Annotated in this window: 44 protein-coding genes, 3 pseudogenes and 1 riboswitch; of the genes and pseudogenes, 13 read left to right on the plus strand and 34 right to left on the minus strand. The window is 35.9% G+C overall.

Going from position 1 to position 44388, the window contains the following annotated elements:
* The 8 genes from AAHB12_RS24280 to AAHB12_RS24315 all read right to left on the minus strand — a co-directional run.
* On the minus strand, nt 1-581 hold a 581-nt coding region (locus AAHB12_RS24280), incomplete at its 3' end, for an NADPH-dependent FMN reductase (protein WP_342047644.1).
* 95 nt (nt 582-676) lie between these two features.
* A complete protein-coding gene (locus tag AAHB12_RS24285; RefSeq protein WP_129730466.1) occupies nt 677-1045 on the minus strand; it encodes a DoxX family protein in 369 nt (122 codons plus the stop codon).
* Between the two features lie 29 nt (nt 1046-1074).
* Nucleotides 1075-1527 carry a MarR family winged helix-turn-helix transcriptional regulator gene (locus AAHB12_RS24290; protein ID WP_129730468.1) on the minus strand — a complete coding sequence of 151 codons (453 nt, stop codon included), beginning with the start codon at nt 1525-1527 and terminating at the stop codon, nt 1075-1077.
* A gap of 44 nt (nt 1528-1571) precedes the next feature.
* Nucleotides 1572-2339 (minus strand): pirin family protein, encoded by a 768-nt coding sequence (locus AAHB12_RS24295; protein ID WP_342047645.1) that lies wholly within the window; start codon nt 2337-2339, stop codon nt 1572-1574.
* A 30-nt stretch (nt 2340-2369) separates the two neighbouring features.
* A complete protein-coding gene (locus AAHB12_RS24300; RefSeq protein ID WP_129730472.1) occupies nt 2370-2726 on the minus strand; it encodes a DoxX family protein in 357 nt (118 codons plus the stop codon).
* A 612-nt stretch (nt 2727-3338) separates the two neighbouring features.
* Nucleotides 3339-3728 (minus strand): DinB family protein, encoded by a 390-nt coding sequence (locus AAHB12_RS24305; RefSeq protein ID WP_342047649.1) that lies wholly within the window; start codon nt 3726-3728, stop codon nt 3339-3341.
* Nucleotides 3729-3967: 239 nt separating this feature from the next.
* A complete protein-coding gene (locus AAHB12_RS24310; RefSeq protein WP_165350876.1) occupies nt 3968-4117 on the minus strand; it encodes a hypothetical protein in 150 nt (49 codons plus the stop codon).
* A 728-nt stretch (nt 4118-4845) separates the two neighbouring features.
* The gene (locus AAHB12_RS24315) at nt 4846-5205 is read right to left on the minus strand and encodes a winged helix-turn-helix transcriptional regulator (protein WP_342047699.1); all 360 of its coding nucleotides are present in this window, start codon (nt 5203-5205) and stop codon (nt 4846-4848) included.
* Nucleotides 5206-5449: 244 nt separating this feature from the next.
* Here AAHB12_RS24315 and AAHB12_RS24320 point away from each other — a divergent pair, with 244 nt between their 5' ends.
* Nucleotides 5450-6196, plus strand: coding sequence for an NADPH-dependent F420 reductase (locus tag AAHB12_RS24320; protein WP_129728290.1), 747 nt, complete (start codon nt 5450-5452; stop codon nt 6194-6196).
* A gap of 372 nt (nt 6197-6568) precedes the next feature.
* Here AAHB12_RS24320 and wrbA read toward each other — a convergent pair whose 3' ends face one another.
* The 8 genes and pseudogenes from wrbA to AAHB12_RS24360 all read right to left on the minus strand — a co-directional run bounded on the left by wrbA (nt 6569) and on the right by AAHB12_RS24360 (nt 12047).
* Complete coding sequence (gene wrbA, locus AAHB12_RS24325; protein WP_342047651.1) at nt 6569-7186, minus strand: NAD(P)H:quinone oxidoreductase; 618 nt, start codon at nt 7184-7186, stop codon at nt 6569-6571.
* Between the two features lie 103 nt (nt 7187-7289).
* The gene (locus AAHB12_RS24330) at nt 7290-7715 is read right to left on the minus strand and encodes a DoxX family protein (RefSeq protein WP_342047652.1); all 426 of its coding nucleotides are present in this window, start codon (nt 7713-7715) and stop codon (nt 7290-7292) included.
* Nucleotides 7716-7957: 242 nt separating this feature from the next.
* Nucleotides 7958-8115: pseudogene (locus tag AAHB12_RS24335) on the minus strand (DoxX family protein); the annotation flags it as partial.
* Nucleotides 8116-8255: 140 nt separating this feature from the next.
* Complete coding sequence (locus AAHB12_RS24340; protein ID WP_342047653.1) at nt 8256-8699, minus strand: MarR family winged helix-turn-helix transcriptional regulator; 444 nt, start codon at nt 8697-8699, stop codon at nt 8256-8258.
* Nucleotides 8700-9048: 349 nt separating this feature from the next.
* The gene (locus AAHB12_RS24345; protein WP_342047654.1) at nt 9049-10026 is read right to left on the minus strand and encodes a ring-cleaving dioxygenase; all 978 of its coding nucleotides are present in this window, start codon (nt 10024-10026) and stop codon (nt 9049-9051) included.
* A gap of 18 nt (nt 10027-10044) precedes the next feature.
* Complete coding sequence (locus AAHB12_RS24350) at nt 10045-11013, minus strand: ring-cleaving dioxygenase (RefSeq protein WP_342047656.1); 969 nt, start codon at nt 11011-11013, stop codon at nt 10045-10047.
* A gap of 149 nt (nt 11014-11162) precedes the next feature.
* Entirely contained in the window at nt 11163-11561 is a 399-nt protein-coding gene (locus AAHB12_RS24355; protein WP_342047657.1) for a DoxX family protein, read from the minus strand.
* A gap of 63 nt (nt 11562-11624) precedes the next feature.
* On the minus strand, nt 11625-12047 hold the full coding sequence (locus AAHB12_RS24360) for a MarR family winged helix-turn-helix transcriptional regulator (RefSeq protein WP_342047659.1): 423 nt from the start codon (nt 12045-12047) through the stop codon (nt 11625-11627).
* A 195-nt stretch (nt 12048-12242) separates the two neighbouring features.
* Between AAHB12_RS24360 and AAHB12_RS24365 the strand changes: the two genes are divergently transcribed.
* On the plus strand, nt 12243-13082 hold the full coding sequence (locus AAHB12_RS24365; protein ID WP_342047660.1) for a tyrosine-type recombinase/integrase: 840 nt from the start codon (nt 12243-12245) through the stop codon (nt 13080-13082).
* 460 nt (nt 13083-13542) lie between these two features.
* Here the strand turns inward: AAHB12_RS24365 and AAHB12_RS24375 are convergent, their stop codons facing one another.
* The 5 genes from AAHB12_RS24375 to AAHB12_RS24395 form a co-directional block, all read right to left on the minus strand.
* Nucleotides 13543-14880 carry an MFS transporter gene (locus AAHB12_RS24375; protein ID WP_342047661.1) on the minus strand — a complete coding sequence of 446 codons (1338 nt, stop codon included), beginning with the start codon at nt 14878-14880 and terminating at the stop codon, nt 13543-13545.
* Nucleotides 14881-14946: 66 nt separating this feature from the next.
* On the minus strand, nt 14947-15231 hold the full coding sequence (locus tag AAHB12_RS24380) for an ArsR/SmtB family transcription factor (protein WP_098573007.1): 285 nt from the start codon (nt 15229-15231) through the stop codon (nt 14947-14949).
* Nucleotides 15232-16424: 1193 nt separating this feature from the next.
* On the minus strand, nt 16425-16670 hold the full coding sequence (locus AAHB12_RS24385) for a YueH family protein (protein ID WP_342047666.1): 246 nt from the start codon (nt 16668-16670) through the stop codon (nt 16425-16427).
* On the minus strand, nt 16667-17227 hold the full coding sequence (locus AAHB12_RS24390; protein WP_342047668.1) for a recombinase family protein: 561 nt from the start codon (nt 17225-17227) through the stop codon (nt 16667-16669). The genes AAHB12_RS24385 and AAHB12_RS24390 overlap by 4 nt, the downstream gene beginning before the upstream one ends.
* 194 nt (nt 17228-17421) lie before the next feature.
* Complete coding sequence (locus tag AAHB12_RS24395; RefSeq protein ID WP_342047670.1) at nt 17422-17592, minus strand: hypothetical protein; 171 nt, start codon at nt 17590-17592, stop codon at nt 17422-17424.
* Between the two features lie 677 nt (nt 17593-18269).
* Here AAHB12_RS24395 and AAHB12_RS24400 point away from each other — a divergent pair.
* Entirely contained in the window at nt 18270-19511 is a 1242-nt protein-coding gene (locus AAHB12_RS24400) for a hypothetical protein (protein ID WP_342047672.1), read from the plus strand.
* A gap of 392 nt (nt 19512-19903) precedes the next feature.
* Here AAHB12_RS24400 and AAHB12_RS24405 read toward each other — a convergent pair whose 3' ends face one another.
* The 3 genes from AAHB12_RS24405 to AAHB12_RS24415 all read right to left on the minus strand — a co-directional run bounded on the left by AAHB12_RS24405 (nt 19904) and on the right by AAHB12_RS24415 (nt 24202).
* Nucleotides 19904-20911: a DUF3231 family protein gene (locus tag AAHB12_RS24405; RefSeq protein ID WP_342047674.1), complete on the minus strand. Its 1008-nt coding sequence runs from the start codon at nt 20909-20911 to the stop codon at nt 19904-19906.
* 388 nt (nt 20912-21299) lie between these two features.
* A complete protein-coding gene (locus AAHB12_RS24410) occupies nt 21300-22403 on the minus strand; it encodes a GerAB/ArcD/ProY family transporter (RefSeq protein WP_342047675.1) in 1104 nt (367 codons plus the stop codon).
* A 779-nt stretch (nt 22404-23182) separates the two neighbouring features.
* On the minus strand, nt 23183-24202 hold the full coding sequence (locus tag AAHB12_RS24415; RefSeq protein ID WP_342047677.1) for a hypothetical protein: 1020 nt from the start codon (nt 24200-24202) through the stop codon (nt 23183-23185).
* 1029 nt (nt 24203-25231) lie between these two features.
* Between AAHB12_RS24415 and AAHB12_RS24420 the strand changes: the two genes are divergently transcribed.
* Entirely contained in the window at nt 25232-25534 is a 303-nt protein-coding gene (locus tag AAHB12_RS24420; protein ID WP_129728287.1) for a hypothetical protein, read from the plus strand.
* A 462-nt stretch (nt 25535-25996) separates the two neighbouring features.
* On the opposite strand, the pseudogene AAHB12_RS24425 reads toward AAHB12_RS24420, so the two are convergent.
* Nucleotides 25997-26536: pseudogene (locus AAHB12_RS24425) on the minus strand (ABC transporter ATP-binding protein); the annotation flags it as partial.
* A 601-nt stretch (nt 26537-27137) separates the two neighbouring features.
* Here AAHB12_RS24425 and AAHB12_RS24430 point away from each other — a divergent pair.
* A complete protein-coding gene (locus AAHB12_RS24430) occupies nt 27138-27341 on the plus strand; it encodes a LysR family transcriptional regulator (RefSeq protein ID WP_129728284.1) in 204 nt (67 codons plus the stop codon).
* Nucleotides 27342-27373: 32 nt separating this feature from the next.
* On the opposite strand, the gene AAHB12_RS24435 is transcribed toward AAHB12_RS24430, so the two are convergent.
* Nucleotides 27374-27904, minus strand: a complete 531-nt coding sequence (locus AAHB12_RS24435; protein ID WP_129728283.1) for a GNAT family N-acetyltransferase — start codon at nt 27902-27904, stop codon at nt 27374-27376.
* A gap of 25 nt (nt 27905-27929) precedes the next feature.
* Nucleotides 27930-28382: a MarR family winged helix-turn-helix transcriptional regulator gene (locus AAHB12_RS24440; protein WP_129728282.1), complete on the minus strand. Its 453-nt coding sequence runs from the start codon at nt 28380-28382 to the stop codon at nt 27930-27932.
* A 116-nt stretch (nt 28383-28498) separates the two neighbouring features.
* Between AAHB12_RS24440 and AAHB12_RS24445 the strand changes: the two genes are divergently transcribed.
* Entirely contained in the window at nt 28499-29143 is a 645-nt protein-coding gene (locus AAHB12_RS24445; RefSeq protein ID WP_342047680.1) for a YczE/YyaS/YitT family protein, read from the plus strand.
* Nucleotides 29144-29444: 301 nt separating this feature from the next.
* Here the strand turns inward: AAHB12_RS24445 and AAHB12_RS24450 are convergent, their stop codons facing one another.
* A complete protein-coding gene (locus tag AAHB12_RS24450) occupies nt 29445-30356 on the minus strand; it encodes a 1,4-dihydroxy-2-naphthoate polyprenyltransferase (protein WP_342047682.1) in 912 nt (303 codons plus the stop codon).
* A 341-nt stretch (nt 30357-30697) separates the two neighbouring features.
* Between AAHB12_RS24450 and AAHB12_RS24455 the strand changes: the two genes are divergently transcribed.
* Nucleotides 30698-31201, plus strand: coding sequence for a DUF6241 domain-containing protein (locus AAHB12_RS24455; protein ID WP_342047683.1), 504 nt, complete (start codon nt 30698-30700; stop codon nt 31199-31201).
* A gap of 152 nt (nt 31202-31353) precedes the next feature.
* A riboswitch (cyclic di-AMP (ydaO/yuaA leader) is annotated at nt 31354-31498 on the plus strand.
* 449 nt (nt 31499-31947) lie between these two features.
* On the opposite strand, the gene AAHB12_RS24460 is transcribed toward AAHB12_RS24455, so the two are convergent.
* The 3 genes and pseudogenes from AAHB12_RS24460 to AAHB12_RS24470 all read right to left on the minus strand — a co-directional run bounded on the left by AAHB12_RS24460 (nt 31948) and on the right by AAHB12_RS24470 (nt 35003).
* Nucleotides 31948-33087, minus strand: a complete 1140-nt coding sequence (locus AAHB12_RS24460; RefSeq protein WP_342047685.1) for a glycerate kinase — start codon at nt 33085-33087, stop codon at nt 31948-31950.
* A 249-nt stretch (nt 33088-33336) separates the two neighbouring features.
* A complete protein-coding gene (locus tag AAHB12_RS24465; RefSeq protein ID WP_342047686.1) occupies nt 33337-34425 on the minus strand; it encodes a CdaR family transcriptional regulator in 1089 nt (362 codons plus the stop codon).
* A pseudogene (locus AAHB12_RS24470) lies at nt 34400-35003 on the minus strand (NADPH-dependent FMN reductase). The gene AAHB12_RS24465 and the pseudogene AAHB12_RS24470 overlap by 26 nt, the downstream one beginning before the upstream one ends.
* 212 nt (nt 35004-35215) lie before the next feature.
* Here AAHB12_RS24470 and AAHB12_RS24475 point away from each other — a divergent pair.
* Complete coding sequence (locus AAHB12_RS24475) at nt 35216-35491, plus strand: ferritin-like domain-containing protein (RefSeq protein ID WP_446715607.1); 276 nt, start codon at nt 35216-35218, stop codon at nt 35489-35491.
* Between the two features lie 21 nt (nt 35492-35512).
* Nucleotides 35513-35860, plus strand: coding sequence for a spore coat protein (locus tag AAHB12_RS24480; protein ID WP_129728274.1), 348 nt, complete (start codon nt 35513-35515; stop codon nt 35858-35860).
* Nucleotides 35861-36185: 325 nt separating this feature from the next.
* Here AAHB12_RS24480 and AAHB12_RS24485 read toward each other — a convergent pair whose 3' ends face one another.
* On the minus strand, nt 36186-37538 hold the full coding sequence (locus AAHB12_RS24485; protein ID WP_342047691.1) for a D-serine ammonia-lyase: 1353 nt from the start codon (nt 37536-37538) through the stop codon (nt 36186-36188).
* A gap of 161 nt (nt 37539-37699) precedes the next feature.
* Here AAHB12_RS24485 and AAHB12_RS24490 point away from each other — a divergent pair, with 161 nt between their 5' ends.
* The gene (locus tag AAHB12_RS24490; protein ID WP_129728272.1) at nt 37700-38245 is read left to right on the plus strand and encodes a cupin domain-containing protein; all 546 of its coding nucleotides are present in this window, start codon (nt 37700-37702) and stop codon (nt 38243-38245) included.
* Nucleotides 38246-38281: 36 nt separating this feature from the next.
* Nucleotides 38282-38827: a sugar O-acetyltransferase gene (locus AAHB12_RS24495; protein WP_129728271.1), complete on the plus strand. Its 546-nt coding sequence runs from the start codon at nt 38282-38284 to the stop codon at nt 38825-38827.
* Between the two features lie 318 nt (nt 38828-39145).
* Here AAHB12_RS24495 and AAHB12_RS24500 read toward each other — a convergent pair whose 3' ends face one another.
* Together AAHB12_RS24500 and hmpA are read right to left on the minus strand one after the other, a co-directional pair.
* Nucleotides 39146-40546, minus strand: coding sequence for an amino acid permease (locus AAHB12_RS24500; protein WP_342047694.1), 1401 nt, complete (start codon nt 40544-40546; stop codon nt 39146-39148).
* Nucleotides 40547-41032: 486 nt separating this feature from the next.
* The gene (gene hmpA / locus AAHB12_RS24505; protein ID WP_342047696.1) at nt 41033-42271 is read right to left on the minus strand and encodes an NO-inducible flavohemoprotein; all 1239 of its coding nucleotides are present in this window, start codon (nt 42269-42271) and stop codon (nt 41033-41035) included.
* A 239-nt stretch (nt 42272-42510) separates the two neighbouring features.
* On the opposite strand from hmpA, the gene AAHB12_RS24510 reads away from it, so the two are divergent.
* Nucleotides 42511-42948 carry an RrF2 family transcriptional regulator gene (locus AAHB12_RS24510; RefSeq protein WP_342047697.1) on the plus strand — a complete coding sequence of 146 codons (438 nt, stop codon included), beginning with the start codon at nt 42511-42513 and terminating at the stop codon, nt 42946-42948.
* A gap of 175 nt (nt 42949-43123) precedes the next feature.
* The gene (locus tag AAHB12_RS24515; RefSeq protein WP_342047698.1) at nt 43124-43966 is read left to right on the plus strand and encodes an aldo/keto reductase; all 843 of its coding nucleotides are present in this window, start codon (nt 43124-43126) and stop codon (nt 43964-43966) included.
* Nucleotides 43967-44388: the final 422 nt, after the last annotated feature.

The raw sequence follows: 44388 nt of genomic DNA on the forward strand, positions 1-44388 counted from the left end.
CCACTCCAAGCGACAACTTGGTCAAGCATTTCATTTACATTATTAAGATGTAATTCAGCTGGTTTAAAGGTAGTATAATTTTCAAAATCTGTAAATAAGGACAAGGTGGGGTGTACACGAACATCAGCAATCATTAATTCCCCCAAGATGCCCCGTAAATGTTCAGCTGCACGAGCACCACCAGTTGAACCATAACTTACGATACCTGCTGCTTTGTTATTCCAAGCTTCACGAGCTAAATCAAGTGCATTTTTTAAGGCTCCTGTTATGCTGTGATTATATTCTTGAACGATGAATACGAAACCATCCAAGTTGTTAAGTTTTTCATTCCAAGCTGCAATTCCTGGTTCTGTCCCATCAGTTGTTCCTAAAAATGGTAACTGATAATCCACAATATCTATGATTTCATAGTTTGCATCTCCACGTTTGTCAGCAATTTCTTTCACCCATTCTCCTACTTGTGGGCTAACTCGTCCTTGTCTTGTACTACCTAAAATAATTCCTACATTTAATTTCTCATTTGTCATTTTTTCTTCCTCCTTTATAGATGAACTTCCAAATAATTTGGATAGAAACCCCATATTAATTACCACCTATTATTTTTTAAAAATCTATATTATAAAGAACTTTTATTAACACGTATGAACTCTGTACAATAAAATCCAAAAGTTCTTTTTTACACGTTCTTACTTAAATTCCCTGCTCTTTTTCCAAGTAAAACCACAAGACTTAAGATGAAAAAGACCAAGGCAGGCATAGCTAATCCTATACCTTGTCCAGCTTTAAAATGTGCAAACACAGCACCGACCATCAGTAATACGAGTCCGCCTGAAGCCAGTAAAGCAATTCTTGATTTCCAGAACCCAACCAAAAGTCCAATAGCCCCTAATACTTCACAGAAACCTACAAAATACATGAATCCTAACGGATAACCAAAACCTTCAAATATTTGAACTTGCATTACATTTCCTGTTAGCTTCATTACACCAAAAGCTGCAAAACCAACCGCAAGTAATCCTTGAAGAATACGAATAACCCATTTCATTTCTTTTTTCTCCTCTTATGTTTTATCTGTTATTTTTGTAAATTTTTTGCACCTATTCCTAATTTCTTTAATAAATAAATTAACTGTTCTTTCTCTTCGTTAGTAATGAATGAAACATTTTCTGAGATTGTTGCAACGTGTTTTGGGAAAATTTTGTCAAAAAGTGCTCTTCCTTTTTCCGTTATGACGACATTAGAAGCCCTTCTATCATTAGGGTTTGGTTGTCTTTCTACAAACCCTTTCTTTTCTAACTTATCTACCACATAGGTGATACTTCCACTTGGAATAGAGAACGTCTCACTGATCTTTTGGACAGGATGCGGACCTTTATTGTAAAGCAATTCAAGAATCATAAAATTTTCCCGACTAATATTATGGCTTTCAATATCTTTTAGTATGTTTTCAGTAATAGTTTGAGAAGCTTTCAGCCAAACACGAAACAACCTCAAATCCAACTGACTTTGTTCATCTCCTTGATACATTCATCGAACCTCCTATTATAATGGTTTTTAAAATTCAATTTAGGTTATCTTGGTTTCCTGTATAGAGGATATTCAACTTCAGTCGGAACTTCAATTAGGAAGATTCTAAGGTCTTTATCTAAAGCTTGAATTGTTACTTTCCCACCCTGTCCTGATTGAACGATAACAAAATCCTTATGTCTAAAATGATTCGGTTGATTTGTATCTAATGTGAACGATCCATCGCCCTTGATGGCTAAACCAGCTAATGTCCGGTTTGGAGCAAGACTATGGGTATATACCGTACCATTTGGAATGGAGATATCCCACATCCCCGCATCTGTCACAATTTTCATGGGTGAACCATTTCCTAGTATGGTCTTAATTGTCACACTTTCTTTTTCTAGGACAGAAAAATCCTCAGAATTGTATTGTGAGTAAGTTGGTGTTCGTTTTATTGCTTGGCTTAAATGGGGTTCGAACCAGATTTGAAACACTTCAGATGGTTCTTTTAATGCTTCTGCATGATACACACCGGAGCCTGTTTGCATGAGCTGAGTGCCGCCTTCCTCTACAACACTTACTGTACCAAGCGTATCACGATGATAACCTTTACCCTTGATTACATAAGTGATGATTTCAAAACCTTGATGAGGATGCAGACCAATTTCCGCGGGTTCGGAAGAATGTCCCCAAGCCCAGTAAAATAATGGTCCTAGTCGATCGATTAGTGATCCTTCTCCAGAAAAGCCAATCGGTTTTTGTTCTATAATTTTACCGTCATCGAATTGCCCATACGCCTGATCTCGCGGTTTAATAATTTTAAATTCCATTTATATTTCTCCTTTAGATTAATTCGATATTTATACAAACAAAGATCCTAGGTTTATTAATAAAACTACCAATCCTAAAATGAGTAAAATGATTGGCATCATCATTTTGTTTACAGGATCCTTAACTTTCATGTGTGTAAAAATTGCTCCCAACATTGTTCCTACAATTAGCAAAGCACCCCACGCAGCTAATGTATCATTCCAAATACCTGAAATGACTAATACCGCCGAAATCACTTCAACCAGACCTGTAAATACCCTAAAACCTGCTGGATACCCATAACGCTTAAATTCATCCACCATTTGCTTTGAACCAAATTGCATAAACCCAAACATTAGGAATCCTAATCCTAATATGCCTTGAAGAATAATTGATAAAACAGTCATTTATTTTCTCTCTCTTTATCCTAATATTATTTATCCTAAAATTAGTACATTTTTATCCTAACATTAGGGTATATTTTGTGTCAATAAAAAATAACCCGTTTTATTTATAACGGGTTCTAAAAATAAATAGCGGTAAGTCCGCATGCTCATCAAGTTAATATTTTGAAGTACCCCAAAACGAAAATTTTATCTTTCCACAATTGTCTATGAGAATTAAGCTTATTTTTTTCATTTTGGGGAACAACGGATTTCTTAAGTTGATGGATGTGGGATAACGCCACATACCCATCAAGTTAAGAATTCAGAATTACCCCAAAACAAAGATTTTGCACAAGTTTCTCAATTTTATCGTTTTGGGGTAGTTTATTTTTTTAAGTTGACGGCTGTGGGTTTCTACCCCTAATTTAATTTCAAGCTTAACACATATAGCACCGTCCATTTTTATGACGGTGCTAAAAATAGAGTTATTTAATAATTGTTTAAGAAGTAGGACATTTTGTTTGTTCTAAATACCCTTATTCCTTCTCTCATTCTGAATAATTCGTTCGTACGATTTTATTGTAGCAAAATGCATACCTTCATGATATAAACAAAAACTGAGTAATTCTTCTACTATTGATAAAGTAAGACCTGTTGACGTATAGTAAAAGGTTTCTCGATAACTTCTTTTAACCGAAGTTCCAATGTTTGTTCGATCCTCTCTATTTGATTTTCTAATAATTGGATCAATTCACTAATTGTTGGTAACGCCTGATCTCCCCAATTGGTGGGCTTTGTATCAGTAGTGAATAATTCCGAAAAGTTATTCGGCATTATCATTTTTTCCTTAATAAAATAAAATGCAAGCTTTTCTTGCACAACATATATATGTCCTAGATTCCATTTTATATTATTATTAAATCCCTCTGGAATAAACAGTGATGCTTCATCATTAATTTCTGCCACGTAATTAATTGTGTTTTCTCGAACAAATCTTAATTGTTTAAAAATGTAGTTTTTCATCTTATTTCCTCCTGGGCAAACATTAAAAGGATGGAACTATTCCAGAAACAATTATCGTTCTCCGTTAGTCTATTGATTCTGCTACTGAAATTTTTAGTGAGGAATGGATATCTGATGACGAGTTTTTTGTCACTGAATCTGAAATTTATGGGAATAATAAACTCTATCATCAATTGAAAAAAGAACTTCGAATAAGAAAAACATAGGGAGATTTTAGTCTTCCTATGTTTTCATTCATATTATTTATCTGTTTGTTTTTGCTTCTTTTTCAAATACTCCGCACGTATTTTTTCAAGTTGCTGCTTTTTATCAAATTTGGCAGGCTTCTGTTTTTCATGAAACTTTGTCACAGCTACCTGACCTTTGCTATCCAATTGATATTTTCCCACTTTGTTCACCTACTTTTCTTGTCTTTAAAGAGAATCTATTCAACAAATATAATATACCTTATTTTACTGAAGTAAACCTTATTACTTTATTAACATACTGCTAACTTTGCATATATCAGTAAAAACATTAAAAACTTAGTAAAATAATTCATCGTCAAATGGTATTCATTTCATTGCTATAATCAAAATAAAATGCCTTGACACTCTGCATAAGCCTCAATAATTCTATTTCTTGTTTGTTCAGCTCTCTTCTAAAGGTCCAATTATTCGGTAAATAAGGTTTAAAATATTAAAACAATCTAAGTCTACTCCATCTTTTAAATGGTTCTTAATGCTAATAACCATTACGTTCTCGATGATTTCAAATTTAGGTTTCTGAGGGGAAATATTGTTTTTTTTTGCAAAGTCTTTTTACTACTTGTTTAAAAAAATCTACATCCCCAATATTTTTCTCTAAAAAATCACCCCTTGTTATTAACTTTTCTACTTATATCTATCTTGATCCAAATATTACCTTCTTCAACTAACCTGCCATTTAGTCGAATAAGAAAAGCGATCCTTCATTATTGAAGAATCGCTACCCTTTAGTTTAAGTACATTTCTTCACAAACCTTTATCGTAAAAGAAAAAGTTGCCTTTGGAACGATTTCTCGTCCCACAACTTTTACTTTATCCACCATTTAATTTTTCATTTCTGTGGGGGAAACGATAGATGTGACCGTTTTGGTTTAATCTGCTTGCTCCCCAAACTTCTTTCCGAACGCTTCCATCAAATCGATAATAGGAATGAATTCTTCCCCTTTTGAGGTTAATGAATATTCAACACGAGGAGGTACCTCTGGATAAACCATGCGGTTAATTAAGCCATCTGTTTCTAGTTCTCGAAGTTGCTTTGTGAGAGAACCTTGTGAAATATCACCTAAAAAAGCTTTGATTTCACTATAACGACGCTCTGTGGGCTTTAAAAACCAAAGAATAAGATATTTCCAACGACCTGAAAGTATGTTTTGGGTATAGGCGATACCATATACTTCTCTTTGTTCCTTTATACACTTTTTTTTAAATCCATCCTTACATAATCTAGACACCATTTCACCTGCTTTCTACTGTTAAGTACAAAAAAATGTACTATGTCAATTTTTATTGCCTTCTTCAAAAAGATGAGAAATGATTATATTCTAGTATATGTAACCAAAATACTCAATACGTTTATAAAGACATATGATGCTTTGTTTACGGTTTGATAAGAGGTGAATGATTCAGCTGAAAATATGATTGTGTAACGTTAGCGGAATTATTCTTTGATATATAAATTCTTTAGGAGGAACAATCATGCGATTTGGAATTATAGGTGCAGGACCAATTGGGTCCATTATTTCTAAAAAATTAGTTAAGAACGGGCATAATGTCAAGATTGCAGATGCACGAGGAATTGAACGTTTAGAAGGAAAAGAGCTTGCTGGAACACCCGTGCGTGTAGAGGATGCAATTACAAATATTGAAGTTCTTATACTATCTCTCCCTATAAAAGCACTGCCAAGTATTCGGAACATTATCGATCAAGTCGGAGAGGAAGTAATCATTGTAGATACTTCAAATTATTATCCTTTTAGAGACGGCAAAATTGAAGAAATCGAGAACGGGATGGTTGAAAGTGTTTGGGTTTCAAATCAATTAGGCAGACCTATCATTAAAGCTTTCAACAACTTATTAGCCCATACTTTAGAAAATGAAGGAACATCCGAAGATTCTAGTGGACGAATTGCGATGGCAGTTGCTGGTAATGACCCATCACAAAAACAAGTAGTCATGAACGTAGTAAACGAGCTAGGATTCGACGCAGTAGATAGTGGTTCTATAAGTGACTCTTGGAGACAACAGCCAGGAACTCCTGCTTACTGTACGGAGCTAACAAAAGATGAACTAACGAAAGCGTTGAAAAAGGCAAGTAAAGAAAAAGCACCATTACTACGGGATAAAGTGATGGAAATGTTTGCAGAGCTCCTTGCAGAAAAAAAAGAAGTTGAATTTTCACATAAGGATATTGTGAATTTAAACAGAGAAATATACAATTCATAAAACAAAAGGTGCACTCGTTAGAGCGCACCTTTTGGCATATCCATATATCCCTATAAATTTGTAAAGATATGTCTTACCTTTTTCCGCCAGACAATCCTAAATAATATTAGTAATTCTGAGAGCTTACAAAGGTCCTTCCAGGACGATCTCATTTTTTCAAAAAACAGAGTCTAAGTATGTTTGTGTTTAAAATCCCTCTACCACTAACCTGCCAGTTAGTGGTACAAGAAAAAGAGCTGCCGTAGCACCCCTTTGTTTAACTCTCGCACCCCGTTTGTTTAAGTACATATTTTCACAATCTTTACTCTCATAGTTTTGCATTTTTACACACAAAAAGCTAATCGGGAATTACCGATTAGCCTTTCTTTTCCATTACATTTTTTGATTCGCTTTTTTTACCCATTCCGCAACTGTAACAGTTCGTTTAGCTTGATGCTTGACTGCAGCTTGTACATCTTCGATCATTTTTCCATCTTGACCAACCGTAACACTAGTTCCGTATGGGTTTCCACCAGCACCAAATGTTACAGGATCAGTATATCCAGGAGCTGCTACAATTGCACCCCAGTGATACATTGACGTATATAATGATAAAATGGTTTGTTCTTGACCACCATGAGAGTTTTGAGCAGAAGTCATCGCACTTACTACCTTATTAACAAGTTTTCCATTAAACCAAAGACCACCTGTAGTATCTAAGAACTGCTTCATTTGCGCTGGCATATTACCAAATCGAGTTGGAACGCTGAAGATTATCGCATCTGCCCATTCTAAGTCATTTAATGTTACTTCAGGCACATCCTTCGTTGCGTCAACATGAGCTTTCCAAACTGGGTTTCCTTCAATTGCTGATTGAGGAGCTAATTCTGGTACTTTTAATACTTTTACTTCTGCTCCAACTTCTTTTGCACTCTCTTCAGCCCATTTTGCCAATTGATAGTTTGTTCCACCCATGCTGTAATAAATTACTGCTAATTTTACATTTGCCATTGTTTCTGTCTCCTTTATAGATGAACTTCCAAATAATTTGGATAAAAAACCCATTTTCACACACCACCTATTATTTCTTACTTTTAAAAGCTACATTCATTTATTAAGCAGCTCTTTTGAACTCATTTGAATCTTTTTGAAAAATCAATTGGCTTACTGATAACGCCTTGCTTCCATTGATTACAAGATAAACTGCCATTGCCAAAAATGCTAAATCTAACTCATATCCTGCCATTTGACCATTTCCTAATAAACCGACCGAAAGTTTCACTTTTAGTGTTGCTCCAATCATGAGTAATGCAAACAAAGCGGATACAAGTCGTGTTCCTAATCCAAGAATCAGTGCAACCCCGCCAATCAGTTCAACCAAGGCCACTCCATATGCCATAAACCCTGGTAAACCAATGCTTTCAAACCATCCTACAATATTCTCAATTCCGCCTTGAAACTTTACTAAACCATGAATCAAAAATAATGCTCCTAATGTTACTCGTAAAATAAGTGCTCCGATTTCGTTCTTTACCAACATTCTCTAACCCTCCGTAATAGTTGTATTATTTAATAAATAATTTTCGATACCAAATTGCTGTGACTTTAACTTCTTAAGTAGTTAAGTGATGCCCTTGATCCTCCCAATGTATCTCTACATTTGCATGATCTTTTTCTAATTATGATTGTAGTTCCCCAGATTCTATTTGTTACAGTTAAACTCATATCAAGCAAAACAACTTCTAATTGAAGAATACTTAATTCGAGATAAATTATAATAAAAAAAGCATTTAAAGCATACTGACCAGGACCTATTAAGGCTGAGCCAAGCGCTACTACTAGCAACATTAAATTATATTCATACCCGTTTTGATTTGCCCATAAGCCATTTGGAGCATGCACCTTAACTTATTGGTCATTACCATTGTTGCAGCAATCATTGATCTAAGCATGTAAAGAAGCTTATTCATTTTGGATACCGTTAAAACGTATAGTAAGCTAATACTTATTACTTTTATCACCTCCTTTTTATTTATAACTAAGCAAGATATTCCTAATTAGAGATATTTGTTAAAAATTTTTATGATCCTTGAGCATGATATCCTAATTTTTTCAGCTGTTCAATCATTTTCTCTTTCTCGCAAGCGTCCAAACCGCCAAATATTTGATGGATTGCCTCTTTGTGTTGAGGAAAAATGTTACTTAGTAATTCATTGCCTTCTGAAGTGATTGATGCATACGTAACACGGCGATCCTTAGGACATGGTTTTCGTACTAAAAGATGTTTCTTTTCTAACTTATCAACCACATACGTAATACTACTGCTTGCCAGCAATATTTTTTCACCAATTTTCTGTATAGGTTGATCACCTTTATGAAACAGTAACTCCAAAACTGCAAATTCAGTTTGGTTTAGTCCGTATCTTTTTATGTCTTCTTCAATACGTTTTGATACTGACTGTACTGCTCGTGATAGTACAACAAATAACTTTAAAGATAAATCCTCATTATTAATTGAACTCAAAATTATCAATCCCTTTGTAAATTAACTCGAATTCGAGATTTATTATATAATTATAAAATTTGTATGTCAATAAGGGAACTCAATCTTATTAAAGTATTCTGTTCCTTTTATTGATAACAAATCTATTCCTAAAACAATCGTTTAAAGAGCACAGTGAAATTTTACAATAAAGATGTAGAAACTGCACAATCACAATAAAAAAACATAAGGAGAGGTCTACGCAAGAAATCAAGTGCAGGTGGAAAATAACTTCATATATTTTAACAAAACTAACCGACTACCTATTCATTAAGCAGCCGGCTTATTTTTTATAGAAACGCTTTGAAGAGCTAATTTAATATTTTTCCTTTTATTCTTTGATGAATTCTTTTGTACTTCTCACTGTATCAATTGGGCGAACTAATTTTTCTATTTGTGCACGTTTAGGCTCTAAGAATGTAGGCAAAGATAATTTTTCCCCAAGCGTTTCATAAGGTTCATCTCCCATAAAACCAGGACCATCTGTAGCGAACTCAAATAAAATTTGCGGTGCCACTCTTGCGTATAATGACTCAAAAAAGTGACGATTTACATAACCGGATGTATTGAATCCAAAACTATTCATCCGTTCAATCCATTCTTCTAAAACAGAGCGATCTTCTACACGAAATGCCGCATGGTGAACCGTACCAAAACCTTGCCGGGATTCAGGAAGAATAGCATTATGTTCTACAATGACCGAGGCACCATTCCCGCCTTCTCCCACTTCAAATAAATGGAATGAACCTTCTTTATCTGTTTCTTTAAATAATAGGACTTTTTCCATCATTTCTTTAAAGTAATCAAAGTTCGCAATACGGATAAAAATAGGTCCTAACCCTGTAATTGCATATTCCAGTGGAATTGGACCCTTTTGCCAAGGTGTGCCAGATTCCACCCCTTTGTTGAATTCGTCTGATATCAATTGATATTGCTGATCATCAAAATCAATAAAAGAGAGGGTTTTCTTGCCAAATTGCTCTTTGATTCCAGTATGTTTGACTTCTAAACGATCAAAACGTTTTGCCCAATAGTCTAATGATTCATCACTCGGTACACGGAACGATGTCTTTGAAATCTCATTTGTCCCATGTATGCCTTTCGGAATGCCGGGGAAGTCAAAGAAAGTCATGTCTGTGCCTGCGCTGCCTTTATCATCTGCAAAGAATAAATGATAGGTTTGAATATCATCTTGATTTACCGTTTTTTTAACTAAACGCATACCTAAAACATAAGTGAAAAATTCATAGTTCTTTTCTGCACTGCTTGTAATAGCAGTTACATGGTGTATTCCTTTTAGATGGTTCATTATATATTCCTCCAAGATTTAATTTAAGATTAATGGTCGTAATTTTTCTTCGATTTCTTTTCGTTTTGGTTCCAAAAATGGTGGAAGTGCTAATTTTTCCCCCATTGTTTCCATTGGTTCATCTGTTGCAAATCCTGGTGTATCCGTTGATAATTCAAATAAGATACCATTGGGTTCCTTGAAATATAATGCCTTGAAGTAATAGCGTTCCACTTTCCCTGAATTCGGTAACCTATATTCTTTCAAACGCACTGCCCATTGGTCATATTCTTCCTCATTCGGAATACGGAAAGCAACATGGTGAACACCTCCGCGACCTAAGCGGACCCTTGGCAAATCGGGTCTTGTTTCAATATGAACTTCCGCACCGCTGCCGCCTTCTCCAGTTGTATAAATCAATATATCAGGATAATACACTTCAAGTGAAGGGTAAGAACCGGCAAAGCGAAAACCCATAATTTCAGTTAAAACACCGATAGTTGGTTCTGCCGTTGCGACAGTGAGGGTTACAGGTCCTAAACCAATAATGGCATGTTCAAGTGGAATGTCATCCTTTTGCCAAGGAACCCCAGCTCTCACACCTTTTTCACCGTTATCGGCTACCAGTATTAAGCGAGTCCCTTCGAAATCTCTGAAAGCCAATGTATCACGATTTGCTCTTTTGTGAATATCGTCATATTCAACCCCAAATTGGTTAAAACGTTCTTTCCAAAATAACAATGAATCTAAATTTCTAACCCTTAGCGATACAGTAGAAATATCTGAAGTTCCCCTGTATGTTTGCCCAAGATGAGGAATGTCAAAGAACGTAACTTCAGTTCCTGGGGTTCCTTCCGCGTCAGCATAGAAAAGATGATAGGATTCTGTATTATCTTGATTAACTGTTTTCTTTACCAATCTCATTCCTAAAATTTTTGTATAAAATTCATAATTTTTTTCTGCTTTTCCTGTTAATATTGATACATGATGTAGTCCTAAGAGTTCCATCTCATTTCACTCCTGTCACAATCTTTGTATACCATTTGGCTACGGATTTACCGTGAAAAAATTTTAATAGATCGTTCCTTTTTGAAATATATGTTTCATTACTTTTTCTCTTTTCAAAACAAGAACATAGCCCACGAAGACCATATATTTCAAAATAAAAATGAATCTAAAGCATATTGACCGGGACCGACCAAAGCTATACCAATAGCAACTGCAAGTAAAGTTAAGTTGTATTCATATCCATTAGCTGTTGCCCATAATCCGTTAGGAGCATGAACTTTCACAATCGCCATTGCCATAGTCCCTGCAATCAAAATTCCTGCAAGTGGAGTTAAAAGTCCTAATGCAAACAAAATTCCACCAATAAATTCTGCTAACCCTGCGAAAAGAGCCATTGTTACTCCTGGTTTCATGCCAATAGATTCAAACCATCCACCGGTTCCTTTCAATCCATAGCCACCGAACCAGCCAAATAATTTTTGAGCACCGTGACCCACAAATAGTAAACCAATTACCAAACGAATGATTAATAAACCAATATTTATCATCTTAAAATCCTCCTAAACGTTATTTATCTCGAATTCGAGATAATGTATTAAAAAAATGAAAGTTTAAAATTTATTCTTTACTTTTTTCAAAAGCTGCACCAATGTCTCTGCCTCTTCAGAATCTAATGAGCCAAACATTTGATTAACAAACTTATAATATTTCGGCATGATGTCGTTCATAAATTCATTTCCATCATCAGTTAATGTCACATGTATCACCCGGCGATCATTTTGACAGGCATGACGTCTTAATAAACCTCTTTGTTCTAGTTTATCTATAACATAGGTCATCGAACCACTTGAGACCAATATGCAATTTCCAATTTGTTGAATTGTTTTTTTCCCTTTTTGATAAAGTACCTCTAAAACAGAAAATTCCGTAATACCAAGCTTGTTTTTTGTCATTTCTTCCTTTATTCGATCATGAATTGCTTTAGATGTTTGCATTAATATCAGAAAGGGCAAATTATTAAATTTCCTCTCCATTAATCTCACCCCCTTAAAAAATCTCGAATTAAATTATCTCGAATATGAGGTAATAATAATACTTATAAATTTTGTTGTCAATACCCTTTTATTTTATTGAATTAACCTGCCATTTAGCTTAATAAGAACCGCCGTTTCAATTTCGAGAAACAGGTCAATAATTCCTGAAAAAAGAATTTTTGGGGAGAGATGAACTTGTTATTATCTCAAGCATGGGAAACGTATGAATCTGATAAACGTATTGAAGGCTTTTCGCCGCAAACATTAAAAGCATATAAACTACAGTCCGGCTTACTTATACGCTTTTTTAATGATGTTCAACTTGATACGATCACTACGGATCAATTAAAAGCTTATTTAGCAAAATCAAGTGAAAGTCTCAAGCCTGCAAGTTTGGCTCATCGAATTCGTTTTATGAAATCATTATTTCGATGGTCTCATGAAGAAGGGCATATTCCCAAAAACCCAGCAGCTAAAATAAAAGAACCTAAAACTGGGAAACGAATTCCTAAATTTTTGACCGAAATGGAAATTGAACATTTACGGGAATCCTGTTGTTCCCCAATGGAAAAGGCTCTGTTTGAATTCATGTTCTCCACGGGATGCCGAATAGGAGAAGTTGTTACCCTAGATAGAGGTAGAATTAATTGGTCGAACCGGTCTGCTGTTATAAGAGGTAAAGGCGATAAGGAACGGGAGGTCTATTTTAATATTCGCTGCGAAATTTGGTTAAAACGATACCTGGATAGTCGTGTAGACAGGGATCCTGCTATCTTTGTTACGGAACGCGATCCTCATCGAATGAGCATTGCCACGATGCGATACATAATTAAGCGGATTTCCAACCGTGCTGGTATTAACAAAGACATTCATCCTCACCAACTGAGGCACAGCTATGCGACCCATTTATTGAATAATGGAGCACCTCTCGATGTTATTCAAAGCTTATTAGATCACGAAAAAAATGAAACTACCCGGATTTATGCACAATTAAGCGGAAGCATCAGACAGGAATTTTATAGGAAGTATTTTTAGTCATAGATAAGCACCCCAAAAGTCAGAATTCAGCTCTAACTTTTGGGGTGGGAGTACAGATACGTTCCTTTTTCACTCTTGCTACCCTATAGTTTAAGTGAAAATCTTCACAACCTTTTGTGTAGGAGCATACAAAAAAGACGCCTTCTTACTAAAGAAAAGCGCCCTTTTGGGGAATAAAGCAATTGATTTCTGAATTAACGAAGTCAACATTTTCAAAGTGTCTTTATCAGTTAATCTTTAGGATTAATGATGGCCAAAACCTGATGGTCTTCCCACTTTCCGTTTAGTTTATCTTAGCGTTTTTTTTAGTAATGCCTTCTAGGGCTATCTCAGGTGACAATATGGATGGAATTATTGTGACCGTGTACGAATGAAAGTCGTCCAAGCTAAAAGAACCATTCAAAAGGTTTTAAGCACTAAAAAACTGGCTAGAAAATATCTAACCAGTTTTTTAAGATTACAGTTGACGTGACTGCTTTATCTTCCTTGAAGAGACTGGAATGCTGCTCACGCATGATAATAGCAATGCTACAAGTAATAGACTAACGAAAAATCCAAAGCTCAGGCTGAAACTTGATGTCACGTTTAGGATTCGGCTCGCTATTGAAGGGCCAAATGACATTCCTAAAAAGTTGATTAAGTTATAGATCCCCAGCCCCATTGCACTTTTTTCCTTCTTTATCGTGTGGGGAATATCAATATTGATGACAATGGTAAGGATTGTAAAGCTTATATTAATAAGGGCAACGCCAACACTAGCCACTGCAAATTGGTTTACTCCAAAGATGGCTAATAGCAGAAATCCAATGAATTGAAGGACGACAGCAACGACCAATCGACCATTCCCTTGGATGCGGGTTATAGCTGGTCTTATTACGAAGCTCAGCAAAAAGGAAAAGATTGATATCCCCGCCAAAATAAAGCCAGTTTTCAAGGCAGAGACATGAAACTGCTGTCCTGCTAATAACGGAAAAAGAAAAATAATTCCCACCATGGCAGCACTATTAATAAAACTAAGCAAAAGGAACCGATTAAAGGCATAGAATCGAAAAACTGACAGATCCATAAATATCCCGACATCTTGACGTTTGCCATGGATCCCCATAAAAAATACAGATATCACTGTAATGATTAGCAAATAACCATTTAATTTGACTCCTAAAATAAACGTCACGACAAAAGTCAATAAATAAAGGAAGCCTAAAAAATCAAACGGTTGAGTAAGCTTCTTATGATTGGCATATCCGGAGGGCACAAACAAAATAATTCCTAGCAACGTAAAAATAGCCATACTCATTAATAAAAATAGGGAGTGCCAGCCCCAAAAATGAGTAAAGAAGCCTCCGAGCAAAAATCCTATTCCTGAACCAAGTGATAGACAGGCACCTATTAATGTTAAAGCCAGATTGCGTTTAGGGAAGGTGAGATACTGATTCGTCAGGATCATGGATAATGCAATAAACGAGCTACCACCCGCTGCTTGAATAATACGGGCCAAGACCACAACGATAAAATCATTCGTCGTGTACCCTATAAGGGAACCTGTAACGAATAAACTAATCCCAAAAATCAACAAACTTTTAATTTGAAAATAAGAGGCTAGCTTACTATAAGTAATCGAACCACAGGCAATCACTAAAGTATAGGAAATAACCACCCAGCTAATTTTGGAAGCTGTCACTCCAAGCCCATTCATCATTTCAAATAAGGCAACATTAAACAAAAGTGAATTGGCTACCCCGGATAAAACGATTAAACATAATGTGATAATCAACCTATTCTCTTTTTGATTCATCTATTTCTCCTCCGTTATATCAAAGTCATAAAACTTTAGAACTAATAACCAAAAAAGGAGGCTACATTAAAGTGTAGCCAAAAACCCAGGTAAATAGCGGGTGAATGTCTCCTCATTTAATGAGACATATTTTATGACACCCTCACGATCAATCTTCACCAGCTCTGCTTCGGATAAAATTTTTAAATGATAGGAACCATTGGACTTACTTACACCTAAACTCCTTCCTATATCCGTACACATCGGGCGATTGTTTCCGTAATACAATAAGCGGATGATTGCGATCCTTTTTTCATCTGCTAAGGCATTAAATATTTTTATTCGTTGCGTATCGTTTTGTTCTAAAGTCATATGACTATTATATTATTAGAATTCAAATTGTCAACTTCTTTGCCGAATACTTTCTTGGATTTGGCCGGGATGCACAGATTATCAAACCAGTTCAACTAATAGAGCAGCTACCTTTTGGGTTTACTGTATTATAGAATGTAATTAAATCGTTTTCTTCTTCAAACTCCCACTTTTCGGGTATATCTGTTGAAAACCAATCTTCAAAGTTAATTGTATTGAATTTCATTGTTTTCTTAACTCCTTACGGGATTTCTAATATAATTCAATCCTTATTATTAAGATTCCTTGTTGAACTAACCTGCCAGTTAGCACAATAAGCAATGGTCACCAAAAATGCATAAAAATTAGCCACTATACAATATTTGTAAGTTTATTAATACATATTAAATTGTAAAGATGCTGCCAAAACACACATCAGTTAATTGCCAGAAACAGCCAAGGGGTCTTAAAATATAATGAATCCAATCATTATTGAATTTATATAATGTCTAACATTATAAAAAGAAGCAAGTGTATCAATACATTGCGTCTTTATTCCTTATTTAATGTTACATAGTAGTAGAACTATCATTTGATTTTTTAAGGTTTTGGCACTTCCCTTGCTTTTGGGCAGTGGATGGCTCGTCGTGTGAGGACGAAACCCCACGTAAGCGTGTAGGCCTAAGGAGAGAGAGCAATACAAGGGACGGACGATCTAGCGGTTCGGCTCGTATAATCGCTCGTGCAAGCCGATACCCCGCATCTTGCTTTTGGTCATCGGCTTGGCGAAAAGCAAGAACGAGCCGAAAAAAATTCTGAAAGGGACAAAGGAAAGAAATGGCGACAGCCATTTAGGCGACGATTAAGGAGGCGGCTTTTCTTTGTTAAGGGTGGAGATTTTTTGAGTGGTCTCACTCAAAAAATACTACCCGTTCCTTGCAGAATTTTTAGCCTTTAAGATAGTAATAATAAGAAACTAAATTATATTGATATGCAAGATTTTTCCTTGTTCAGCAATAGCAGACGTCTGAGGAAATGATATTATCCTATGTTATGGAAGGGTAAAGCTACCGCGCTTCGCTTGGTGGGATTACAAAAAAAGGTGCGAGCAAGTCGCACTCTTTTTTTGTAATCTGCAATTTTCAGTTATGTATATTATATTCATGTGAAATTTCCATAATAAACTATTATCGGAACTCAATGTATCTTGGGCATTAGTTTCCGGTCATTAAGAATTGGTAAACCTTATCGGTTATTTGTATGGCTGTTGAATCATCTAAAATACCTTTCAGTGCTTCTTTAAACTGTTGCTTGTCCTTTTGATCGTTGTCGCTAATAGTCCATAGATAACACCAGCTCCAAGCTGGTACAGATATTAGCGTGTATGTTTCTGTATGCGAAAAATATAGTTCCGGCTTTTGTTCCGGTAACTCAAACGTTTTAACTTCAATTGTCATCATTTTGCTACCTCTCGTTTCTTCTTTTCCCTAATTAGAGTACTTTTAGATATTCCAGTCATGCTCTCAACTTCTTTATAGGAATGGGTTTTTAATATCTCTAAAGCATGTTCAATTTGCTTTTTGCTAAACTTATTCGGTCTACCTTCTCTAAAGTCCCCACGCTGTTTAGCAATAGCCTTGCCTTCTTGCGTCCGTTCTACAATCATATCCCGTTCAAACTCAGCAAAGGCACTCAGGATATTAAAGATTAAACGTCCTGTAGGGGTGTTTTCCACCAGGCCCATATTTAGAATGTGAACCTTTACCCCTCTTTCAAATAATTCCTTCACTGTCCTGATACCATGTTCAGTAGTACGGGCAAAACGGTCTAATTTTGTTACTACCAGTGTATCACCTTCTTTTAACATTTCTAGTAGCTCTGTAAAAACAGGACGCTCTGTCTTTGTCCCTGTGAATTTCTCGGAGTAAATCTTGTCACAGTTTTCATTTTCCAGTGTCTGTAATTGACTCTCTAGATCTTGATTTACTGTACTTACCCTTACATAGCCGTATTTCACATGTAATTTCCCCTTCTATTTATGACACTAAGATTTGACACCTGTAGATCCCTTGATACTACAGGACTTCAAAAATGGTGTCAATACTTATGAGTTATGAAACCTTTTATTCTTGTCGATACAAACATACAGGAAATTAAATAACAAAAGAGACGGCAATTTTCCGCCGTCTTTTTTGTTATACGTGTTAGTCACTAATCTGAGTCCCCATCTCCTCCATCATCCGAGCCTTCATTATCTTCAAGGAAGTCAGCAAATTTATGATTATTCTTCATGGGATCATCTGAAGTATCTGCAGAATTAAATTTACGTACAATGTATGCTAAAAGAGTAACACCTGCCAAATAACAAAGAGCCTCAATCATATTAGTTCTCCCTCCTCAATATCAGTACATTCAGGAATAAAAACTAATAGTACAACTCTTTGTAATTAGTTAACATAATCATGCTTATCGGGAGTCAATGTGTCTCATATACTATAAAAAACCTCTTCAGAGCACAAAGTCTGAAGAGGTTTCTTGTTCACATAATCAAGTGTTATCAGTAGTTACTTTTGAGAGAAAATCTACTGGTTTGTTACTAGTAATCCAAGCCATACAATAAAGGAATATGTGGGTATCACAAACAAGATCGACAACCAAACTTTACGTTTTTTTATTTTTATTGCTGTACATGCATAGAGTAGGGGAAAAATTAAAGCCCATATAAAAAAACGAGGCGTAGCAGCTAAGTACAGTGATGAAGGTACAATTAATATTGCGGAAATGATTAGAAAGTATGATTTTTTGAAGTATATTCCAATCAGTGAGAATATAACTGAGGCAATCATAAAAGGCCAAAACATGAATTGTATCCAATCAAACTCCATTTCTTTACCTCCTTCAAAAGTATTTATAGTTTACATAATTTCCGTTCTCGGAAGTAAATGGTAAATTCGTTTAGAAAACTTATTGAAGAAAGATAAGATATATATTTTTAGGTTTTAATGAATCTCAATGGTTAATAATACTAAAGATGGTGGTTATTAGCTGGAGGAAGAGTCATGGATAACTTTAAAAATACAAACAAGGCACGTCGCTATAAAGCTCATGTGAGTATTTTTGGAACCACACAAATTCACTTAAGGAACCCGTGGACTGTTGCCTTGTGGTCTGTTGCTTTTCCTGGATTTGGACATTTTCTCTTGAGTAAATATCTTCGAGCATTTGCTTTATTTATATGGGAAATTTTTATCAATCAAACAACTCACCTTAACCAAGCAATGGTTTATTCGTTCACAGGTGATATTGAAGCTGCAAAAGAGGTATTGGATGTTAGATTCATGCTGATGTATATCCCTGTTTACCTGTTTGCGATTTGGGATAGTTATCGTACAACCGTGGATTTGAATAAAATTTATGTCCTCGCTGAAAGAGAAAATGCTCGATTCAATTCGTTTACCATAAGTGCTTTTGAAATTAATTATCTTGATAAGAGAAATCCTTTGATGGCTATGTTTTGGGCGATGACTATCCCTAGCGTAGGACAACTTTATGTCCATAGGATTGTGCTTGCTGTTTTCACACTCATATGGACGGCAGTTTTTATGTATTATTCACGATTTTTGGAGGGGTTTCAATATCTTTTTCTAGGAGACATCAGCAAATCTACGGATGTCTTAAATCCACAATGGCTGCTGTATCTTCCTTCATTTTACTTTTTTACCATTTATGACGCTTATACCAGCACCGTGGAAAATAACAAATTATTTGAAAAAGAACAAAAGAAATACTTAAAAAGTCACTACCAACGTTCTGCTTTTAACATACAGAATATAAGCAAGGTGAATCAGGTGCAAATTTTTGCTACTTTTGAGTATTCAACATATTTAGAATTAGCTATTAGTGAACTAGAGGAAAATGGTATCTACGGGATTTTGGCTGTTCCTCTAAATAATAGGGTGGAGGAACGAAAAATCTTTGATAATCTTCATCAATCTGATGGAGTTTCTCTCATTTCTAAAGGAATGATATTTGCTTTCCTCTTTTCAGTAATTGGTGCCAGTAGGGGATTTGTACTGGAATGGGGACCCATCTATTGGGGATTAATCGGAGCAGGAAGTGGTTTCCTCCTTGGTTTTCTAATCGATGTATTTATAAACAAAGTAATTAAAAAAAAACAGAGGATTTTAAGAGGGAAAAATTCAGAAGTGATTCTTATCGTGGAGTGTGAGGAGCATCAAAAAGAGCATGTAAAGAACATTCTCTGGAAACAGCTAGCCTTAGGATTATCAGAGTTAAATTAAACTTGTTTCTAATTGCTTAAAATGTTAACTGCACATGTATATTCTATACATGTGCAGTTAACATAATCCCTCATTATCGGGAGTCAATAAATCTATCGAACCCCATATTTATCGAATGTAAACTTTTGTATAAAGAACTACATAAACATTCAAGAACGGGCAATATTAAATGTGTGGGTATTCCTTCACAAGAGTACCTCCTATTAAGTGTTTCTTGCTAGTTTATGAAAAGCCATGTTCTCTTCCCGTTAGGAACATGGCTTTTTATGTTCAATACAATCTTTCGCATCAAAGTATACATTCATTTCTTTAACTTTATTGTGTTTTGAGAAGGGGATAATACGCTAAAGAAAAAATAGAAAACTGTCTTTTTAGGCTACTTGTTTACATAACTATGTTGAAGCTAATTGATCCCGATCAACAGCCTGTGGTGGTTGTTCCATCCATCCCTGATCAATCGCTATATTGGCTGCATCCTCAACATAGAGACTGATGTCTGCCAAAAATTTTGCATACATTGCACCTATGTCACGTCTTCCATTAAGGGATGCACCATTCGCGTATGTTCTGATTCTCATGGAGAACATATCAATTTTATGATATAGCATCAATTTATCTGAAAAAGGTGAAGTCGTAGATGTACTGACTAAGTGTTCTAGGGATGTAAGAGACGGCAAATTCTCGTTATACAATTTCTCAGAACAGATTTCTAAATGCTTGTCAGTAAGCTCCTTCCCTCTGATAAAAAACTGACGAACTTGTTCATCCTGAGCTACTTGACTAAAAGCAAGTAATAACACTTTGCTTGTCACATTGTTCTCCATATTCTCATAAAGATGTGTAATCTCTAAAGCATGAAGGGGTCTAGCCTGTCCGAAGAAACCCTTCAAATAACTTTGTTTTTTTACAAAATCAACTTGGGTAGGTACCGGAATGATTGGGGGCTTCGTTAAAAAGCCTTTTGCCATTAGTACCTGATTGATCTCAGTAATCAGCTGTACCGTCGAGTTAAGGGCATTCGTGAAGAAATCTCTTGTAGCTTCTCTTGTCATTAGGGGGACTGCAATGGAATACAGACTGATTCCCGCTTTGCCCGTATATTTTAGATAATGAAGATAAAACTGATCTGAAAACAACCGAGGGGCGTCTAAATTCACGTCTGTCTCTGTAAATCCAACCGGTAAAGGAAAGTGTTCCGCAATAAAAATTTCTTTTATATTTTGCAGCAATGATTCGCTTAAATGTAAAGCGTGGTCTAACACTTTTTTGATATCTAGATCTTCAATGTGTTGAAGGTAATGACTCATTATACATTTAGACATGCTGTTGCCCATATACGTTGCCCAAAGTTTCCCCATTTCAGTAGCTGTTAACTGTTCATGACCGTGGCTTGTTTCCAATGTATAAACAACCTCCTATTTCATGCATCAAAGAATAATATGCCCAAAACAGACAGGAAATACAAACCAGCCCCACCAGCACGTCCAGTAAAAATAAAAAACAGCCAGGGCGAGGCTGTTTTTTAGGTGACTAGTGGGTTCACCAGAAATAACTTATAGGAGGTTGTCCCCAGAGAAATACCCACTTGTTTAATATGCTTCCTTCTTAGAACTTTTATTTATGGATTTCTGCTAAAAAATGCAGCTACCATTCGCTAAGAACAAAAAGCAGTTCCTCGCTTTAGGGGCGCTAGTTGACATAAGATTCGATCTAGGAAGTTAAAAAAGCCCTCGGATTTGTTTAAATTCGGTGGCTTTGGATAGCATAGAGGTTATTATGTTTTTGATTTCAATCTATTTTTCCTTTGAAACCATTTCGAATTATGGAAACAAGTAACATAACCAACGGTATGATTACCATAATAGGCGGGAAAATGAGATATTGTGCCGTTTTCTGCCCTTCTTCAATATGTTCCGCAAAATTTATGGCAATCGCCATTGATAAAAAGATAAGGATAATCCCAGTTGGCAAAACAATTTGTTGATGATTTTTCAAATTGAACAAATCGACTATGCCGATTACTGCACTATAAAAAAGAATGGATATTTTGAAAAACATAAGGATGAGAAGGGTAAGGACAACAAGAGCATCCAGCCGTTGTAAAAACTCCATAAGATTGACTTTTGCGATGCTTGATAACAAAGGAAAAGTAGATCTTTCCACTACTTCGACACTAAGAACGGCAATATTTAAACTGGTTGTCCAAGCTAGGCTAATACCGCTTGAAAACAAGGCAAACAGCCCAACTTTTTTCGCTAATTCAGGCCGATTTAAATAAGGAAACAACATAGTGAAAGCAATTATTTCTCCAAAAGGAAAAAAAGTAAGCAACGGAAATGCTGTCGTTAAGATAGGTTTCCATCCATTTTCAAGAACCGGCTGCAAATTATCGATATCAACATTACCTGAAGCGAGTATTAAAAAGTTTCCTATGAACCCGAAAAAGATTAGAATGACAATAAATACCTCTGCTGTCCTTGCTAATACTTCAATTCCTAGAGAAAGTACATAACAAATAGCAAGAACCAACAGAATGTTGATCGCCAATAACGGTGTTTTCCTCAATGTTGAGGAAAGCAGCAAATCACCAAAGTCACGCAAATCTCGGGCTGCATCGTACAAAAGGAATAGGACGTATAATAGACCGATTATCCATCCAACGTATTTACCAAGTATCTTCCTAGCATATCCGGTCAACGGCAGGTTCGGATATTGAAGAAATAAAAAGTAATAAATAAAGAATAAGACAATTCCACCACATAGCCCTAAAAGAGTCGCAATCCAAGCATCTTTTTTAGCAGTTATTCCATAACTTACGACCAGTGCACTTCCAAGTTCGAATATAAACATCATGACAAATAGTTGAATGGCACTAATTTTTGCTTTCTCCATCGTCTAAGAGATCTTCCCTCCATTATCCATTACACGGATTGATCCACACGTTTATACGGCGTCTCATCTAGTCATTTATCCTATCCTACTTTCCTATTCTCAATACTTTTAGGGGGTAACGAATGCATACTATATTCATGTTAGGTTTACATAATCCCACATTATCGGAAGTAGCCATGCCCAGGGCATCCGCACCAATACTGGGTTTCTCGCAATCTCTGAAATTATTACGTATGCAGGATTTTATGCAATGCTTTAGTGGTGCGGGTTTGTCGTCCCGATGTCTCGCTAAAGCTCCCTATTTCTTGCATAAAATCCTGCATATTTTTAGGACATATTTTAGTTATTTCAAAGATATACTAACAAGGAAATGGACAAGAGCTCCTCTACTTGCAAGTTTGTTCATTTCTCCTTCTTGTTTTTTGGCGCACCCCTCTTTTTTCAACGGCCGAGAGGGGTGTTACCGTTTGTTTAGTTATGATTTAGCCCCCATAAAGTCCTGCTCATCCTCTATCTTAATTAGCTAATTGTAGCTTTATAATAAAGTTTGATTAAAAATCACGAATTATGCTTAATTTCATCGCATTTAAAAAGCTATCGTTTTGAGTAAAGATTGATCAAAACGATAGCTTTCTTTTATTTTTAAGAACTGTTTTTATAAATAAGTTTGATTATTTTAGATCTCCTTATTCCATTAACGCACCACGTTAGTTGAATTAAAATACTTACTGGACACCAACCTTCTTATGAAATGAAGAATCGCTAACTTTATCTTTATTTTATATCCACCATTCTGTATCCCAGTAATCTTTTTGGTTACTAAAAAGAGTACCATCATAAATCCATGCGGCTAATTTTTGAAAGATTTGTTGAAGTTCTTGTGCTAATTCCTCATCGTATTCAGACAACTTACTAAGTAGGTTGAGATACCGCTCCTTCGGTGAAGGATGTTCCTCACTAGGTTCATCTGGTTTTGCTTCAGGAAGTGCCAGCATTAGAATCACCATTAAAGGGGCAAATAGATAATTCTTTTTTCTTCTCTTGAGCCCTTTAATTACAAGATCCAATCCAAAGTTATCTGCCTCAAATTCATCTAAACGTTTTCTTTCAGGTGTTGCGTCGGACTCTGTATGTTTTAAGACATGATGTCCAATTTCATGTCCTATTATAAACGACATACCTGCTTCAAATAAGTCTGTTGTTATATGTTGCTTGTGTGTAATGTCTTTTGCATCTAGCACTATACCTTCCTCTTTAACTTGACCGTTCATTATTTTATCTAAGAACGCATTCTTGTTCACCAAATGCAATAAGCTTTCTTGCATGTCTATAAGTTGGTTCAAATATTCCCCATTCTTTACATTAGTATGTAAGCTATATAAATAAGAAGAAGTCAAATCGCACATTAGTTTCATTTGTAAATCTATATCAAAGTTCATAATGATTAGATAACCCTCGGATTCCTCGTCCATATTCATTGCTTCCACTGTCATTCCGGGCGTGCCCATATAACCAATGTAGACTTTTTTGAGCTCCTCAAACAGTTCTTCGTCTTTACCCTCTGCGTCCCTAAGAAAATTCAGAACTAAACTATTAATAAAAAAATCATTACTGAACCATTTTTCTCTTCCTAATCCATAATTCGTCGCATCACCATACTCTTCTTGCAATTTTAACATTCTGTCTGTACTAGGACTAGGCGTATGTTCTGCCATGTATTCATCCCAATCTTCCTTTGCTCCTAAGTTTCTATCTAAAAATCTATATTTAGCAGATTTTTTCTTTACGATAATAACCAACCTCTCAACTTTAAATTTTAATATTCACCATCATTCTTATACTCCATATATTAAGAATGATTAAATTGAATTACGTTTATTTCGTTTGTCTTTTATCAAAGATTTTCATTAAAAAGAAAAAAATATAACTACCATTATACTATCTTTAAAAAATCAGTAATGGTATAAGTTGAAAAATATAAAAATGTAGTTAAGCTCATCTTGAAAATTCTCCCTTTTTCAACTTTTTTAATATAATATTAATGGTAATTATACTGGATATATCCACTACTGTAATTTGGGGGAATTTCGCCTTTTTTCATTAGAATTTCAAATTATCCTTATTGCACTAAACTACCATATAGTTTAAGTACATTCCTTCACATTCCCCATCTATTTTAACATTAATATCCAATTTCCCAGAAGATATCATCTACAATCTGTCCCTTTAGTGGAGTAACTTGATTGCCACTCAACAGTTCCTTAATCCACCTTTCAGTTCAGATCTTCTTTTCACTTTTTACTATAAAAACACCCCTTTAGTCTTTGCATCAGAACCGTTTATCCTAGTTTTTTCATCAAACTTTTAACAGCAGAAACTACAACTTAAAAAATCTGTTAATCTGAATATATTTATAACCTTTGAACATAATGTGGTTTTTTAATAATATGTTATAATTTTGGTATTATTTTCATTTATAAGTTGGAGGAACATGAATTTGATTTTTTCAAAGATTATAGACTATTACGCATTAAACCTCATAAACGGGTTTCACAGAAACAAAAGCAAAGAATCCCAATAGACATATCTTCCTACTCAGACACTAAAATGATGGATAGGGAAGTATTTTACCAAGCATATCCGGCCGACGTTCTTTTCGATCTATCCTAGATACGCATGCATGACGGTAACAAAGTTATCAGGTAGCGTAGGTTTGGAGTTGAAGAAAGGTGAGTGACTTTGGTAAATTATTTGAGGAGAGCAGTAAAAAGCTTAGGTTTTGGGGAGAATCAATTGAGATAATACAAGACTAAAAAGGGGATGAAAACATGGACAAGCCAAAGGCTTCTCAAGTAATAGAATTAGAGAAATATCGCGACAAGGTAGGTGAGAAAGAACTACGTCTTTTAGAAATTTATAGGGATAGAGCTAAGTACTACGCTTTAGCATGGGAAGCTGAATACTATGATGATGAAGTATTGGCGGCAGAATTTCGGGCGAAAGCTGATAGTTTGAATAAAGAATCGTATGACGTATGGGGAGAAATAAAAGGATTGAGTAAAGAAGAAGTTAGACTTGAGTATGAGAGAGCAGTTAAGTTGATAGCGGAACACACTAAAGGACACATCTGAACATGATGTGTCCTTTAGTGTGTTCCCAAAGGTATACCTTTAGGTACTTTTAGCCCGGCTACACTCACCGCACTTATTCCGCTTATTTCATAGAATCTTTTGTTGATAATGAACCAATTCTATTAATTATTATTGAAATTGATGTAAATTTCATAAAGTGTACAAAAAAATCATGGAGCATCCCCCACCGTTCAGGCTAGAGGGATAGGCGCACAGCCATGATCAATGCTGAAAGATATTTATATCGGCTATGTCGACAAGTTTAGGCTGCCACATCTCTACGTGTAAAAAAGAGCCAGGAAATTAGATTGAACACGAGGAAATAGACAGCAAGTACCCCGATGGAAAAGGACAATGTCATTCCCTCTTGGAAAGGATGTCCAGTCAGGTACTGGGTGAGATCGGTGTTGGCCAACAAAAGATACTTACTCCAATCGAACCGCTGAAGTGCCTCCAGAACAATATTGCCCGCAAATAATCGCGCAGCTCGCGAATTCCCGCCGGGTCAAGACCATTCGTCGGTTCGTCGAGAATGAGCAGGGACGGCCGATGCAACAGTGCTTGGGCGACTCCCAGACGCTGGCGCATGCCGAGCGAGTACTTTTTGACTTTGTCATGGATGCGGTTTTCTAGCTTAACCAGCGACACCACTTCATCAATCCGTTCCTTAGTTACCCCCGGCACCATGCGGGCATAATGAACGAGGTTATGGTAGCCACTCAGATACTTGTACATTTCTGGACTTTCCACGATGGCACCTACGTGCCGGATTACTTGCTCGAATTCGGTTTTGATATTTTTTCCCTTAATCAGTATTTGACCCTTAGTAATCGACATCAGTCCAACAATCATACGGATTGTGGTGGTTTTTCCAGCCCCATTTGGGCCAAGGAAGCCGAAAATTTCCCCTTGCGGTACGTCAAATGTAAGATCGTCGATGATGGTAGCTCGGCCAATCCGTTTGGTCACATTCCTCAAGCTGATGATAGGTTCGTTGCTCATATAGGTCCTCCTTTAATGATGGATTTAGACGTTTCGTCCTTTTGTTCATAATATTAAATATCCCTACTTTATTACTGAGTGTCTTCGTCACTTTTGTACTCCAGAATATCTCCAGGTTGATACCTGTTTCATAAAAAGCACCTCACTTATTTACTGTCATTTTGAAATTTAACACACTGTTTATCGTTTTCCAATAAATTTTTATTTATTTTTATGTTATTTTTATTGTTAAATAAACTTTAATTTTAAAGAGAACTCACCGTTTGGCGAGTCCTGCTCTTGGACGAACACAGAGGCATAGTTGGACTTACACTGTATTCCTAAAATTTCTGACTACGTCGAATTCGCTTCTAGCTAGAAATTTCTTCTTACAGTGTAAACAAAAATAAAAAGCATTCCTCATTACAAAGAAATGCTCTCTAAATTTAAACTATTGAATTTATAACTTGTTCAACTAACCTAACCGTTCGTTTAAGTGAAGCACTTTACAAATAAGCTTTGACCAGTATTCTTATTTTTACCGTTTCCTCCACATTCACTCTGTGCTGATAATACCGGTCAATATGGTCTGTCCCGAGTCCTTTCAGGAAAGCTTCCACTTTTGTCCAAATCTGCTGCTGCGATTATGAAGCAGATGAATCTATTGGAGGCACATATCGGCGTTCATATTTTAATCCGGACCAATCATGGTACCCGTCTCACGGATGCTGGAAAGTCCCTCTATAAAGTCGCCCAATTTTTAATGGAGTATTATGAAGAAGTCAGCCAACGAGCAGGCCAGATCGTAAGTATGTCATCCGTGTAGGAACCTCAATACAGGAAGTACGTACAAGGAGTTTATTCTCCAGCTAACTCCAATTCTTTAGTCATAATAAAATCTGTCTGTTTTTCATCTCCCATGTAAAAGGCATGAGCTCCAGTTTGAACAAACCCCATTTTCTGATAAAAGGCAATAGCATTTTCATTTTTTTCCCATACGCCTAGCCAGATTTTCTTTTTATTACATTCCAACGCAATTTCTATAGCCTTATTTAGCAGATATTTACCAAGCCCATGTTTTTGAAATTTGCTCTTTATATAAACCCTCTCGATTTCAAGTGATTCATCACCCATCTCTTCCGACTGAGCATCATTGGTATTGACCTTTAAATATCCAGCAACTTCATTATTAAAATAAACAAACAAGAATTGCGAAGAAATATTGGATAATTCTTTTTCTAATTGTTTTAAGTTAAATGCCCTTTCCAAATAGGCGTTCATATTTTCGAGCGAATTCTGATGCTTAAAGGTCTCACTAAATGTTTCATAACTAATTTCTTGAAGTTTGCGTGAATCTTCAAGGATACACTTTTTTATATCTATAGTCATTTAAATACGTCGCTCCCTTATACAATCAATAATTTCTCTTGTTTCCCTTTTTTACAAATTCCCAGTCTTTTTCTACATTTTTTCTTACTCTTTGAAGAAGATTGAAAATGGTTTCTACTTCTGTTTCGGAAAATCCCTCTAATGCAACGATATCGGAATAATCATGTTCTCTTTTTATAAAAGGATAAACATTTTTCCCTTTCTCTGTTGGAAAGAGTTTTTTATTTTTTTTGTTATGTTTATCTTCCTTTTTTTCAATAAAGCCATTCATTTCAAGTTTTTTTATAGCACGAGCTGCTGTTGTTCGATCTACTTTTATCATCTCAGCTAACTTTTCTTGAATGATTCCTGGGTTTTCACATATTCGCACAAGGTACAAATACTGCCCTTTTGTAAGTTCAAATTCTTTAAATTCTATATTACTTATAGAATCTAATGCCCTTGCTATCATTCCAATTTCACGAAGAATTTCCTTCATAATTAACTCCTTAGTATGTATTTTGTTGCAAATACAACAAAAATGGCATATATTAAATATAACTTAATTTTGTTGCATTTGCAACAAAAAAAACAATAATAAAGAGGTCGAATCAAGTGAAATATGTTTTTTATGTATTAGGAATTTTAGTATTAACCCTTGGTATTTCTTTCACCATACAATCAGACCTTGGAACTTCACCTTTTGATGCACTTTTAGTAGGACTGTCCATAAATGTGGGGCTTACTGTGGGAAGTTGGGAAATCATACTGGCTTTAATATTGATATGTTGTAATTCATTTTTAAAAAGACAAAGACCAGAAGTTTTAGGGTTGTTAACAGCATTTATAACAGGTATTGGTATTGATATGTGGCTTTTTTTATTACACAATTTGATAACACCCGAACTATGGTACAGCAAAGTTGTTTGTTTTGGAATCGGCTTAGTTGTTATCGGATTAGGAACTGCAACATATTTACACACAAATTTTGCACCGATTCCAATTGACCGATTAACATTAATCATACAAGAATTAACTAGAACAAACATATTTTTTTCGAGAACATTCATTTACCTCGTATTCTTGATAATGGCAATGATTTTACATGGACCAATTGGCATTGGAACTTTATTAACCGTTTGTTTAGGAGGGCTAATACTTAATTACTTTATGCCATTTACTGAAAAAGTATTAGGCCGCATATTAACACACTCTAGTGCATCACCAAATTATGCTAAAGATAAAAACCATTCAATATAGAATTTTTCTTATTCAACTAGCCTGCCCGTAGTTGAACAAGGAACAGTATATATCCTATGCATGTTAATCACATACTATCAAAATTCAACGTATCTAAAAGCCTATAACAATGCCCTCCAATCAAGTGACATAGAGGGTATTGTTTGTTTACATAATTTTTGAAAGAGGCGTAGTTGTCCCTATACTTTATTCCTAAAATTTCTCACTACGTCGAATTGTCTCCTCGCTAGAAATTTATACATTCTTAAAGTGAAATAAATGAAAAAAGCATCCCCTCTACCGTTCGGGAATGCTTTTCTATTTAAAACAAATAACTAATTAATAGTCCTGCTGATAACAGGAAGGCAAAAATCGTATTTGTGATCGCTGTTGCTTTCATTGCTACACGCATATATTGCGGTTCTTTTGCTCCTTTTCGAAAACTTCGAATGGCAGAAATTGGCTTTTTTAAACCTAGGAACATAACCAATGCCCAAGGGCTTACATAACCCAGCAATACAATCGCTACAATCCATAAATAGGAAAGTAAAAAGGAAATAGCTAGGGCTGCCACTGCCTTCTCTCTTCCAAGGAGGATAGCCAACGTTTTTCTTCCACCTTTAATGTCTTCATCAATATCCCGGATGTTATTCGACATGTTGATTGCCCCTACTAAAATCCCAATCGGAATGGAAATCAATATACTTTCAACTGTTAACATATGGGCTTGAATAAAGAAAGCAATGAGTACAAAGCCTGTCCCCATTGATAATCCAGAAAATAACTCTCCCAGTGGCGTATACGCAATTGGGAATGGACCACCTGTGTATAAATAGCCAACTGCCATCCCGAATAAACCGATGACCGCTAACCACCAGCTACTATTCATGCAGATATACACACCGATACATGCTGCCACGATATACAATACAATCGCAACTGTTAAAACATTTTTTGGCTTCAATCCATGACGGACGATTCCACCACCAATTCCAACAGAATCAGCAGTATCTAATCCACGTTTAAAATCATAATATTCATTAAATAAATTCGTTGCAATTTGCAATGCTAAACATGCAAGCATCATCGCAATAAATAAAAGCCAATGGATCTTGGTTTCATAAAGTGCTGCAACTGTCCCTAATATGACAGGAGCAAATGTCGCCGTTAATGTATGAGGTCGCGTCATTCTCCACATTAATTTAGCGGAACTAATTTCTTTTTGATTCTCCATAAATTGTTCCCTCTCCCTGCATTTCAGTATTACATCACTAGAAGTATTTTTTCTATCTACCTCCTGTTTGCATGATACATTATACCAAGTAAATGCTTATCCTGACATGATTTAATATTAGGAAAGTTAAAAACACACATCAAAAATTAAACTGTCCTGCACTTTTAATTAAGAAATATTTCTTTTGCACGTTCAGATATGTCATCATCTATCACTTTTCTATGGTATTTGATAACCAAAACTAAGTGCTAGTTCAATAAGTCTTCTTTCTCACTTGTAGACCATCCAAATTATTCAGATGTTATAATGAGCAATAAAGGATTTTCCAACAGGGGGATATTATGACAAAATCAATAATGAAGTTTTTAATGTGGATTACGATTTCCATCGGTTTACTCGTAGGAAGTGTTTATGCTACTTTTTCCTATATTGACCATTGGGAAAGTAAGAATGTAAAGACTTCAACCAAGGCTGAAAAAGGACCAACTGAGGTTCAAATCAAAGATGAAGTTGATTTTAAGTCTGAAATGATTACTGATGCAGAGGTACAAACCATTCTTCATGGAATGACTCACCAAAAGGTAGCAGCCAATGAGAAATGGACATTTACTAGAATGTCTTCAAAAAACATTAAGGCAACAATTGCAATAGTTGAGAAAAATAAAGACCATCTTTCTCAGTATGATTTTTATATGAAAGCTCTAAGAGAATGGGAAAAGGGTGATTTCTCCCACTGTGTTGAGGTTCATAATCAGGTTTGGAAATGGCAAGGTGGAAACGTTGGAATAGCCACAAGACTTGCTACAGCAGAAGAAGAAAAGACTTATTTGGAAAGTGCGAATTGATAAACCAGGTGGAGAAATAGATGCTATCCTCTCATCAAAATGCAAGTCGCATGACACATGCATATTTTTTTATGTCACAAACGAGTTTTGCACCACAACCAAAAAATTTCATTTGCACTCATTGTTAAAATATGGTAATCTATAAAATACCAAAAAATTTTTTGCTGAATCCTGAATTAGGAGCGGGGGAACCAAACCAGTGATTATAAGTCACTAGGGGCGAATCCTTTTAAGGTAGGGAAACTCTCTAATCCCGAGCCCGACAGCTAACCTCGTAAGCGTATGAAGAGAGGATGTGGCATCATGCCTCATATAAGTTCTCCTTAAGGGTATAGATGACTTTTAGAGTCATTTATTAGCATCTATTACCATATGAAGGGAGAAGATCTATTATGTGGATTCGTTTTATTGTTATTGGTTTTTTCTCTTTTACTGCAGTATCTCTCATGGGATATCAAATATTAGAAATTATCCAAGCATACATCGACATGTTATCTCATAAACAATAAAAATACTACACAAAAAGTGACCCTTGTGGCCACTTTTTGTGTAGTATTTTTTCTATAGCTCCCGATAATTCGAATTATTTATATTAAGTAGTCTATTTAATTAATCTTCTGTTGTGTGTCTTAACAAAAATAAGCTGTTCAGGTAATCAATCAATACACTGATACAAGGCTTCTCTGTTGAATGTGTTATGAGTTTCTTGAGAGAGTTGCCGATGTTCGCTTACACTTTGATCATCATTAACGAACCGCTCGAATCAATCGAAATAACTGCTTAGTAGTTAATCGTAAATTATCAAAAGTTATTTTTGAATCCATTGCTTCTTCAAGAGACATTGGTGCATTCATAATAGAGAAATAAGAAGTTATGCCAAGTTTATTTAAGGTTGATGTTTCCTCTGAAATACCGCCTGCTAGTGCAATTACTGGGATATGGTGTTTATGTGCTAATTGTGCCACACCTAAGGGAGCTTTCCCCATTGAAGTTTGTCCATCTAACCTTCCTTCCCCTGTAATAACAAAATCGGCACCTTGTATCTTTTCTTCCATTGCAATGAGATCTAAAATTAATTGGATTCCAGACTGGAGACTTGCATGTAAAAAGCCTGCAAATGCAGCTCCAAGTCCACCGGCGGCTCCTGCACCAGCTATATTATGAATATCCATACCTAGCTCATCCAGAACAATCTGTGCAAAGTTTTCAAGCCCTTGATCAAGCTCTTTGATCATTTCTGCTGTTGCGCCTTTTTGGGGACCAAAAATATAAGCAGCTCCGGTTGGTCCATAAAGAGGATTATTCACATCACAAGCCACTTTAAATGTGCAAGCCTGGAGCTCAGGGTGTATATCGGCTACATCGATTTTGTGGATGTGTTGCAGTTCCTTTCCTCCCCAACCGATTTCTTCATTGTACTGATTTAAGAATTTAAACCCCAATGCTTGAAGCATCCCAACGCCCGCATCATTTGTAGCACTCCCTCCAAGCCCGATGACAAAGTCGCGACATCCTTTCTCTATCGCATCGCAAATCAGTTCACCAACTCCATATGTAGTTGTAATAAATGGATTGCGTTTGTTAGAAGGAACAAGTGGTAAACCACATGCTGCCGCCACTTCAATCACTGCTGTTTTTTTATCTCCTAAAATACCGTATACAGCATCTACCTTCTCATGTAACGGGCCTATTACCTCCCTTTTGACAAATTGTCCTTCGGTTGCTTGAACCAACGCTTCTACAGTTCCTTCTCCGCCGTCCGCTAAAGGAAGGGTCACAATCTCTATATCAGGATCGACATCTTTTATTCCTAAAGAAATGGCTTTGCTGCCGTCTATGGAAGAAATGCTTCCTTTAAATGAATCGATAGCAATTAAAACCTTCATTTTTTAAGACCTCCTTTACTTATGTTTAATTATAGACGAAGTAAAATGAGGATGTTATGGGCTACGTAACAAATAATTAGACAAAATTTTGGTTCCCGTAATAAAGAAAACCCGCCGATTGGCGATCCCTGCCTTTGGGCGAAGACAGAGGCGTAGCCCTACTTATACTTTATCCCTAAAATTTTCCACTACGTCGAATTGTCTTCTGGCTAGAAATTTATACTTTCTTAAAGTGCAAAAAACTTCAAACTAAAGCGTTTGAAGCAAAAGAGCAATATAAAGTTTAACGGAATCATGGTATTCTCTTGGATTTACCTTTGTTTTTTCAGCAATTTTGTCAAGACGATATTGTAGCGTATTTTTATGAATAAATAACTCCGCAGCTGTCTCTTTTAAAGAAAGATTATACTTGTAGTAGGTGTGTAAGAGTGTCCTTTCTGCTTCCGAAAGCTTACCCACTAGTTTCAAAGCATAGTCATTTCTTATATGGGGATCAATATTTTCCATGATCATTTCTAAGTCAAGTTTTGCGTATTCACATACACGTACTTGCTTTGAAAGGGCATATTTTAAGGCAAACTTTGCATGTTTATAGGACGTCGCGAGTTCTTCTAAAGCACTGATGCTGCCAATTCCGATAGAACAACTTATCTGCATGGAATCAAAATACGATTTTAATATTTGTACTGTCGTTTCATACTGCGATTCATTAACAATGATAGCATATTGGTTTGGGAACAAATAAGTAAAGAGTTTGATTCCTTGCTTTAGTAAAATATCGTGCATATTAACAGGAAGTGAAGAGGGATTGTTTAACCCATGTATATGGATGACACTTACAAACGCAACCTCTTCTAGCTCATATTGAAGCTGTTGTAAATAGTCCTTCATGGAAGCATTATTTTTTTCATCCTCAAAAATAAGCATGCGCACAATAGAGGAACGTAGTTCATCTAAAGAATAAACTTTATCTGCCATCGTTTGTTCTTTAATCAATACTTCTGTAATCTTTGTGAGTAAAAATCCTAACGATTTACATTCTTCGGGATCACCTGATATACCAATGATACCAAGCATCTGTTGGTCAATCATAACCGGATAGTTAATGCCTTTTTTCGTTCCTTTGAATGTGTTATTCTCAGAAACCTCTACTACCGTTCTCTTTTCTTTTACTTGAAAAGCAGCTTCGTGAAAGGAGCCAATTCGGCTGGGATCAGTACTAGCAATAATTTTTCCGTCTAATTGTATAAAGTTGATGTCCTTTCCAACCACTTCTTTTGCTGCATCTACAATTGTTTGGGCTAACGAATGGCTAATTCGGAAATTTTCTTTCATCATCGCTTATGTCCTCAATATTATAAAATGTATGATTAAAAATAGATGAAATAAGGGAATTAAGCACTGACTTTAACTGTTTCTTTGTTGTGGAATCTAAGATTTCAGCTTTATTATTAATCTTGGTTCCTACATGAGCAATTTGTAGTGTGCTTTCTTTTGGTATTTTTGCTTCGACCATCTGCAATGTGAGCATAATTGACTCATGAGCTTTATCTCCACCTGAACTATGTGGAGAAGCACTAATAACAGCAACTGGTTTATTCATGAGTTCTCCCGAAGACACAACCCAATCAAGAGCATTTTTTAGGACCCCTGGAACCCCCCTAGCATACTCTGGAGTGCATATTATTACGCCCTTAGCTAGTTTTTAATTGTTCGCGTAAGTCTTTAACAGAAGAAGGAGGATCCTCTGTATCTATTTCAGGATTAAAATGTGGGAGATGTTCCAGTCCTTCATAAAAATGAAAATCAATATTTTCTGATTTCAGATTAGAAATAGCATATAAAATATTTGTATTAGAAGAGTTCTTTCGTAAACTTCCTGAAATAGCAAGTATCTTTATTCTTTTTTCATTCATAGTATCATCCATTCTATTAACTACAAATTTGATTTTTAAATTTCCATTATTTCTTCAAATTCCTTAATATTCCATCCCCATAATCATATTGTTTTGAAATGTTATGTTCAACTAATTTGCTTCATCAGTTGAATAAAGAACCCTGTATATTCTGGATATTATTTGCTAATTCTAAGCCAGATATGAAAACGAAAGGAGATTTTTCAATGCAAATGCAAACACAAATGAATCAACCACAGATTCCTAATCCACCTAGAGCGATTACGACGAAAGATTTGCTTTACATTAAAGATGTCTTATCATGGGAGCTTCTAGCATTTAAGAAATTTCATCATCTAGCCGAGCAGGTAAACAATCCTGATATAAAACAAGCACTGGAAAAAACAGGGCAAATGCACCAAAATCACTATCAAAGATTACTCCCCCATCTGCAGGTTAATAACAATGAAGCATTAGCACATTTACCGAATTCTCATCCTTTACAGTAATAAAAAATGGAGGTAGCAAAAATGCAAACTCAGCAAAATCAAAACAGTAACCAAATTGCGAATCAACAAACAGGCCAGCTGCCAAAAGTGAAAGGACCAGAAATGAATGACCGTGATTTTATCAACGATGGTCTCAGCGCTTGTAAACATTTAACAGACAGTTTAAATATCGCTGTACGTGAAGCAAGCCACGATCAGCTTCATAACGACATACTTCAAATACTAAACGAAACACATCAAAGCTGCCGTGAGCTCTATACTTTAATGTTTCAAAATGGCTGGTATAAGCTTGAAGCTGAAGATCAGCAAAAACTGGATCAAGCATACAAGCAATTTAGCAACTACTCAACCCAATTTCCATACTCTTAATTAAAAGTTAAAAGAGACATCCAGTATTATTTATTAACTCAAACTTCACACCTAAATAGATAGGTAAAAGTTTTGTGTTTGTTTAGTTAGTTATTGTTTCGTTCTACTCTGTATTATGGCTTTGAAATGAAGTTACGGTGTTTATAAAAAAGATTGATCAAAATATAGTCCGTATTTTTATAAAAACGTTGATACATTAAGGATTATAAACGTTTTTTACTAAACTTTATTCTAAAATATGCGGTCTGTGTGACTTTCTTTTTTATTTGACGTAATTTCTCTAAATTTAAATGTGATTGTCTAAAATAAAAAACACGGGGATCAACTAACCCCGTGTTACATTCAATCCTTTTTGATAATATTGCTTCATCATTTCTTCAGGAACCATATTTCCACCAGTCCCCCAAACAATATGCGTACCCTTACTCATTTTTTCTGTTAAATTGTGCTTCAGTAAATAATCTGCCCCTTCTTTATATAATTTAATTGGTCCTATCATGCCTGCCAGTGCTGAAGGTTCTAGATGAATCCCCTCTGTATCAACTAGTTCCTTTAATAATTTATACAATTGTTCATCGCTAATCGTATAATTACCACTTATAAACGGTTCCATAGTTTTACCCACAAATCCAGATGCTCTTCCAACAGCAAGCCCATCAGCGTCTGTTTCATTATCAATACCAATTTCTTGTACAGAAATCTTATCATGAAGTCCGGTCATTAAACCAAGTAACATACATGGAGAGTGGGTAGGTTCAGCAAAGAAACAATGAACATGGTCTTGATACAATAACTTCAAGCCAAAAGCTATACCGCCAGGACCACCGCCTACTCCACATGGAAGGTAAACAAATAAAGGATGATTTTCATCAATGGTTATCTCTAACTCTTCTAATTGTTTTTTTAATCGAGATGCTGCCACGGCGTATCCTAAAAATAAGTCATGAGAATTCTCATCATCCACAAAATAACATGTAGGGTCCCCATCTGCTTGGATTCGACCTTCCTCCACTGCTTTACTATAATCCGCTTCATATTCAATGACATGAACATTCTTTCCTCGAAGCAAGTCTTTTTTCCATTGTTTTGCATCAGCAGACATATGAACAGTCACATTAAAACCTAACTTTGCACTCATGATGCCTATACTAAGTCCTAAATTCCCAGTCGAACCTACTGCGATTGAATATTGTGAGAAGAATGTTCGAAACCTATCGCTATCTAAAATTGAATAGTCATCTTGAATTGTCAACAATTGATGTTGAAGAGCTAATTCTTCGGCATGTTTGAGAACTTCATAAATCCCGCCTCTTGCTTTTATAGACCCTGATATAGGAAGGTGACTATCACACTTAAGCAATAACTCACCTAATATAGGCTGTTGATAATTCTGTTCTAAGGATTGTTTCATGGAAGGAATTTTCACTAAAGGAGATTCTATTATCCCATTCAGCTTTTTTGTTTCTGGGAAGACCCTTGCGATATATGGAGCAAAACGTTTCAATCTTTCCTCTGCATCCTCTACATTATCTTGAGTAAGGGGAGAATTTCCGATTCCTGTTTTATATTTTTTAACATTAGGATTTAACCACAATATTTCTTCCATCGAAATGAGTTTGTTTAGTAAAGGATAGTGGTCTTTTAATGTTTGTAGATTTCTGCATTCAATCTCTTTCATTTAGTTAATCCTCCTAATCGACTTGATTATAACCATCAAGGTGAATTAAAATCTAATTAAACAAACGTTAAATAAAATTTAACACAAACCGTTTAAGTTGTTAAGTTTTATTTAAAGATGTTAAATTAAAATTAACGTTTTTTATCAAGGAGTGCATAGCAATGGAAAATATAGATATTGGTAAGAAGGTTGAAAAGTATAGGAAAACTAAAGATTTAAGTATTAGAGAACTAGCAAAGTTAGCTGAAATAACACCTTCAATGTTAAGCCAGATTGAACGTGGCTTAGCAAACCCTTCTATTCAAACCCTTAAAACTTTAGCGAAATCCCTAGATGTTCCTACATTTAGTTTCTTCATTGAAGAAACCAACACGATGAATTTAGTTGTTAGATCGAATAGCCGAAAGAAAATGATCATTGAAAACTTATCTTATGAGCTCGTTTCGCCTGATTTTACTGGAAACCTTGCAGCAGCCATTATGAATTTCCCACCGAACACAGCTTCATCCGAGAAACTGTTGGGGCATAAAGGAGAAGAAGTTGCTTATGTATTAGAAGGTAAAATTAAAGTGTTTTTAAATGATGAGGAATTCATATTAGAATCTGGTGACAGTGTAAAAATACCAGCACATATGAAGCATAAATGGGAAAATAACTTTGATAAAAATGCTGCTATACTTTTTTCAGTAACTCCACCAGCTTTTTAGATAAGAGTCTAATTTTAATAAGATTGGAGACGCAATATGGCTCAAACAGATAAAGAAAGAATTATGTACCAAAGAGGAACAGAAGAATTGAAACAGAAGAGTATTCGTGCTCATAAACTCGTTCAGGAATTTAACAGAAGTGACGTTGAGGACTTTGAAAAAAGAGAAAACCTTATTCAAGAGTTGTTCGGAAGTGTAGGTGAAAATGTTAGTATTGAACACAATTTTCACTGTGACTTAGGTTATAACATTCACGTTGGTAAGAACTTCTACGCTGGATATAACTGCACAATCTTAGATATGGCAGAAGTAAGAATTGGCGATGACTGCATGATAGGTCCGAATGTTGGAATTTATACCGCTGGACACTCGATAGAACCTAAAGATAGGAATAAGAGTGGATATGCGATACCAATCGGGATCGGTAACAGTGTATGGATTGGGGGGAACTGTGTCATTTTGCCTGGAATTACGATTGGTGATAACTCCATTGTTGCGGGAGGATCAGTCGTTACAAAAGATGTACCTCCTAATACGATTGTAGCAGGAAATCCAGCAAAGCCATTAAGAACCATCGAGTAAGGAGTTGTTAAAAGATGACTTCCGCTTTCGAATGTTATACCAACAGGCAGCCCCAGACAGAATAGCTGTCATAGACCACAAAGGGACTTACTACAAAAGTAACAATACAAATACTTTCTAAATAAATCTACTAATGCCGATTACCAAAAACTATATAAAAAGGCAACCCCCTAGGGGATGTTGACAAATAAAGACCAAAAGCAAAAGAAGACGAATCACTACAGGATAGTGGTTCATCTTCTTTGTTATTACTATATTTTGTGCCTTAGTGTTCGGCAATTTAGCTTGTCAGCAGCCCCAATAAATCCTCCTTGCTGCTTAGCTGATATGCTCTTCCTTTATTCTATCCTTTGAATTCTTTTTATGTAAGCCGGTTAAAAAGTAAAAAGCAATTAAAAGTATGATCCAAGATGGGCCAACATATAAGGCAATTCGTGTATCTGGGCTAATAGCCATCACGACAAGAACAAAGGCTAAAAACACGAGCGAAATATACGATGACAATGGGAAAAAAGGAACCTTATATTTCAACGTTTTCTTCTCACTAGAATTTAAGTTTTTGCGGTAAGCTATCTGTGATAGTAAAATAATTCCCCATGTCCAAATAGCTGCAAACGTGGCAATACTCGTTACCCATGTAAATACCTTGGCCGGCACAACATAATTTAATAGAACACCCATCAATAAAACAACGGCTGAACAAATAACAGCGAATCCTGGGATGCCATTTTTTGTTACTCCCCCTAATTTTTTGGGTGCATCTCCATTTTCAGCAAGGTTAAACAGCATTCTCGCCGTACTAAAAATTCCACTGTTACAAGATGAAAGTGCGGCTGTTAAAACAACAAAGTTGATGATGCCTGCTGCAGCTGGAATCCCAAGTTGTTCAAAGGTCAACACAAACGGACTACCTTTTGAGCCGATTTCATTCCAGGGGTAAATCGACATAATCACAAATAATGCACCAACATAGAAGATAAGAATCCGCCAGAACACATTATCAATGGCTTTAGCCAGGTTTTTCTGCGGGTTTTTAACTTCCCCGGCAGTGACGCCAATCATTTCAATTCCAAGGTAGGCAAACATGACCATTTGCATCGACATTAACAGTCCGTTTATACCGTGCGGGAAAAATCCTCCGTGGCTCCAAAGGTTATGAATGCCAGTCGCAATCCCGCCATTTCCAAAACCAAAAATAATCATTCCAGCACCGGACACAATCATTAAAATAATTGTGACGATTTTGATAAGGGCAAACCAGAACTCCAATTCACCATAGGCTTTTACAGCAAGGAAGTTGACTAATGACATTAGCAATAGTGCGGCTAACGACCAAAGCCAGCGCGGGATGTCAGGAATCCAGTATTGCATATAAATACCTACAGCTGTAATTTCAGCCATACAGGTGGCAATCCATAAAAACCAATAGGTCCATCCAGTTAAGTATCCCGCAAGTGGTCCTAAATAATCATGCGAATATTGGCTGAAGGAACCGGCAACAGGCTTTTGGATCGCCATTTCCCCAAGGGCTCTCATAATAAAAAACATAATAAGTCCAGCGATGGCATATACGACTAATATTCCCGGCCCTGCTGTCTGTATGGCTGTAGACGAGCCAAGAAATAAGCCGACCCCAATCGCAGCCCCTAAAGACATTAGGGTAATATGTCTTTCCTCTAATCCCCTCTGAAGTTCTTTGTTTTGTGTGTTCTTAACCATGATTCACCTCTCCTACACTAAATCGATACAAAGTTCTATTCATATATAGTTATGAAAAATAATTATAACATTTTTTCATAGGAAAGTAATATATTCACCTACAACTCGATTTCTCATAGTCATCTTGTATTCAATTTGATAGTGAGAAATCGTTTGTTTCATCCTTACCTCTGCTTGTCTTTGCTACAGCGTATGAAGGGAAAGTTTGAGGTATTCCATAAAACCTTCCTCCTAATTTGTATGACCGTGTTCCTTTCTTATTGGAACACGGATTTTTTGTGTTGAATGTAAACTATGCCCTATAGGTGTACATTAGTTTTGTTGATTTCAACTAGAAATAGTAAAAAAAGCTAAGCATAGGCACCCTGATGAGTCCTACACTTAGCTTCCTCGTTCCCCCTCTATTAACTAATCGTTCAACACGCCCCTGTTAATAGATACAATTAACCTGAAAAACCCAATTTTCTTCCAGTTCTATCTTTCGCTTTAATTTTGAGTTACTTCTTCTTTCTTATCTAAATTCACAGCAGGTCCGAAAAATTCGAAATGAATTCGATTTTGCGGTACTCCCCACTCTAAAAGTGCACTGCGAATAGCTTTCATAAATGGAAGTGGTCCGCAGAAGTAAAAGTCAGCTTCATTTGATTGCAGCACTTCTTTTAACCATGGAAGATCGATGTAGCCTTCCTTGTCATAATTACCCGCTGCACGATCTTTTTCCGTTGGCGCCTCATAGCAGATAAAGGATTTTACATGTTTCTTTTCCTGTGTCAACTTTTCAACAGAATCACGCAGTGCATGGTGTTCTCCATTAATAGCTGCGTGGATAAATGTTACATCACGTTCAGGTTGCTTTTCTGCAACTGTATTCAGCATACTTACCATTGGCGTTAAGCCAACTCCACCGCTGATTAAAACAACAGGTATAGTAGTATTCATATTTAATGTAAAGTCTCCCGCAGGAGCGCTTATTTCCAATGTATCTCCTTCTTTTATTTGATTATGAAGGTAATTGGACACTTTTCCATCAGGGTAGTTGTTTCCACGCTCACGCTTTACACTAATCCGATAATAGTCTTTCCCTGGTGCATCTGATAGACTGTATTGGCGGATATGTGTATACTGTTCTCCTGGGTCACTTATTTTTACACTAATATACTGCCCAGGCAGAAATGAAGGAAGAAGTTGAGTGTCTTGCGGCTTTAGATAAAATGATGTGATAGCCGTGCTTTCTGTTACCTTTTTGTCCACAACAAAGGTTCTGAATCCTGCCCATCCACCTTCTTGCTGTTCTGCCTCATCATACATTTCTTTTTCTATACTAATAAATGCCTGAGCAATGACACCGTATGCTTCACCCCATGCATCAATAATTTCATCTGTTGCCGCATCACCCAATACGTCCTTAATTGCTAATAATAAATGCTCACCAACAATAGGATAATGTTCTGGTTTTACACCGAGGCTGCGATGCTTGTGTGCAATTTGCTTAACAACAGGAATGATTTGTTCCAGCTTATCAATATGCTGGGCTGCTGCATATACAGTATTTGCAAGCGCTCCTTGTTGTCTCCCTTGCTTTTGATTCATATGATTAAAGATGTTTAAAAGTTCAGGATGATTCGTAAACATCATTTCATAAAAACGCTTTGTAATTGCTTCTCCATAAATTTCCAACGCGGGAACGGTCGCTTTAATTGTCTCAATTGTTTTTGCGCTTAACATAGCGATAACCTCCATGTGTCTGTTTTTTTATGACTTATTTAAAGATGTATTTTAAATATATCTTTATCATAGTGATAACCTTACTTAAAAGCAATATTTAAAATACATCTTTAACAAATTAGACATAATTTGCTTTTTTTCAAACTTATAACTTGCTAATGGGTATCTCCCTTTTGTATTCCTAAAAAAATATAGTAAGATAAAAGTAATTACATGCTGTTTTGAAAGAGGTCGAGGCAATGCGCCTAACACAATATACTGACTATTCCTTAAGGGTTCTGATTTATTTAGCAATGCAAAATAATGACCAACTTGCAAACATTAAGGATATCGCCGAAAAATATACCATCTCCAAAAACCATCTCATGAAAGTGATCCATGAACTTGGTAAGCTTGGCTTTATTGAAACGATAAGAGGCCGAAACGGTGGAATCCGTCTTGCATTAAAGCCAGATGAAATTAACATAGGAGCTGTTATTCGTAAAACAGAGGAAGATTTCCATATGGTGGAATGCTTTAATAGTGAAAAAAACACTTGTATTTTGAGTCCTACCTGCCGGTTAAAACATATCCTACATGATGCACTTCAGGCTTATCTAAATGTATTAGATCAATATACGCTTGCCGATATTGTCACACAGGATGGGCTTTTAGAACTATTTAACTTTCAAACTTGATGATTACAATTGAAAAGGCTGTTGGAAAGATGAACAGCTTTTTCAATTGTGTTAGTACGGAAATCTAACGATTATAGTTTATATAAATCTGACAAGGAAACAGCAGTTCAATTATTTGAATTTCTGTTCATACAGATGATAATCTTAAAATATTACTGAAAAGGAGTGATTAATTATGAGTATATCAATCCCAGAGATTACGCTTAATGATGGCCTTACTTTACCAGTTATAGGTCTTGGTACATATAGCCTGAATGGAAATGCAGGTTCCAATGCTATAACTAGCGCAATTGACGCAGGTTATCGACTAATTGATACTGCTTATAATTATGAAAATGAAGGGACTGTAGGTGAAGCTGTTCGGCGAAGTTCGATTCCACGGGAGGAACTAAGAATTACCTCCAAATTGCCGGGTCGTTATCAAGCGTACGATAAAGCGGTTACTACCATTCAAGAATCCTTATACCGTGCAAATCTAGATTATTATGATTTATACCTTATTCATTGGCCTAATCCTAAGCAGGATAAATATGTAGAAGCTTGGCAAGCATTACTTGACGCTAAAAAATCGGGGCTGATTCGTTCAATTGGTGTTTGTAATTTCTTACCTGAACATATAGAACGTTTAGAAAAAGAAACTGGCACGAAGCCAAGCATAAACCAAATAGAATTACACCCATTCTTTAACCAGGAACAACAAAGAATATGGCACGAAGAGAACAACATTACAATAGAGTCCTGGAGTCCATTAGCTCGAGCAAGTGCCGTTCTACAAAATGAAACGCTTGGAAGGATTGCTGACTCTCATAACAAGACGATTTCACAGGTTATTTTACGTTGGCACTATCAGCTAGGGGCAATCCCAATTCCTAAATCTTCATCTCCTGAACGACAACTTGAGAATCTCTCAATTTTTGATTTTTCCCTAACTGAAACGGAAATGAGTATGATCGCAGAATTAACTCGTCCAGATGGTAGAATTAACAATCAAGATCCTGCTACTTATGAAGAATTTTAACAATTGCAGGTAAAACAGTTCTGGTGTAAATACAATGATCGTTTGCAAAAATGAATAGTGTTATACAGATACTTCTGTTGTCTTATTTGTGTGCCAGAAGGTTTGCTTTTTTCCTTGTAATTCTTGCATCACTACAGAATACACTGATTCTTATCAACTGCGATTATCCAAGGAGAGAATACATACGAAATCAGCCAAGGCTTCTTTGAAAAAGCACTTGGCTGATTTTTATTACACACGGGTATTGAATTTTTTTACACTGTAAGAAAGTATACATTTCTAGCTAGGAGACCATTCGACGTAGTAAGGAACTTTAGGAATGCAGTATAAGGGCAACTACGCCTCTGTCTCCGCCCAAGGTCAGGGGGGGGCGGGTGGGGGGGGCGGGCCCCGTTTAAACAAAAAAAAAAATTTTTTTTTTT

This window comes from Bacillus sp. OTU530 (genome assembly GCF_038440375.1).

Bases quoted from the DNA above. Each gene is read 5' to 3' on its own strand.
- AAHB12_RS24400 (WP_342047672.1), top strand. From the start codon at position 18,270: ATGGATAACTTTAAAAATACAAACAAGGCACGTCGCTATAAAGCTCAT.
- AAHB12_RS24350 (WP_342047656.1), bottom strand. From the start codon at position 11,013: ATGGAACTCTTAGGACTACATCATGTATCAATATTAACAGGAAAAGCA.
- AAHB12_RS24450 (WP_342047682.1), bottom strand. From the start codon at position 30,356: ATGGAGAATCAAAAAGAAATTAGTTCCGCTAAATTAATGTGGAGAATG.
- AAHB12_RS24345 (WP_342047654.1), bottom strand. From the start codon at position 10,026: ATGAACCATCTAAAAGGAATACACCATGTAACTGCTATTACAAGCAGT.
- AAHB12_RS24460 (WP_342047685.1), bottom strand. From the start codon at position 33,087: ATGAAGGTTTTAATTGCTATCGATTCATTTAAAGGAAGCATTTCTTCC.
- AAHB12_RS24500 (WP_342047694.1), bottom strand. From the start codon at position 40,546: ATGGTTAAGAACACACAAAACAAAGAACTTCAGAGGGGATTAGAGGAA.
- AAHB12_RS24355 (WP_342047657.1), bottom strand. From the start codon at position 11,561: ATGATAAATATTGGTTTATTAATCATTCGTTTGGTAATTGGTTTACTA.
- AAHB12_RS24495 (WP_129728271.1), top strand. From the start codon at position 38,282: ATGGCTCAAACAGATAAAGAAAGAATTATGTACCAAAGAGGAACAGAA.
- AAHB12_RS24380 (WP_098573007.1), bottom strand. From the start codon at position 15,231: ATGACTTTAGAACAAAACGATACGCAACGAATAAAAATATTTAATGCC.
- AAHB12_RS24455 (WP_342047683.1), top strand. From the start codon at position 30,698: ATGACAAAATCAATAATGAAGTTTTTAATGTGGATTACGATTTCCATC.
- hmpA (WP_342047696.1), bottom strand. From the start codon at position 42,271: ATGTTAAGCGCAAAAACAATTGAGACAATTAAAGCGACCGTTCCCGCG.
- AAHB12_RS24485 (WP_342047691.1), bottom strand. From the start codon at position 37,538: ATGAAAGAGATTGAATGCAGAAATCTACAAACATTAAAAGACCACTAT.
- AAHB12_RS24320 (WP_129728290.1), top strand. From the start codon at position 5,450: ATGCGATTTGGAATTATAGGTGCAGGACCAATTGGGTCCATTATTTCT.
- AAHB12_RS24420 (WP_129728287.1), top strand. From the start codon at position 25,232: ATGGACAAGCCAAAGGCTTCTCAAGTAATAGAATTAGAGAAATATCGC.
- AAHB12_RS24385 (WP_342047666.1), bottom strand. From the start codon at position 16,670: ATGATGACAATTGAAGTTAAAACGTTTGAGTTACCGGAACAAAAGCCG.
- AAHB12_RS24360 (WP_342047659.1), bottom strand. From the start codon at position 12,047: ATGGAGAGGAAATTTAATAATTTGCCCTTTCTGATATTAATGCAAACA.
- AAHB12_RS24435 (WP_129728283.1), bottom strand. From the start codon at position 27,904: ATGACTATAGATATAAAAAAGTGTATCCTTGAAGATTCACGCAAACTT.
- AAHB12_RS24465 (WP_342047686.1), bottom strand. From the start codon at position 34,425: ATGATGAAAGAAAATTTCCGAATTAGCCATTCGTTAGCCCAAACAATT.
- AAHB12_RS24330 (WP_342047652.1), bottom strand. From the start codon at position 7,715: ATGTTGGTAAAGAACGAAATCGGAGCACTTATTTTACGAGTAACATTA.
- AAHB12_RS24475 (WP_446715607.1), top strand. From the start codon at position 35,216: ATGCAAACACAAATGAATCAACCACAGATTCCTAATCCACCTAGAGCG.
- wrbA (WP_342047651.1), bottom strand. From the start codon at position 7,186: ATGGCAAATGTAAAATTAGCAGTAATTTATTACAGCATGGGTGGAACA.
- AAHB12_RS24285 (WP_129730466.1), bottom strand. From the start codon at position 1,045: ATGAAATGGGTTATTCGTATTCTTCAAGGATTACTTGCGGTTGGTTTT.
- AAHB12_RS24395 (WP_342047670.1), bottom strand. From the start codon at position 17,592: ATGATTGAGGCTCTTTGTTATTTGGCAGGTGTTACTCTTTTAGCATAC.
- AAHB12_RS24510 (WP_342047697.1), top strand. From the start codon at position 42,511: ATGCGCCTAACACAATATACTGACTATTCCTTAAGGGTTCTGATTTAT.
- AAHB12_RS24295 (WP_342047645.1), bottom strand. From the start codon at position 2,339: ATGGAATTTAAAATTATTAAACCGCGAGATCAGGCGTATGGGCAATTC.
- AAHB12_RS24490 (WP_129728272.1), top strand. From the start codon at position 37,700: ATGGAAAATATAGATATTGGTAAGAAGGTTGAAAAGTATAGGAAAACT.
- AAHB12_RS24440 (WP_129728282.1), bottom strand. From the start codon at position 28,382: ATGAAGGAAATTCTTCGTGAAATTGGAATGATAGCAAGGGCATTAGAT.
- AAHB12_RS24480 (WP_129728274.1), top strand. From the start codon at position 35,513: ATGCAAACTCAGCAAAATCAAAACAGTAACCAAATTGCGAATCAACAA.
- AAHB12_RS24300 (WP_129730472.1), bottom strand. From the start codon at position 2,726: ATGACTGTTTTATCAATTATTCTTCAAGGCATATTAGGATTAGGATTC.
- AAHB12_RS24290 (WP_129730468.1), bottom strand. From the start codon at position 1,527: ATGTATCAAGGAGATGAACAAAGTCAGTTGGATTTGAGGTTGTTTCGT.
- AAHB12_RS24305 (WP_342047649.1), bottom strand. From the start codon at position 3,728: ATGAAAAACTACATTTTTAAACAATTAAGATTTGTTCGAGAAAACACA.
- AAHB12_RS24375 (WP_342047661.1), bottom strand. From the start codon at position 14,880: ATGAATCAAAAAGAGAATAGGTTGATTATCACATTATGTTTAATCGTT.
- AAHB12_RS24410 (WP_342047675.1), bottom strand. From the start codon at position 22,403: ATGGAGAAAGCAAAAATTAGTGCCATTCAACTATTTGTCATGATGTTT.
- AAHB12_RS24515 (WP_342047698.1), top strand. From the start codon at position 43,124: ATGAGTATATCAATCCCAGAGATTACGCTTAATGATGGCCTTACTTTA.